Origin of the sequence: Actinopolymorpha alba DSM 45243 (assembly GCF_000373925.1) — a bacterium.
Taxonomy (GTDB): Bacteria; Actinomycetota; Actinomycetes; order Propionibacteriales; family Actinopolymorphaceae; genus Actinopolymorpha; species Actinopolymorpha alba.
In genome coordinates this window covers 1-57,671 of the sequence record NZ_KB892752.1, presented here as the reverse complement: position 1 = coordinate 57,671, position 57,671 = coordinate 1, and the positions used below count along the sequence as shown (strand labels likewise).

Annotated in this window: 49 protein-coding genes and 1 pseudogene (1 of these 50 running past the window's edge); 21 read left to right on the top strand and 29 right to left on the bottom strand. The window is 68.8% G+C overall.

The features are described 5' to 3' along the window. On the bottom strand, positions 1-688 hold the 5' portion of the coding sequence (locus tag B141_RS0115765; RefSeq protein WP_237742708.1) for an SAM-dependent methyltransferase. Its footprint begins 590 nt before the window's first position; only the first 688 of its 1,278 coding nucleotides appear in the window; its start codon is at positions 686-688; its stop codon lies off the left edge, out of view. A gap of 60 nt (positions 689-748) precedes the next feature. Next, positions 749-2,125, bottom strand: a complete 1,377-nt coding sequence (locus tag B141_RS0115760; protein ID WP_020576139.1) for an NAD(P)/FAD-dependent oxidoreductase — start codon at positions 2,123-2,125, stop codon at positions 749-751. Positions 2,126-2,257: 132 nt separating this feature from the next. Here B141_RS0115760 and B141_RS0115755 point away from each other — a divergent pair, with 132 nt between their 5' ends. Next, positions 2,258-2,929: a hypothetical protein gene (locus B141_RS0115755; RefSeq protein ID WP_020576138.1), complete on the top strand. Its 672-nt coding sequence runs from the start codon at positions 2,258-2,260 to the stop codon at positions 2,927-2,929. Positions 2,930-3,014: 85 nt separating this feature from the next. Then, positions 3,015-3,656: a GNAT family N-acetyltransferase gene (locus B141_RS0115750; RefSeq protein WP_020576137.1), complete on the top strand. Its 642-nt coding sequence runs from the start codon at positions 3,015-3,017 to the stop codon at positions 3,654-3,656. Positions 3,657-4,081: 425 nt separating this feature from the next. Here the strand turns inward: B141_RS0115750 and B141_RS0115745 are convergent, their stop codons facing one another. After that, complete coding sequence (locus B141_RS0115745; RefSeq protein WP_020576136.1) at positions 4,082-4,987, bottom strand: NAD(P)-dependent oxidoreductase; 906 nt, start codon at positions 4,985-4,987, stop codon at positions 4,082-4,084. Then, positions 4,984-5,853: an NAD(P)-dependent oxidoreductase gene (locus tag B141_RS0115740; protein WP_020576135.1), complete on the bottom strand. Its 870-nt coding sequence runs from the start codon at positions 5,851-5,853 to the stop codon at positions 4,984-4,986. The genes B141_RS0115745 and B141_RS0115740 overlap by 4 nt, the downstream gene beginning before the upstream one ends. 156 nt (positions 5,854-6,009) lie before the next feature. On the opposite strand from B141_RS0115740, the gene B141_RS0115735 reads away from it, so the two are divergent. Then, a complete protein-coding gene (locus tag B141_RS0115735; protein WP_020576134.1) occupies positions 6,010-6,369 on the top strand; it encodes a winged helix-turn-helix transcriptional regulator in 360 nt (119 codons plus the stop codon). Positions 6,370-6,372: 3 nt separating this feature from the next. Here B141_RS0115735 and B141_RS0115730 read toward each other — a convergent pair whose 3' ends face one another. The 3 genes from B141_RS0115730 to B141_RS0115720 all read right to left on the bottom strand — a co-directional run bounded on the left by B141_RS0115730 (position 6,373) and on the right by B141_RS0115720 (position 8,854). Further along, the gene (locus tag B141_RS0115730; RefSeq protein WP_020576133.1) at positions 6,373-6,957 is read right to left on the bottom strand and encodes a hypothetical protein; all 585 of its coding nucleotides are present in this window, start codon (positions 6,955-6,957) and stop codon (positions 6,373-6,375) included. A 63-nt stretch (positions 6,958-7,020) separates the two neighbouring features. After that, positions 7,021-7,893, bottom strand: a complete 873-nt coding sequence (locus B141_RS0115725; protein ID WP_020576132.1) for a uracil-DNA glycosylase — start codon at positions 7,891-7,893, stop codon at positions 7,021-7,023. 13 nt (positions 7,894-7,906) lie between these two features. After that, positions 7,907-8,854: a Ppx/GppA phosphatase family protein gene (locus B141_RS0115720; RefSeq protein ID WP_020576131.1), complete on the bottom strand. Its 948-nt coding sequence runs from the start codon at positions 8,852-8,854 to the stop codon at positions 7,907-7,909. Between the two features lie 203 nt (positions 8,855-9,057). Here B141_RS0115720 and B141_RS40890 point away from each other — a divergent pair, with 203 nt between their 5' ends. Together B141_RS40890 and B141_RS0115705 are read left to right on the top strand one after the other, a co-directional pair. Then, positions 9,058-9,747, top strand: coding sequence for a response regulator transcription factor (locus B141_RS40890; RefSeq protein WP_020576130.1), 690 nt, complete (start codon positions 9,058-9,060; stop codon positions 9,745-9,747). An 11-nt stretch (positions 9,748-9,758) separates the two neighbouring features. After that, positions 9,759-12,410 carry a DUF4153 domain-containing protein gene (locus B141_RS0115705; protein WP_020576129.1) on the top strand — a complete coding sequence of 884 codons (2,652 nt, stop codon included), beginning with the start codon at positions 9,759-9,761 and terminating at the stop codon, positions 12,408-12,410. A 45-nt stretch (positions 12,411-12,455) separates the two neighbouring features. Here B141_RS0115705 and B141_RS0115700 read toward each other — a convergent pair whose 3' ends face one another. The 5 genes from B141_RS0115700 to B141_RS0115680 form a co-directional block, all read right to left on the bottom strand. After that, positions 12,456-13,007, bottom strand: coding sequence for a DUF501 domain-containing protein (locus tag B141_RS0115700; RefSeq protein WP_020576128.1), 552 nt, complete (start codon positions 13,005-13,007; stop codon positions 12,456-12,458). 27 nt (positions 13,008-13,034) lie between these two features. Next, on the bottom strand, positions 13,035-13,829 hold the full coding sequence (locus B141_RS51440) for an FtsB family cell division protein (RefSeq protein WP_084678317.1): 795 nt from the start codon (positions 13,827-13,829) through the stop codon (positions 13,035-13,037). A gap of 116 nt (positions 13,830-13,945) precedes the next feature. Beyond that, positions 13,946-15,241 carry a phosphopyruvate hydratase gene (eno, locus tag B141_RS0115690; protein ID WP_020576126.1) on the bottom strand — a complete coding sequence of 432 codons (1,296 nt, stop codon included), beginning with the start codon at positions 15,239-15,241 and terminating at the stop codon, positions 13,946-13,948. 292 nt (positions 15,242-15,533) lie between these two features. Then, positions 15,534-16,556, bottom strand: a complete 1,023-nt coding sequence (locus B141_RS51435; RefSeq protein WP_020576125.1) for a MazG nucleotide pyrophosphohydrolase domain-containing protein — start codon at positions 16,554-16,556, stop codon at positions 15,534-15,536. A gap of 36 nt (positions 16,557-16,592) precedes the next feature. After that, positions 16,593-17,225 carry a SurA N-terminal domain-containing protein gene (locus B141_RS0115680; RefSeq protein ID WP_020576124.1) on the bottom strand — a complete coding sequence of 211 codons (633 nt, stop codon included), beginning with the start codon at positions 17,223-17,225 and terminating at the stop codon, positions 16,593-16,595. Between the two features lie 287 nt (positions 17,226-17,512). On the opposite strand from B141_RS0115680, the gene B141_RS40880 reads away from it, so the two are divergent. Beyond that, complete coding sequence (locus B141_RS40880; protein WP_020576123.1) at positions 17,513-18,835, top strand: sensor histidine kinase; 1,323 nt, start codon at positions 17,513-17,515, stop codon at positions 18,833-18,835. Between the two features lie 4 nt (positions 18,836-18,839). Next, positions 18,840-19,502: a response regulator gene (locus B141_RS0115670; RefSeq protein WP_020576122.1), complete on the top strand. Its 663-nt coding sequence runs from the start codon at positions 18,840-18,842 to the stop codon at positions 19,500-19,502. Between the two features lie 76 nt (positions 19,503-19,578). Here the strand turns inward: B141_RS0115670 and B141_RS0115665 are convergent, their stop codons facing one another. After that, positions 19,579-19,995 carry an ArsR/SmtB family transcription factor gene (locus tag B141_RS0115665; RefSeq protein WP_040421438.1) on the bottom strand — a complete coding sequence of 139 codons (417 nt, stop codon included), beginning with the start codon at positions 19,993-19,995 and terminating at the stop codon, positions 19,579-19,581. Between the two features lie 308 nt (positions 19,996-20,303). Here B141_RS0115665 and B141_RS0115660 point away from each other — a divergent pair, with 308 nt between their 5' ends. Next, positions 20,304-20,891 carry a TMEM165/GDT1 family protein gene (locus B141_RS0115660; protein ID WP_020576120.1) on the top strand — a complete coding sequence of 196 codons (588 nt, stop codon included), beginning with the start codon at positions 20,304-20,306 and terminating at the stop codon, positions 20,889-20,891. Between the two features lie 39 nt (positions 20,892-20,930). Here the strand turns inward: B141_RS0115660 and B141_RS0115655 are convergent, their stop codons facing one another. After that, entirely contained in the window at positions 20,931-21,668 is a 738-nt protein-coding gene (locus B141_RS0115655) for a nucleotidyl transferase AbiEii/AbiGii toxin family protein (RefSeq protein WP_084678315.1), read from the bottom strand. Between the two features lie 35 nt (positions 21,669-21,703). Here B141_RS0115655 and B141_RS0115650 point away from each other — a divergent pair, with 35 nt between their 5' ends. After that, positions 21,704-22,012 carry a hypothetical protein gene (locus tag B141_RS0115650; RefSeq protein WP_020576118.1) on the top strand — a complete coding sequence of 103 codons (309 nt, stop codon included), beginning with the start codon at positions 21,704-21,706 and terminating at the stop codon, positions 22,010-22,012. A 138-nt stretch (positions 22,013-22,150) separates the two neighbouring features. Here B141_RS0115650 and B141_RS0115645 read toward each other — a convergent pair whose 3' ends face one another. Continuing rightward, positions 22,151-22,981, bottom strand: a complete 831-nt coding sequence (locus tag B141_RS0115645) for an aldo/keto reductase (RefSeq protein WP_020576117.1) — start codon at positions 22,979-22,981, stop codon at positions 22,151-22,153. Between the two features lie 131 nt (positions 22,982-23,112). On the opposite strand from B141_RS0115645, the gene B141_RS0115640 reads away from it, so the two are divergent. Then, positions 23,113-23,604, top strand: a complete 492-nt coding sequence (locus B141_RS0115640) for a GNAT family N-acetyltransferase (protein WP_040421436.1) — start codon at positions 23,113-23,115, stop codon at positions 23,602-23,604. Between the two features lie 71 nt (positions 23,605-23,675). After that, positions 23,676-24,656 carry a TrbL/VirB6 family protein gene (locus B141_RS50310; RefSeq protein WP_169512937.1) on the top strand — a complete coding sequence of 327 codons (981 nt, stop codon included), beginning with the start codon at positions 23,676-23,678 and terminating at the stop codon, positions 24,654-24,656. A gap of 144 nt (positions 24,657-24,800) precedes the next feature. Here B141_RS50310 and mfd read toward each other — a convergent pair whose 3' ends face one another. From mfd to B141_RS50715, 5 genes are all read right to left on the bottom strand, one after another. Continuing rightward, positions 24,801-28,433, bottom strand: coding sequence for a transcription-repair coupling factor (gene mfd / locus B141_RS0115630; protein WP_020576114.1), 3,633 nt, complete (start codon positions 28,431-28,433; stop codon positions 24,801-24,803). Between the two features lie 192 nt (positions 28,434-28,625). Further along, positions 28,626-28,901: a Clp protease N-terminal domain-containing protein gene (locus B141_RS47470; protein WP_084678314.1), complete on the bottom strand. Its 276-nt coding sequence runs from the start codon at positions 28,899-28,901 to the stop codon at positions 28,626-28,628. 416 nt (positions 28,902-29,317) lie between these two features. Beyond that, complete coding sequence (locus tag B141_RS0115620) at positions 29,318-30,145, bottom strand: sulfotransferase (RefSeq protein ID WP_202805792.1); 828 nt, start codon at positions 30,143-30,145, stop codon at positions 29,318-29,320. Positions 30,146-30,225: 80 nt separating this feature from the next. Further along, complete coding sequence (locus tag B141_RS0115615) at positions 30,226-30,885, bottom strand: AMIN-like domain-containing (lipo)protein (RefSeq protein WP_020576112.1); 660 nt, start codon at positions 30,883-30,885, stop codon at positions 30,226-30,228. After that, positions 30,882-33,947, bottom strand: a complete 3,066-nt coding sequence (locus B141_RS50715; RefSeq protein ID WP_020576111.1) for a PKD domain-containing protein — start codon at positions 33,945-33,947, stop codon at positions 30,882-30,884. Before B141_RS50715 ends, B141_RS0115615 begins: the two co-directional genes overlap by 4 nt. Positions 33,948-34,304: 357 nt before the next feature. Here B141_RS50715 and B141_RS0115605 point away from each other — a divergent pair, with 357 nt between their 5' ends. From B141_RS0115605 to B141_RS0115585, 5 genes are read left to right on the top strand one after another with little or no spacing between them, the layout of a single operon-like run. Next, positions 34,305-35,756: a hypothetical protein gene (locus B141_RS0115605; RefSeq protein ID WP_202805791.1), complete on the top strand. Its 1,452-nt coding sequence runs from the start codon at positions 34,305-34,307 to the stop codon at positions 35,754-35,756. After that, the gene (locus tag B141_RS49320; protein WP_020576109.1) at positions 35,753-37,090 is read left to right on the top strand and encodes an aminoglycoside phosphotransferase/kinase family protein; all 1,338 of its coding nucleotides are present in this window, start codon (positions 35,753-35,755) and stop codon (positions 37,088-37,090) included. Before B141_RS0115605 ends, B141_RS49320 begins: the two co-directional genes overlap by 4 nt. After that, positions 37,087-38,439, top strand: coding sequence for a Wzz/FepE/Etk N-terminal domain-containing protein (locus B141_RS0115595; protein WP_020576108.1), 1,353 nt, complete (start codon positions 37,087-37,089; stop codon positions 38,437-38,439). Before B141_RS49320 ends, B141_RS0115595 begins: the two co-directional genes overlap by 4 nt. Then, positions 38,436-39,242, top strand: coding sequence for a CDP-alcohol phosphatidyltransferase family protein (locus B141_RS45675; protein ID WP_020576107.1), 807 nt, complete (start codon positions 38,436-38,438; stop codon positions 39,240-39,242). Before B141_RS0115595 ends, B141_RS45675 begins: the two co-directional genes overlap by 4 nt. A gap of 5 nt (positions 39,243-39,247) precedes the next feature. Continuing rightward, positions 39,248-40,201 carry a glycosyltransferase family 2 protein gene (locus B141_RS0115585; RefSeq protein ID WP_020576106.1) on the top strand — a complete coding sequence of 318 codons (954 nt, stop codon included), beginning with the start codon at positions 39,248-39,250 and terminating at the stop codon, positions 40,199-40,201. 122 nt (positions 40,202-40,323) lie between these two features. On the opposite strand, the gene B141_RS40860 is transcribed toward B141_RS0115585, so the two are convergent. Beyond that, the gene (locus B141_RS40860; RefSeq protein ID WP_020576105.1) at positions 40,324-40,848 is read right to left on the bottom strand and encodes a glycosyltransferase; all 525 of its coding nucleotides are present in this window, start codon (positions 40,846-40,848) and stop codon (positions 40,324-40,326) included. Then, entirely contained in the window at positions 40,845-41,336 is a 492-nt protein-coding gene (gene pssD, locus B141_RS52565; RefSeq protein WP_051114090.1) for a PssD/Cps14F family polysaccharide biosynthesis glycosyltransferase, read from the bottom strand. Before pssD ends, B141_RS40860 begins: the two co-directional genes overlap by 4 nt. Before the next feature lie 231 nt (positions 41,337-41,567). On the opposite strand from pssD, the gene B141_RS0115565 reads away from it, so the two are divergent. Next, the gene (locus tag B141_RS0115565) at positions 41,568-43,499 is read left to right on the top strand and encodes a hypothetical protein (RefSeq protein ID WP_020576102.1); all 1,932 of its coding nucleotides are present in this window, start codon (positions 41,568-41,570) and stop codon (positions 43,497-43,499) included. Beyond that, on the top strand, positions 43,496-46,423 hold the full coding sequence (locus B141_RS47465; RefSeq protein ID WP_157181038.1) for a polysaccharide biosynthesis C-terminal domain-containing protein: 2,928 nt from the start codon (positions 43,496-43,498) through the stop codon (positions 46,421-46,423). The genes B141_RS0115565 and B141_RS47465 overlap by 4 nt, the downstream gene beginning before the upstream one ends. 12 nt (positions 46,424-46,435) lie before the next feature. Here B141_RS47465 and B141_RS0115550 read toward each other — a convergent pair whose 3' ends face one another. The 7 genes from B141_RS0115550 to B141_RS0115510 all read right to left on the bottom strand — a co-directional run bounded on the left by B141_RS0115550 (position 46,436) and on the right by B141_RS0115510 (position 54,697). After that, a complete protein-coding gene (locus B141_RS0115550) occupies positions 46,436-47,476 on the bottom strand; it encodes a glycoside hydrolase family 26 protein (protein ID WP_020576100.1) in 1,041 nt (346 codons plus the stop codon). A 274-nt stretch (positions 47,477-47,750) separates the two neighbouring features. Continuing rightward, a complete protein-coding gene (gene pth, locus B141_RS0115545) occupies positions 47,751-48,335 on the bottom strand; it encodes an aminoacyl-tRNA hydrolase (protein WP_020576099.1) in 585 nt (194 codons plus the stop codon). Positions 48,336-48,364: 29 nt separating this feature from the next. Beyond that, a complete protein-coding gene (locus tag B141_RS0115540) occupies positions 48,365-49,003 on the bottom strand; it encodes a 50S ribosomal protein L25/general stress protein Ctc (RefSeq protein WP_020576098.1) in 639 nt (212 codons plus the stop codon). A gap of 202 nt (positions 49,004-49,205) precedes the next feature. After that, positions 49,206-50,186, bottom strand: coding sequence for a ribose-phosphate diphosphokinase (locus tag B141_RS0115535; RefSeq protein WP_020576097.1), 981 nt, complete (start codon positions 50,184-50,186; stop codon positions 49,206-49,208). After that, positions 50,183-51,703 carry a bifunctional UDP-N-acetylglucosamine diphosphorylase/glucosamine-1-phosphate N-acetyltransferase GlmU gene (gene glmU / locus B141_RS0115530; RefSeq protein WP_337587607.1) on the bottom strand — a complete coding sequence of 507 codons (1,521 nt, stop codon included), beginning with the start codon at positions 51,701-51,703 and terminating at the stop codon, positions 50,183-50,185. The genes B141_RS0115535 and glmU overlap by 4 nt, the downstream gene beginning before the upstream one ends. Before the next feature lie 1,354 nt (positions 51,704-53,057). Next, the gene (locus B141_RS0115520) at positions 53,058-53,618 is read right to left on the bottom strand and encodes a dihydrofolate reductase family protein (RefSeq protein WP_020576094.1); all 561 of its coding nucleotides are present in this window, start codon (positions 53,616-53,618) and stop codon (positions 53,058-53,060) included. A gap of 404 nt (positions 53,619-54,022) precedes the next feature. Further along, positions 54,023-54,697: a class I SAM-dependent methyltransferase gene (locus B141_RS0115510; RefSeq protein ID WP_020576092.1), complete on the bottom strand. Its 675-nt coding sequence runs from the start codon at positions 54,695-54,697 to the stop codon at positions 54,023-54,025. 60 nt (positions 54,698-54,757) lie between these two features. On the opposite strand from B141_RS0115510, the gene B141_RS0115505 reads away from it, so the two are divergent. The 3 genes and pseudogenes from B141_RS0115505 to B141_RS0115490 form a co-directional block, all read left to right on the top strand. Next, on the top strand, positions 54,758-55,543 hold the full coding sequence (locus tag B141_RS0115505) for a glycosyltransferase family protein (protein WP_020576091.1): 786 nt from the start codon (positions 54,758-54,760) through the stop codon (positions 55,541-55,543). A gap of 118 nt (positions 55,544-55,661) precedes the next feature. Continuing rightward, the gene (locus B141_RS40845; RefSeq protein WP_020576090.1) at positions 55,662-56,678 is read left to right on the top strand and encodes an alpha/beta fold hydrolase; all 1,017 of its coding nucleotides are present in this window, start codon (positions 55,662-55,664) and stop codon (positions 56,676-56,678) included. 644 nt (positions 56,679-57,322) lie between these two features. Further along, positions 57,323-57,671: pseudogene (locus B141_RS0115490) on the top strand (transposase); the annotation flags it as partial.

Sequence of the window (57,671 nt, the reverse complement as noted above, 5' to 3'; positions counted from 1 at the left end):
GGTCGGGGGACAGCGTGATACCGACGCCGGTCACGCCGTACCTCTCCGCCGCGTGCAGCAGGAACGCACCCCAACCGCAGCCGACGTCCAGCACCCGCATCCCGCTCGTCAACCCGAGCTTGCGGCAGGCGAGCTCCAGACCGGCCCGCTGGGCGTCGTCGAGGGTGTACGACGGATCGGACCAGTACCCGCTGGAGGGCACGAGCGTCTCCCCGAAGACCCGCGCGAGGAGCGCCGGAGTCACCGGCCCGTCATGCGCGCCGCTCAGCGTCTTGTCGCGGACCAGCGCGTGCCGGCGGTCGGCTCCGGTGATCTCCTCGGGCGGAGGCTTCGGCTGCGGGCCGACGGCGCCGAGAAGGACGGCGGTGCGCAACAACTCGCTCCGGTCGGCCGCTGTCAGCTCGGGACGCCGCCCGATGGAACGCCCGAACGGCGCCAGCCGCTCCAGCGCGGTGAGCAGGTCACCTTCGACGTCCACCTCCCCCGCGACGTAGGCGCGCGCCAACCCCAACTCGTCAGGTCGCCACATCAGGCGGCGAAGCGCCCGCCGGGAGTGGACCCGCACGACCGGCGCATCGGCCGGACCGGCCACCGATCCGTCCCACGCGTGGATGCGGACCGGCGCCTCCCGGCCGAACAACCGGCGTAACACGTCATGAAGGCGTTCCGCGACAACTGGTCCGGCCACGCTCACCCCCATTGTTCGTACGACCATCCGTGGACCGGCCACGGATCGCCGCGTCCGACGCTATCTCCTGAGACCGACCCCCGCCCGGGCCGCCCCGCCGACGTGTTCGAGCGGCGTCGCCTGGCGCGGAAGAGCGCTTCGTTCGAACTCCTCCCGTGGCCGCTGCAGGGTGCCGAGCGAGACCAGCTCGCGGTGGAAGAAGAGGGCGAGCGTCCAGTCGAGGATGATGCGGATCTTGCGGTTCAGGGTCGGCATCCGGCTGACGTGGTAGGTGCGGTGCATGAACCACGCGAGCCAGCCCTTGAGCTTGATGCCGTAGACCTGCGCGACGCCCTTGCCCAGGCCGAGGCTCGCGACCGAGCCGACATACTTGTGGCGGTAGTCCCGGATCGGACGACCGTGTAGGGCGCGTGCGACGTTGTCGCCGAGCACCTTGGCCTGGCGCACCGCGTGCTGGGCCGACGGGCCGCACATCGCACCTGGCGGGCCGGTCAGGTCGGGTACGGCGGCACTGTCGCCGGCCGCCCAGGCGTCCTCAGTGTCGACGATCCGCAGGTTGGCCTCAGCCCTGACCCGCGCCTTGTCGTCGAGCGGCAGGTCGGAGGCGGCAAGTACGGGGTTCGCCTTCACACCGGCGGTCCACACGATCGTGTCGGAGTCGAACTCCGTCCCGTCGGAGAGGACGACATGCCCGTCCACGCAGGATTCGAGCCGGGTGTGGAGCTTCACGTCGATGCCGCGTTTGCGGAGTTCGTCGACCGTGTAGCGACCCATCTCCTCCCCCACCTCGGGGAGGATCCGGTCGGCGACCTCCACGAGAACCCAGCGCATCTCGTCAGGGTTCACGTGTTCGTAGTAGCGGCAGGCATACCGGGCCATGTCCTCGAGTTCGCCGAGCGCCTCCACGCCGGCGTACCCACCGCCGACGAAGACGAACGACAGCGCCCGGCGGCGGGCCGCCTCGTCCCGGGTCGACTCGGCGACATCGAGCCGGTCAATGACGTGGTTGCGGAGCCAGATCGCTTCTTCGACCTGCTTGAAGCCGATGCCGACCTGGGCGAGCCCTGGAATGGGGAGCGTCCGGGCAACTGACCCGAGCGCGACAACCAACTCGTCGTAGTGGAGGTCGTATTCGTCGCCCCCGCGGGGTTCGATGCGGGCGGTGCGGTTCGCGTGGTCGATGGCCACGACCCGGCCGGTGATGACCTTCACGTGTGGGAGCACCCGTCGAAGAGCCACCACGACGTGCCGGGGTTCGAGATTTCCGGCGGCCGCTTCGGGCAGGAACGGCTGGTATGTCATGTATGAGCGCGGGTCGACGACCGTGATCTCGACGGCGCCCTTCTTGATGTCCCGGCGGAGAGCTTTCTGGAGCCGGAGCGCGGCGTACATCCCGACGTACCCGCCCCCGACGATGAGGACGTGGCGTTTGTTCACGTCCGTTCACCTCCTCGGTCATCCATCACGTTAGTCCCTCGTGAATACATTCACAAAGTCCCTGAGCCTGTCGGGAACGTCACAACGACCTTCGTCGGACGCTTAAGCTCGAAGGAACGTGGGAGGGAAGCTTTGGGCGCGATCATCGCTGTCATCGTCATTGCCCTCGTCGCCGCGCTCGTCGTGCTGACGGTCCCCCTCGTCATGCTCGCCCAGCGCAGAGAACAACGGCGCCTTGAGTCACTCGCCGCATGGGCGCACTCGATCGGCTGGACGGCATATGCCGGAAGCGTCGAGGTGCCCTGGACGGCCAGGCTCCCCGGTGCCAACCCGCGCGGGGTGCGCTGTCTCTTCACCGGCATCTACCGTGACATGCCCGTGAGCGTCGCGGAGTACACCTACCACACGACGCAGACGACGCATGTGAACGGCCAGACCCAGGTCACCACCGACAGTCACGACTTCGTGGTCTGTGTCGTACATCTGCCCTATACGTACCCCGGCATCGAGGTCAGCAGCCGGGGCTCGGGATCACGGATGTGGCGCTGGCTCAACGGTCCGGACGACACCGAGATCGGCATCGATCAGTTCGACAAGGACTTCCACGTGCGGAGCACCCACCCGGAGATGGTCCGCCAGATCATCGGGCCGGCGTTGGTACGCACCCATCTGGCGGGGCTGACACCGAACTGGAGCCTGCACGGCACTGACCTGCTGGTCTACTGGCAGGGCCGGATGGAGCCCGCGCGGGTCCTGCCGGCACTCGACTCAGTGGTCCGCATCGCGGGGCTACTCGGGCACTGACCGGCGCGACTCGGGGCAGCCGCGCGGAGACAGGCGCACCAAAATTCCCTGGGCTTGCGCAGGTTCCTCGGTCGATACTTCGGCGGTGCTGATCGACCACTGGCCCCTGCTGGGCTTGCGTATCCGGACCGCCCGCCTCGAACTCCGGCTCCCCACCGAGGACGAACTCGGCGAGCTGGCCGACGTGGCGGCGCGCGGGGTCCACGAACCCCACGAACAGCCGTTCCTCACCCCGTGGGCGGACGCTCCTCCCGTGGAGCGGGCGCGCGTGGTCATGCAGCGCCACTGGCATCGGCGCGGCACCTGGACTCCCGGGGCCTGGGCGCTCGACCTCGCGGTCTTCGAGCACGGGCGCCCGGTGGGTATCCAGGACCTGAGGTCGCGCGACTTCCCGACGCTGCGCGAGGTGGTCACGGGATCGTGGCTGGGACTGGAGTACCAAGGCCGCGGTATCGGCACCGAAATGCGCTCCGCGGCCCTACACCTGGCCTTCGCCGGACTCAACGCGGTCGAGGCGACCTCCCTGTCGTTCACAGACAACAGCCCATCAATAGGTGTCTCTCGCAAACTCGGTTACCAGCCCGACGGCATCGACCGCGACGTTTTGAACGGCAAGCCCGTGATCTCCCAACGATTCCGCCTGACCCGCGAGGGATGGGCGGCCACGAACCGGCCTAGCGTCACCATCGAGGGACTCAAGCCCTGCCTGAAGGAGTTCGGCCTGTAGGCGTGTCCTGGAGATCAGGTTTTCCGGTGGAGGCCAGCCCCCTGAATGATCACGTATACGTGGTCATTACGGGCTTCACATGGCATGGACGCCATGCAAAGCAGGTGCTAGCCATGTGAAGTACCCGCCAGGTGTACACAATGTGAGACAACCCCCTGGATTGACCAGAAGGTGAGACAAAAGCTCGAGTAGGTTCCACTCACCCCACCGACCAGCCACCTCACGCGGGATGCGTGCCGCTCGCTGACCGAGCCTGATCTACGGGACACGCCCCAGCCGGCTTGCGGGTAGATCATGCGGATCAACGCACGCCAGATGTCAGTTCCCCGCACAGTGCGGACATCGGCACGTCTGGCGGCCCCTACGCCCCGAATCGAGACGTCGCCCTACGAGAGGCCGCCAAACACACCTGGTAGCGCGTGCGGTCAGTGTGCCTTGATGACCTCGTAGAGAGCGGTCCAGTTGTCGGCACCGTGGCCGGCGGCGATCGCCCTGTCGTAGTGCGCCTTGACCGCCGTGGGCAGCTCGACGTCAATGCCCGCTTGCTGGCTGGTACGCAGGATGTGGTCGGCCGTGGCGCCCATCATCGTTGCCGTACTGAGGTGACCGGGGTGGTCGCCGGATTCCAGTTGGCGGGCGAGTTCGTGCCCGTCGCCGATCATCGCGGGGATGTCGGTCAACGTGGTCAGCGCACCGGGCAGGAACTCCGCGGCCGGGACGCCCGCCGCGGTGACGAGCGCCGTCGCGTGGAGCAGGCTCGACAGCCCGGTGAGGAAGACGTCGAGGTGCGCCTGGTAGAAGAGCTGCGCCAGGCCCGGGTCGGCGCCGAGGTACTTCGGCTCTCCGATCAACCTCAGCACGGGTTCGTACGCGCCGAACACGTCCTTGGGTCCGCTGTAGAACGCGTACGCGCTGGGAGTGCCGACGGCCGGGGCGGGCACCATCAGACCGCCCGTCACGAAGCTCGCTCCCTGTTTGGTCGCCCAGGTCGCAGCGTCGCGGGACACGTCCGGCGTATCCGAGCTGAGATTGACGAGGACCTTGCCAGCAAGGGCATCGGCGTTCCGCGGGTCTTCGACGACCGGGCCGAGGATGTCGTACATCGCCTGGTAGTCCGTGAGGCTGAGGATGGTCAGCTCGCTTGCGGCGACCGCTGCCGCCGGAGTGGGAGCGAGCGTCGCACCCGCGGCGACGAGTTCGTCGGCGCGGCTCGGGGTGCGGTTCCACACCGTGACGGGGTGCCCGCCCGTGAGCAGGGTGTTGGCCATCGCGCGGCCCATCGGACCGAGGCCGATGACGGTGACTGGGATCTGGTTACTTGCGGCGGTCATCGGGTGTTCCTGAGCTCCTCGAAGATGCGGTCAGAACCTTGTTTGCCGAACCCAGCGGCGATCTGGCGGCGTACGAGGTCGCGCACGGGCCGCAACACCTCGACGCTGACCCCCTGGTCGATGCTCGCCTGCAGGATCGAGTCGAGCGCGGCCTGGGTGAACTCCAGACTCTGCTGACCCTCGCCGGCATAGTCCTTGGCGTCGATGATGGCGGCGACGTGCGCGAACGACCCGGTCATGGCGGCGAGGAACGGCGCCTGCCGGCTGGCGAACTCCGTCGCCGGCACCCCCACGGAGTCGACCATCGCCGCTCCGTGCAGGAAGCCGGCGAACATCGCGTACATCCCCGCGAGCATCGCCAGGTCCTGCAGCGAGGCCAGGCCGGCGTCGGTCCCGAAGTAGCTGCTCTCGCCCCACAGATCGAGCAGCGCGCGATGCTCGTCAAAGACCGAGGTCGAGCCGCTGTAGAAGAGCGCCGAACCCGGACCGCCGATCATCGCGGGGACTGCCATGATCGCGCCGTCGAGGTAGTCGATGCCGTGCTCGGCGGCCCAGGCGGCAAGCTCCCGAGCCTGGTTGGGCGTGGTGGTCGTGAGGTTGATGAGAGTACGCCCGGACAGGCGAGCCACGACTGGATCGAGCACCTGGTGCACCGACTCGTGGTCGTACAGGCAGGCGACGATCACTCCGTCGCCGGCCACCGCGTCCTCGACGGTGTCGGCGACCGTGGCACCGCGCTCGCCGAGGACCTGCGCCCGGTGCGGCGTGCGATTCCACCCGACGGTGGGTCGGCCGGCGTCGAGCGCCGCCACCGCGAGCGCGCTGCCCATCGCTCCCAATCCAAGGAACGTGGTTCTGGTGGTCATCGAAGGTTCCTTCTCTTCGCTTGGTGGTTCGTGCGTGGCGCGCCGACCTCCATCCTTCGTCCGTACATCCGTTCCGACAAGTACCTACTTATTTGTTCAATACTTACTTTCTGGTAAGCATTGGGCGTGAGCAGGTACGACGCGGGAGGAGATCTGATGACGTCGAGCACGCGGCGCGGCCCGTACATCTGCGGCATCGACGCTGGGATGGACGTGGTGTCCGGGAAGTGGAAGTCGCTGATCCTCTGGGAGTTGGACAACTACGGCACGCGCCGCTTCGGCGAACTGAAGCGAGGGCTGGTCGGTGTCAGCGAAAAGATGCTTATCCAGCACCTGCGGGAGATGGAGGAGGACGGCCTGGTTCACCGGGAGGTCTACCGCGAAGTCCCGCCGAGGGTTGAGTACTCCCTCACCGAGCACGGCAGGTCCCTCAACGACGCCCTCCGCCCGCTGGGCGCATGGGGCACCAAGCGGATCAAGCGACTCACCACCGAGAAGGCCTCAGCCTCGACCTGACCTCTATGCGCTTGCCCTTTCGGCGACTTGGACAAGGGGGCGGGTAGCGATCTGGCGATGGAAGGCGTCGTTACTGTCGCGCCACCACTGCGGGGAGCGGATGGTCATGTTGACCTCGCGTCCGAGCCGACGGGCGGCGCGCTGACCCGCATCATCGAGTTCGTCTCGGTCCGGTCGGCCAATGACCAGGACGTCGATGTCATTGGGCGCCCTCCCCTGCTCTCCTGCATAGCGGGCCGCCCATGATCCGAAGAGGTAGATCGCCTCGATGTCGTCGACGTCGGCGAGTTCCCCGGCGATGACGTGGAGCGGACCGAATGATCTAACCAACAGCTCGGTAAGGGGTTCGGTGAGTGGGGAGTCCGCCGCCCGAACAAGCCGGACATTGCCGAGTCGACGCGAGGTGACCACCCCGGCCTGCTCAGCGCGGGCGACCTCGCGCTGAGCGGTCGCGACAGAGGTGCCGACAATTCGGGCGAGCTCGGTCAAGGTCCACTCTTGGGCAGGATTGAGCAAGATCAGGGTAAGCAGCTCGGCCTGCAGCCGGGACCGCAGGAGCGGCAGGAGCGGCGGGCCTTGACTTTGCATAACACGCAATATGCCTCGCGTGATACGTAACGTCTCGCCTCTTGGCGTCCGGGACTCCGTGGACTACTCCAGGCCGGCGTAGGTCTTGGCGCGATCAAGGACCGCTTCGAGCATGCCGTGGGTGAGCTTGCCGGTAAAGGTGTTCTGCTGGCTCGGGTGATAGGAGCCCACGAGGAGCACCTCCTGTCCCGGGTGCTCCGGCGGCCCAGCGGTCCGCGGCGCCAGCACCGTCTCGGCTCCGTGTCCGAACTTCGGCCTCGGTCGCGGCACGGAGTAGCCCGCCTCCGCGAACGCTCGGAGGGCGGCGTTCCAGCCGTACATACCGAGCGCGACCACACTGCGCACCGACGGCCGGCACAGCTCGACCTCGCGAACCAGCCAGGGGAAGCAGGCGTCCCGTTCACTCGGCAGGGGTTTGTTGTCGGGCGGCGCGCACCGGACCGCCGCGACCACTCGGGCCTGCGGCAAACCCTGCCCGTCGCCGGCGGACGTACTCGTCGGGGTCGCCGCCAGGCCCACCTCGTGCAGCGCGGCGAAGAGCCAGTCACCGGAACGGTCACCGGTGAAGATCCGGCCGGTCCGGTTGCCGCCGTGCGCGGCCGGCGCCAGTCCCACGATGAGAACCTTCGGGGCGTCGGAACCCCAGCCCGGCACGGGCCGACCCCAGTACGGCTGATCGGCGAAGGCCCGCCGGCGTTCGCCCGCCACCTGCTCACGCCACGCGACCAGTCGCGGGCACGCCCGGCAGACCGACTGCCGGGCGGTGAGTTGGTGAAGGTCCGAGGCCGACACCGCGAGGGATACGACGTCCTCGGCCTGCTCGGCCACCGGCGTCCGCGCCGTCGCCGGGTCGTCGGGCCAGTGGGTGCCCGGGGGTACGGGACTGGGGTAGGCCGCTCCGGTCACCGGATGCGGCAAGGCGGGCTTGACGGTCATCGTCGCCGATCCTCTACTCAGCGCAGGACCAGGCGATCCCGTCGAGAATGTCGTGTTCGCTGACGACCACCTCGTTGATCGCGAGGTGACCGCCGACCCGCCGCAGGATCCGGTCCAGGATCAGCGAGCCCGCCCCGATCACGTCGACCCGGCCGGGATGCATGAACGGCATGGCGCGGCGTTCGTCGTGGTTCATGGTGAGGAGTCGCTCGGTCACCGCGTGGATGTCGTTCGCGGGGATCCGCGCGTGGTGGATGCGGTCAGGCTCGTACGCCGGCAGGTCGAGCGCCATCGCGGCCAAGGTGGTGACGGTGCCGGCAAGCCCGACGAGGGTGTGGGCCTGGTCGAGCGGCACCGTCAAGGCCGCCTTGTCGAGTTGCCGGTCCACCTCCGCGGAAGCCTCAGCCACCTCGTCCGCGGTTGGTGGGTCATCGTGCAGGAAGCGCTCCGTCAGGCGTACACAGCCCATGTCCACCGACACCGCGCGATCGGGTTTGTCGGCGCCGACGACGAACTCCGTCGAGCCGCCGCCGATGTCGACCACGAGGTACGGCCTCGCGAGCCCGTGTCCGGCCAGCTCGCGGGTCGCGCCGGCGAAGGACAGCCGGGCCTCCTCGTCACCGGTGACGACCTCCGGCTCGACGCCGAGCAGGTCGCGGACACCCGCCACGAACTCCCCGCGGTTGTCCGCATCGCGCGAGGCCGAGGTGGCCACGAACCTGATCCGCTCCGCACCAAGCTCCGCGATCCGGTCGGCGTACCGCTTGCACGCGTCGAACGTGCGGGCCAGCGCCTCCGGTGCCAGCCGGCCGGTACGGTCGACGCCCTGGCCGAGGCGGACGATCTCCAGGCGCCGGTCAAGGTCGACGAGCCGGTCGATGCCGGTCTCGGGATCGGGAGTGATGTCCGCGACCAGCAGCCGGATCGAGTTCGTTCCGCAGTCGATCGCCGCAACCCTCACGTCGCACCGTCTCCCTTCACAGCTGGACCCCTGCTACGAACCTATTGCAGCAAGGGCTCCTTCAGGCGAGTGCCCGGGGTGCGCGAGGCCTTCGTCAAGTGATCCCCGCTCCTCCGCCTGACCCGGGCACAGGCATTCCATGTGCGCGGAATCTTCACAATTTCCCTCAGGATGCCTGCACAGCGCGGTCCTAGGCTTCGGCCATGGAAACCGCTCAGCACCGGCGCGTCCTCGTGGTGGAGGACGACGACACGATCGCGCAGGCCATCCAGCACCGCCTGAGGGCTGAGGGCTTCGAGGTGCGGTGCACCGGCGACGGAGAGTCGGCCCTCGCGGCGTACCAGCAGGACGAGCCGGACCTCGTCATTCTGGACCGGATGCTGCCCGGGGTTGACGGGCTGGAGGTCTGCCGCCGGATTCAGGCGACCCGGCCCGTACCCGTCCTCATGGTGACGGCGCTCGGTGAGGAAACCGACCTGCTGGTCGGACTCGGGGTCGGTGCGGACGACTACATGGCCAAGCCGTTCAGCATGCGCGAACTGGTCGCACGGGTGAACGCCCTGCTGCGCCGGGTCGACCGGGCCGCCAGGCTCGCGGTCGACGACCAGGTGGTGCGGATCGGGGCTGTCGCCATTGACCCGGGCGAGCGGAGGGTGTTCGTACGCGACGCCGAAGTCCAGCTCACCAAGACCGAGTTCGACCTACTCAGGCGCCTCGCAGACCGGCCCGGCCAGGTCTTCGAAAGGGAACGCCTGCTCACCGATATCTGGGGCTTCTCGCAACCAGCGGCCACCCGCACGGTCGACAGTCATATCCGCGCACTGCGCCGGAAGCTCGGACCTGGTGTGGTCCGGACCGTGCACGGTGTCGGCTACGCCCTGGTCCGCCCATGAAGGACCGCAGTGTGGATCCAGCCCCGCACGGGCTTCGCCCGTCCGGGCCCACCCGCAGTGTGGATCCGGCCCCGCACGGGCTTCGCCCGTCCGGGCCCACCCCCACCCCCACCCACACCCGTTCGCGGGCGCTCACGAGTCCCCTCGCCGGCCTCGGCCGGATCAAGGTCAAGCTCGGGCTGGTCATCGTGCTCGGAGTGGCGACAGCGTTCGTCGTGAACGAAGTTGGCATCGTCGCCGGCGTACCCGGTCTGATGCGGGCGGCGCTGGCGACGCTCCTCGCCCTGCTCATGGTGCAGGTGCTGACCCGAGGTATGACCAAGCCACTGCGAGACATGGCGGCCGGGGCACAGACGATCGCCATGGGACGGTACGACCTGCGCGTCGAAGCCACGTCTCGCGACGAAGTCGGCGAACTCGCCAGGGCGTTCAACGCGATGGCCGCCGATCTCGGCGAGGTGGACCGGCAACGGCGAGAGCTCGTGGCCAACGTCAGCCACGAGCTCCGCACCCCGATCACCGCACTGCGGGCCGTCCTGGAGAACCTCGTCGACGGAGTTTCCGAGCCGGACCAGGAGACCCTGGGCACAGCCCTGGCCCAGGCCGAACGCCTTGGCCGCCTGGTCGCCCAACTGCTCGACCTGTCGCGACTCGAGTCCGGGATCCGGATCATCGAGTCCAGGTCCGTAGAGCTCCGCGAGCTCTGCGACCAGGCGGTTCGTGAAGCGGGCTTGGCCGGCGACAACATCACCATCAAGGCCAGGGCCGCACCCGGACTGGCCCTTCGCGCCGACCCTGACCTGCTGGCGCAGGTCCTCGCGAACCTGCTCGACAACGCCGTACGCCACAGCCCGCCCGGCGGTGTGGTCACCCTGGCGGCCGTTCCACGCGGCACCGGCGTACGCCTGACCGTGACGGATCAGGGACCCGGTATCCCGCTCGCGGACCGGGCGCGGGTGTTCGAGCGCTTCTCCCGGCTGGACGCCGGACGCGCCGCCGACGACGGCGGCACCGGGCTCGGACTGGCCATCACCAAGGAGATCGTCGAACTCCACAACGGCTCCATCCGCGTCGACGACGGTCCTGGCTGCACGATGACGATCGACCTTCCCGGAAGGATCACCATGAGCGAGGTCTCCCCTGCCGCACCGGTCGCGCCGCCCGCGGAGACACCGAAGCCGCAGCCCGCTTCGCCGTACGTTCCGCCGCCGCTCTTTCCGCGCCCCGACCTACCCAGAACACCAGGCTGGCTCCTGCCCGCCGCCGGGGCGGTCGGCGTCCTGGCGTCGATCGCCCTGCCGTACGGCCCGCCAGGAATCGGACTTCTGTTGGTTGCGGTCGCTCTGGGGGTCGCGGCCGCCCCCGCCCTGCGGGAGCGGATCACCCCCTGGTCAGTGACGTTTCTGGCGCTCGCCTACGGCCTGGTCGCGGTCGCGGTCGTACGGGACGCCGACTGGCTGGTGTCGCTGCTCCTGCTGGCCGCATTTCTGCTGGCCGCGCTCGCCATTTCCGGGAACGGGCGTGGGTGGCTCGGCGTGATCAAAGGCGGGCTGTCGGTGCCGATGGCAGTGCTGCGGCTTCCGTGGTTCCTGGAAGCGCCGTTCAAGCGGATCGCGGCCCCGAGGCGGATGGGACCTGTGTTGGTCGGAGCGGCGCTGACCGGCTTGCTCCTGCTGGTCTTCGGTGCGTTGTTCTCGTCCGCCGACGCGGTGTTCTCCAGCTATCTGAGCCAGCTGTTCAAGGCCTCCGACTGGCTGTCTCCCGCGCCAACGCGGATCTTCGTGTTCGTCGTCTTCGGGGCGCTCCTCGCGGCGGCCGTGCTGGCCGCCCTCCAACCGGCCGTCGAGCCGACTCCGCCACAGATCAGCCTCCGCGTCAGCCGGGCGATGTGGTTCATACCGCTCAGTGCGCTCAACCTGTTGTTCGCGACGTTCGTGGTGGTGCAGATCTCCGTGCTGTTCGGCGGTCAGCGGCAGGTGCTGCGGACGGCCGGGCTGACGTACGCGGAGTACGCCCGGTCAGGCTTCTTCCAGCTGGTGTGGATCAGCGTCTTCGTACTCGCCATCGTGGCGGTAGTCGCCGGAACGCTCGCCCTCCAGGGCCGCGACCGATGGCTGATCGCCGGGCAGCTCGGACTGTTGTGCGGACTGACCCTCGTGGTCCTAGCCTCCGCGCAGCAACGGCTGGCCCTCTACATCGACGTGTATGGGCTGTCGAGGCTGCGGGCCTCGGTCGGGGCCGCCATCTTCTGGCTCGCCGCGATCTTCGCTCTGGTCCTGATCGCGGGCGCGCTGCGGCTGGCCGGCCGTGGCCGGGCGTACTGGCTTCCTCGAACGCTGGTGGCGGTCACCGGTGTGGGGCTGCTCGCGTTCGGTATCTGGAATCCCGACCTTCGCGTGGCGCAGACCCAGCTGAACGTTCGCGAGGCCGGCCGGCTCGACGTGGCGTACCTCGGCGACCTCGCCTCTGAGGCCGTACCCGCTTTGGACCGGCTGGCCGAGCCGACTCGCAGTTGCGTGTTGCGCCAGGTCATTTGGGCCAACCGGCTGGACAAGCCGGACCCGTGGAACAGCTGGAACCTGGCCCGCGTACAGGCTCGGGACCTTCTGAGCAGGACCAGCATCGACCGCACGGGCTTCTGCGAGCCAGTCCAGCGCGGCTAGGGCTTGTCGCGCTGGGCCGCGGGTGCTACGTAGATGGGGCCCCGGTTAGTGGTCCGGGGTCTCCAGGTCCACCTCGACGCAGGGGCCGCCCGCACTCCAGTCGGGAAGCAGCGCGAGCGCCTCGTCGCCCAGTGGGTTGACGCCTGGCCCGGCGGCGAGCGAGTGCGCGACCAGCGCGTGCAGGCACTTCACCCGGTCAGGCATGCCGCCCGCCGAGACGCCAGCGATCTCGGGCACCTCACCGAGTGCGGCGCGGTAGGCGAGGTAGTGCTCATGGGCCCGGTGATACGCCGCGGCCAGGTCAGGGTCGGTCCGCAGCCGCTGCGTCCATTCGCGCATGAGGCCGCTCGACTCCAGCCGGCCGATCTCCGAAGCCAGGCGCGGGCAGGTGAGATAGAACGTCGTGGGGAACGGCGTTCCGTCCGGCAGGCGCGGCTCGGTGGCCACGACGTCGGGCAGGCCGCAGGCGCAGCGGTGGGCCACCCGCCGGACTCCCCGGGCGGGCCGGCCCAGCTGGCGGGACACCGCCGCCAGGTCATCCGGATCAACAGTCGCGTCTGCCGCGGCAGGGGCGGCGTCGTCAGGGAGTTCGGTCATCGCTTGCGTCATTTTAGAGGCCACGCCCTAGCGCTTCGGCTGGGACGGGCTCGTCGCGTTCGGGTCGATGGTCGCGGCGGGGGCCGGACGGCGAGTCGGCTTCGGCTTTGGTTTCGGCGGGTTGCCGGCCTCCTCGACGCTCCCCCACAGCCCGCCCCACCACGGCGGCCGCTGCGCCCGGTCAGACGGGTCCGCCGGTCCGGAGCTCGGAGCCTTGGGAGCGGTGTCACCATCGCCGCCGACGACGACGTACCCCGTCTCGCCCGGCATCACCCAGCCGAATCTCTCCCGCGCCTGCGCCTCGACGTAAGCCGGGTCGCGCCAGCGTTCGAGTTCCTTCTCGAGGTCGGCGACGCGTTCGGTGCGCTGCGCGGACTCGGCCCGGAGTTCGGCGATCCGGGAGCGCTGCTCAGCCCAGGCCCGCAGGCTGGACGCGTACGACACGACCAATGCGGCGAGCACGAGCGCGAGGATCGCGGCCCGGCCGGTCAGGCTCGATCGGCGGCGCTGTTCACCCGCCGGCTGCGCCGGAGCGGCCGACCGGGAGCCTCCGCCCGATCCGCCAGACCGCGCGGAGGTGGCCCGGGCACTCCCGCCAGAGGACCGCGCGGAGCTGCCGCCCCGGCGTACGTCTGCATTGGACGCCGACGACGAGCTGCTGCCGGACGCACCCGACGCGCCCGGGGGCGAACCCTGACGGCGGGGTGCGCGCGCCGGACCCGCACCGCCACGAGCGCCGCGCCCGGCAGCCGGCTTGGAACGGGGACGGCCGCGGCCACCTCCGGGCGGTCGAGCATTACGACCACCGCGCGCGTCTGCCATCAAAGCCCCCTCACGACAGCGGTCACGGGTGCGGGAGATGGCCCGTGCTGGCGGGTACGACGGCCGCCCATACCCGGGCCGCCGTCGTACGCCAGGACCAGCAGCGGGCCGGGCACTCAGCCCTTGTTGTCGGCGAACCTCGGGAACGCCGACCGGCCGGCGTAGCGGGCCGCGTCGTCGAGCTCTTCCTCGATGCGGAGGAGCTGGTTGTACTTCGCCACCCGCTCGCTGCGGGCGGGCGCGCCGGTCTTGATCTGCCCGGCGTTCGTGGCGACCGCGAGGTCGGCGATGGTGGTGTCCTCGGTCTCGCCGGAACGGTGGCTGATCATCGTGCGGAAGCCCGCCCGGTGCGCCATGTCCACCGCGTCGAGGGTCTCCGACAGCGTGCCGATCTGGTTGAGCTTGATCAGCACCGCGTTGGCCGCGGACTCGGCGATCCCGCGCTCGATCCGCTCGGGGTTGGTGACGAACAGGTCGTCGCCGACCAGCTGCACCTTGGACCCGATCGAGGCGTTCAGCCCCGACCAGCCGGCCCAGTCGTCCTCGGCCAGCGGGTCCTCGAGCGAGACGAGAGGGTAGGCCGCGACCAGCTCGCCGTAGTAGGCGGCCATCTGCTCGGCGCTCTTCTGGCCACCCTCGAAGGAGTAGCTGTGGGTCTCGGCGTCGTAGAACTCCGTGGCCGCGGCGTCGATCGCCACCGCGATGTCGGTGCCGAGACGGTAGCCGGCCTTTTCGATCGCGGTCGCGATCAGGTCGAGCGCGGCGCGGTTGGACGGCAGGTTGGGCGCGAACCCGCCCTCGTCACCCAGGCCGGTCGAGAGCCCCTGGCCCTTGAGCACCGACTTCAGAGCGTGGTAAGTCTCCGCACCCCAGCGCAGCGCCTCCGCGAAGGTCGCCGCTCCGATCGGGGCGATCATGAACTCCTGGAAGTCAACGTCGTTGTCGGCGTGCGCACCGCCGTTGACGATGTTGAGCATCGGCACGGGAAGCAGGTGGGCGTGGGGCCCACCGACGTACCGGAACAACGGCAGGTCCACCGACTCGGCGGCCGCGCGCGCCACCGCCAGCGACACGCCCAGGATGGCGTTGGCACCGAGCTTGGCCTTGTTGGGTGTGCCGTCGAGGTCGATCAGCTTGGCGTCGATCAGGCGCTGCTCGCTGGCTTCGTAGCCGACCAGCTCCGGGCCGACCAGGTCGATCACACCCTGGACGGCGTTGTCGACACCCTTGCCGGCGTACCGCTTGTCGTCGCCGTCACGGAGCTCGACCGCCTCGAACGCACCGGTCGACGCGCCGGACGGAACGGCGGCACGGCCGATGGTGCCGTCGTCGAGCCCGACCTCGACCTCGACAGTGGGGTTGCCGCGCGAGTCAAGGATTTCGCGGGCGGTGACGGCATCGATCGTGGCCACGAGGATTCCTCCGAAAAGATCTGCGGCTGTGGTGGACGACCCCGTGCGAGACGAGGCCAGGACAACACAGGCTTGACACCTGAGGGTATCGGCGCCAGCTGAACGTCCGGCGAACCGACCCGCCACTTAGAGGTCGCGCGGCGCCCCTTACTTGCGCGACCTCAGGCCCACCGAGCCCGCTCCACAATGATCACGTATACGTGGTCATTACCCGCCTCACATGGTGTCGGTGCCATGTGAGGCAGGTACGCGCCACGTATACGTGGTCATTGTGGGTGGCGGCGGCTGCTGCTCAGGAACCCGAGCCCGACCCGGATTCGGCGGCGTGGACGGCGGCGATGTAGCGGCGGCAGGCGTCGCGGAGTGCCTGTTCGGGATCCAGGCCGGCCTCCCGTGCGGCGTTCACCAGCCCGAACAACGCCTCGCCCAGCTGCTCGGCCGTCGGCTGGTCAGGCAGCGGCTCCACCCGCGGGAGGGGAAGGTCGAGGCCGGCTCGGGACGTACGTCCGAGGAGCTTCTCGGCGAGCGTGAGTCCGGGCAGGCCGAGGGGTACGCCCTCGACGGCGGACGTACGCCGCTTTTCGGCGAGCTTGAGCTGGTCCCAGACGTTCTCGATCTCGGCCACGTCGGCGGGCGTCGCCTCGCCGAAGACGTGCGGGTTGCGGCGTACCAACTTCTCGACCAGATCACCCGCCACGTCGTCGATCGCCCACGGCGACTCGGCGTGCTCCTCGGCGAGCCGGGCGTGGAACACCACCTGGAAGAGCAGGTCGCCCAGCTCCTCCCGCAGATGCGTGCGGTCACCGGTCTCGATCGCCTCGACCGTTTCGTACGCCTCCTCGATGAGGTACCGCACCAGCGACCGGTGGTCCTGCTGCTTGACCCACGGGCACCGGTCACGGAGCTGGTCCATCACCGAGAGCAGGTCGAGCAGCCGGGAGCCTGGCAGGTCGTACGAACCAGGGAGTACCTCGAGTTCGGGCAGGTCCGGCACGCCCGCTTCGGCCTGGCCGGCGAGCAGTTGGCCGAGCGCGTCGGCCAGCCCAGGGTCCCCGTCGTCGGCCGTGAGCCAGACGAGGGTACGGCCGGCCCGGGCGGCGTCGAGGAGGGTGCGGGCGACGGCGAGCGGCGCGTCCGGTTGATCGAGAGTCTCGACAGCCACGCCCGCCGCGGCGATCGCGGGTAGCTGGGAGTGGTGCGGGTCGCCGGTCAACACCCGGTCAGCGCTACGCAGCAGCTCCCACGCCGGCCAGGCCAGCAGACCGGGAGCCACCCGCGGGGTGGTCAGGAGCAGGACGACACGACCGCTGGTCACGGTACCGACGATGGCACGAGGCTCAATGACACGAGGCTATGGGCCGGCGGGAGCCGGAGCCTCAGGGAGCCCGGTCGCCGGCGCGGTGGGCTCGGTGGTGACGAGCTGGCCACCGGGCCGCAGCTGTGCGCCGCTCCACTCGCCGTAGCGGGGGTTGACCGTCACGCCGACCGCCTTGGCGGTCTTGGCCAACTCCTGGGCGATGAGTTCGTCGGCTTTGACCTGCTCATCCTGGGTGGTCGGCGCCACGCCCAGGAGCTTCGTGGCGAGGTCGCGGCGAAGCGCCACCCAGCGGGCGAACCCGTCGAGCATGTCGGCCGGGATCATGACCTGCTGGGCCTTGATCTCGTCCTTCACCTTGTCGACCGCCGACTGGTTCGCCGTGACGCCGAGGCGTTCCCCGGTGGCGACGATCAGGGAGTCCTCGATGAGCTGCTGCAACAGGGCGCGCTGGGTGTCGGCGAGCTCGGTCTGACCGAGGTTGGTACGACCGGCCTGCGCGAGCAGCTCGTCCAGCTGCTTCTGGACATAGCTCACCGAGATCGCCTCGCCGCCCACCTGGGCCGCAGCGCCAGGCTTCGCGGCGGCGGCAGCACCGCAGCCGGAGAGCCCCAGCGCGGCGACGAGTGCGACTCCGGCAAGTCGACGAGTGTGCCTCTGACCGACCACGGGACCTCTTTCCTCTGGGCGTGTGAGCCACTGGATGCCAGCCACGTCGCAGCTGATCGTACGCAAGGACCCCACGGTGCCGGCGGGTAGGGGGCGGGCGCGGGGCTGGGACGCTGGCGCCGGGCGGGACTGAGGGGTGCCGCCGCACGGTCGCCGGCGGGGACGACCCCGGTTGTGCGGCCGGCGAACCAGATCGGCCGATCGGCTGACTGGACGGCGTACGGCGTCTGGCGGGCTCGGCTGTTTGGCGGACGCCGGCCGTCGGTCGCCCTGCCTACCCTCTTCCCATGCGGAAGCAGCGGGAGGCGCGCCTGGTGACCCGGAGCCGGGTCGCCGTGGCCGTCGCCACGAGCACGGTCGCGCTCGGCGTCGTCGCGGCGCCGTTCGCCGGCCCGTTCGTCACCGTGCCCACGGGGGTGGCCGTAGCTGGCCTACTCGGCCTGCTGATCGGTGGCGCCAGACCGGCCCGCCGGGTGATGGCGGTGTCAGCGGCTGTGTCGGCCGTCTCCCTCGGCGTCACGCTGCTGTGGGCCGCACCGAACAGCACACCCATCCAGGTAGCCGGCCTCGCCGAACTCGCAGCGCTCATCTGGCTGATCGTCCTGGTCGTCCGCCATGTGCCGGTTCCGCAGGTGTGGTTCTATGCGGGCCTCGCGAGTGTCGCCCAGGCGACCCTCATCCTCCGCCCGATCAAGGCGCTCCCGCCCATGGACCAGGCCGCCGCGGTGGCGTTCTGGACGACCGGAGCGGTCTGCGCGATCCTCGGCGGAAGCTACCTGCGATCTCTGGACGCCAACCGCGTCCGCGCGGTGCTGGCCGCCCGCCGGTCGCAGCGCCTGGAGTTGGCGCGTGATCTGCACGATTTCGTGGCACACGACGTGAGCGGCATCGTCGTCCAGGCGCAGGCGGCCCAGGTGATCGCGCCGCACGACCCCGATGCGGTGCTGGACGCCCTCAAACGGATCGAGGAGGCCGGCCTTCAGGCGCTGGCCGCCATGGACCGCACCGTGCACATGCTCCACGATGTGGAGGAATCGCCCGCTACCGGCGCTGACGACACTGGCGATGAGCCGGCCGGTGGACCTGAGCTAGGCGGTCCTGCCAGCCGTATGCCGTTGGTCGGAACCGCCGACGTACCCGACCTTGTCGCGCGTTTCGCCGCGAGCGGCCAGAGCACCGTTGACCTCCAGGTGGCGCCGGACGGCGTTCAGATCCCGCGCGAGGTCGACACCACCGTCTACCGGATCATCGTCGAGGCGTTGACGAACGTACGCCGGCACGCGCCGACCGCCTCCCACGTCACCGTGGTCATCGAGCGGTCCGGCACCGCGGGCAACCCCGCGTTGACGGTGACCGTGACGAACGACAGCAGCCCGGCATCGTCGGCTTTGGCCCCAGCGGGCTCAGTGGGCTCAGCGGCCTCGGCGGCCTCGGCGGTCCCGGCGTCGGCGGCGTTCGATGCCGGCGAACGCCGCGGTGGCGGGCTTGGGCTCCTCGGCCTGACCGAACGCGTCGAGGCGCTCGGTGGTCGGCTCAGCGCCGGACCCCATGGCAGCGCCGGTTGGCGTACGACGGCGTCGCTCCCCCTGCCCAGCACGGAATCGGCCTGACAGCATGACCGACGTGACCACCCGCATCCTCATCGCGGACGACCAGGAGAACATCCGCAGCGGATTCCGCCTGATCCTGGACGCCCAACCCGACATGCAGGTCGTCGGCGAAGCAGCGGACGGCGCCTCCGCGCTGGAGCTGGCCCGGCTCCTGCGCCCTGACGTCGTACTCGCCGACATCCGCATGCCCCGCCTCGACGGGCTCGAACTCACCCGCCAGCTCGCCGGCCCCGACGTCGAGGACCCGGTGAAGGTCGTGGTGGTGACGACGTTCGACCTCGACGAGTACGTCCACACGGCTCTGCGGCACGGCGCCTGTGGCTTCCTCCTGAAGCGGTCCGGGCCCACGCTGCTGGTCGAGGCCGTACGCGCGGCGATGGCCGGCGACACGCTCATCAGCCCCTCCGTGACGGTACGGCTGCTGCGGCACCTGACCGCGCAGCGGCCGGCGTCAGGGGCGCGACCGCAGGAGACGCTCACCGACCGCGAGATCGAGGTCGCCCGGCTGGTCGCCACGGGCAGGACGAACGCCGAGATCGGCGCTGAGCTCTTCATCTCGGCTGGTACGACGAAGACGCACATTGCGAACATCCAGCGCAAGCTCGGCGTACGCAACCGGGTTGGCATCGCCGCCTGGGCGTGGGAGTCGGGCCACGCGACGCCCTGAGGCCGGCCTGCCGTCGGCGGGGTGGTTTGTCAGCTGGCCCTGGCGGTCAGCACGCCGGGGGTAAGGTCACCGGCGGTCAGCCCGCTGGCGGGCGGCGGCTCGGGTGGGTCGGCGTCGGAGGGTCGGGCGCGAGCGAACCGTCGGGCGCGATGTGCTCGAAGATCTGCTCGATCAGCGTGAGCACGTGCGGGTCCTCCACCGCGTAGATCTGCCGCCTTCCGTCCCGACGCGCGGTGACCAGGCTGGCGAGGCGGAGCTTGGCGAGGTGCTGGCTCACCGCGGCGACGGTGGCGCCGGTGTGCTCGGCGAGGGTGCCGACGTCGTACTCATGGCGGGCGAGCAGCCACACCAGGTGCAGCCGCGTGGGCGCGGACAGCAGGTCGAACGTGTCGGCGGCGGCCTTGAGCTGCGGAGCCGTCGGAGGCGTAGGTGCCGCGGGCTGGTGCCCAGAGGACGGACCCGCTGAACGGGGTGGTTCGCCAGGGTCGCTCATCACCTCCCGATTCTTCCGTACGACAGCGTTCGGAGGCATCTGGCGGTGTGACGTTCGGCACAACCCTCGAATACTTGCGCAACTGTTTGACAATCAAGCGGGTCCCGGGCCACCCTTGTCAGCGCGAAGGGGAGTAGCCCACAACGCCGTGGTCGACACACTGGCGTCCCCGATGGATGCCCGGCCCGGCGGCCTCCTGTCGAGGCGGGCGAGACCTTCGACCCAGGCGATATGCCGGGTCGAGGTTTTGGCTGCCATCCCAGTTGGGCTAGCCCTCGGTCCGGCACGGATCGAGGAGAAACGCCCGTATGGACGCCCTGACCACCAGCTTCCTCATCAGCTTCGGAGTCATCTTCGTCGCGGAGCTCGGGGACAAGTCACAGCTGATGGCCCTGACCTTCGCCACTCGCTACCGGGCCATGCCGGTACTGATCGGGATCACCGTCGCGACGGCCGTGGTGCATGCCGTCTCGGTCGGCCTCGGTTTCGGTCTCGGCGCGGCCCTGCCCACGGAATGGATCACACTGATCGCGGCGATCGCGTTCCTCGGCTTCGCGGGATGGACACTTCGTGGCGACGTCCTGACCGAGAATGAACGCCAGAAAGCCCAGCGGGCAAAGCGATCCGCGATCATCGCCGTCACCATTGCGTTCTTCCTGGCCGAACTCGGCGACAAGACGATGCTCGCCACGATCACCCTGGCCACCCAGCACGGGTGGTTCGGCACCTGGCTGGGATCCACCGTCGGCATGGTCGTCGCGGACGCGATCGCCATTGTGATCGGGCAGCAGCTGGGGAAGCGACTGCCGGAGAAGGCGGTGCGGTACGGCGCGTCCGCGTTGTTCGCGATCTTCGGGGTCTGGCTTCTGGTCGAGGCGATTACCCAGCTGGTGTGAGGTTCGCGATTCTGCGGACGAGATCGACGTGCGGCGTGGCTACGCCCAGGCTCGGGCGTCGGGGCCCCAGGAGCCTGTGGCCGTGCCGTCGAGGAGCGGATCGAGGAACGGCCGTACGACGGTCAATGCTGCCTCGAGATCGACCGCGCCGAGGCCGACCGTACGGCGGGCCTCGGCGCGGTAACCGCGCTCCCAGATGGTCCGGTCGGGAACGTCGAAGGCGGCTGGCAACTCGAGGTCCCGTCGTACAGCCTCATTTCCCAAGGCCCGTTTCTGGAGATCGGCTTCGACGGTTGCGCCGCGACTGATCGCGACCAGGTCGACAAGGTCCTTGAAGCGGGTCGAGGGCTTGCCGTTATGGCGCTCGAGGATCGCACAGACCTTGTCGGCGACGTGGTCGACCAGCGGGTAGGCCTTCCAGATCGCCCGCTCGCGGTCAATGATGCGGACCTCTGTCAGCGGTGGCACCGGCTCGGGAAGCCCGGTCATCACAACGCCGTCGGCGACGATGTCGATCTGGAAGGCGGCCCAGAGCTTCGCGCCCATGAGGGACCGGACCTTGACCCGGGCCGATTGAGCTCCGTTGGCGGTGATCCTCACGGCTCGGTCTTTCAGCTTGTCGGTGACCGCGCGCCGGGCGGCCTCGGGCGTCTTGTAGCGCTGCTCGTCGGTCGTCACGCGGCACCGCTCTTCCCGCCGTCTGCGTCTGGGTCGGTGGCGGCAGCCTCTTCGAGCCAGGTCTGCCGTTCGAGGTCTCCGGTCAGGTCCAGGAGCCAACGAAGCAGGCCAACGCCGTCACCACGGCGAAGGCCATGTGTAGCGGCGTACGGCGCGATCGCGCGCGCGACGGTGCCGGGGTAGTCATTGCCAGAACGGAGCGCGTCGACGATGAGCTCGCCGACGGCTCCCGGATCCTCTCGCTCGGCGAGGAGATCCGCGGTGATCCGGCGTGGCCGGGTGACCGGAAGACCGTGGAGAGTGAGCCAGCTGCCATCCGGAAGATCTCCGCGATGGAGGCGGACGTCCGGGCGGCGGGTCTGCTTGCGAGCGGGGAGGGTGAACTCGTGGACGTCAGCCGGGAGGTGACCGAGACCGTAGAGCGCGGCCGCGGAGCGATGTGACGGCTCTGACGACGATGGCCGTCAAGGCGATGTTGACGACGAGGGCGTCGGCGAGTGTCAAGCCGATGACGACGCGGCGGCCCGAGACCCGCTGTCGCGCGAGTCCCGAGCCGCCTCAAAGAGCTAGAGAGCAGAGCCTCAGGCGCCGAAGACGTCGGGGTCTCCCCCGGTGCGCTGCCCCTTGTCCAGAGCCGTGATCGCGGCCACGTCATCAGCGGACAGCTCGAAGTCGAACACGTCGATGTTCTCCCTGATCCGCGTCGGCGTCACCGACTTCGGGATCACCACGTTGCCGAGCTGGAGGTGCCAGCGGATGATCACCTGGGCGGGCGTCTTGCCGTACTTCCCTCCGAGCGCGACGACCGCCGGGTCCGTCAGCACGTCACCGCCCTGCGCGAGCGGGCTCCACGCCTCGGTCGCGATGCCGTTCTGCGCGTTGAACTCCCGCAACGGGCCCTGCGCGAGGTACGGATGCAGCTCGATCTGGTTGAGGACCGGCACCGTCTCGGTCTCGTCGAAGAGCCGCTTCAGGTGGTGGGCGTGGAAGTTCGAGACGCCGATCGCCCGGATCCGTCCGTCGGCGTACAGCTTCTCGAACGCCCGCCAGGTGTCGACATACTTGTCCTGGCCAGGCGTCGGCCAGTGGATCAGGTAGAGGTCGACGTAGTCGAGCCCCAGCTTGCGCAGGCTCTCGTCGAACGCCGCGAGCGTGGTGTCATAACCCTGCTCAGAGTTCCACAGCTTGGTGGTGATGAAGAGCTCGTGGCGGGGTACGCCCGACGCGGCGATCGCCCGCCCGGTGCCCTCCTCGTTGCGGTAGATGGCGGCAGTGTCGATGCTGCGGTATCCCGACTCGATGGCGGTCTGGACAGCCGAGGTCGCCTCGTCGTCAGGCACCTGCCAGACGCCGAAGCCAAGCTGGGGAATCTCCACGCTGTTGTTGAGGGTGACGCTGGGGACGCTGGACATGTCCGAGTGATCCTCCGCACGGGAACGAGGTCAGGAGCGAAGCCGGAAACATCAGACCACACCACCGCGGGCGTGCCCAAACGGTCCCCGTGCCGGCGCCGGTCGCGCACCGGCCGGCTACATTCATCGACGTGGAGTTCCGCGCCGTTCCCTACGATCACCCCGACGCTGAGGCACTCATCGAGGATCTGCAGCAGGAGTACGTCCACCGCTACGGCGGCCGGGACACGACGCCGGTCGATCCGGCGGAGTTCGCTCCCCCGGGCGGGATCTTCGTGATCGGGTACGACGACGACGGCAAGCCGCTCGGCTGCGGCGGGTGGCGTACGCACGACGGGAGTGATCCCGACCTGCTCCCCGGCGACGTCGAACTGAAGCGCATGTACGTCGCACCGCGCGCCCGCGGCCAGGGGCACTCCCGCGCCCTGCTGGCCGAACTCGAGCGCACCGCCGCCGTGGCTGGGCTGTGCCGCATGGTCCTCCACACGGGAACCCAACAACCCGAGGCACTCGCGTTGTACGCCTCCTCGGGCTACACACCGATCCCGGGGTTCGGCCACTACCGCGACGCGCCCGACGGCCGCTACTTCAGCAAGCCGCTGCGGCAGGACCTACTGAGCTGACGTACTGAGCTGATTCTCCGCACTCGGCCTACTGCGCGCCCGGTTCGGGTGCCGCTGAGGTGGGCTCGGTGGTGAGCGTGGGCAGCGGCAACGGCGGCAGCGAGAGCGTCGGCGTCGGCAACGGCAGGGTGGGCAGCGGCAACGGCAACGGCGGGCCGGTCTTTGTGGGCGTGGGCGTCGGCGTTGGGGTGGGCGTCGCCGTAGGAGTCGGAGTCGGGGCCGAGGTGGTCGGCCTGGGTGTCGGCTTGGGGCTCGTGGTCCGGCTCGGCGTCGGTGTCGGAGTCGTGGGTGCGGACGTCGGCTTGGGGCTCGTGGTCCGGCTCGGCGTCGGTGCCGGAGTCGTGGGTGCGGACGTCGGCTTGGGACTCGTCGTCCGGCTCTGCGTCGGGGTGGGTGCGGGCTCCGTCGGCACGGGTGCGGCCCGGGTCGGCCCGGGATCTGTCGGCTCAGGCTCCGTCGGCACGGGCGCGGGCGAGGAGGTCGGACGCGGTGCCGGCGCGATGTCGCGCCGCTGCGTCGGCGCCGGAGTACGACCCGTCGAGTCCGGCCCGAAGAACGCCGCGAGGGGAGAAGGGCTCGCTGGCGGCTTGGTCACCGCGATGCCAGTCGGGGACGGCCCCGCTGCCGGCGTACCCGGCGTCAGCCTCGTCGCGCCGGAGACGCGGGCCGACGGGGAGGTCGGTGCGGGGTTCGAGGAGTCCTCACCCGGCGACGGGGTCACCACGGAACTCGGACGCACGACACTCGCCGCGATCTGTCCCCGGCCACCATCAACGGGTGTCGTACCGAAGAGGTACCAGCCCGCGGTCGTCGCGGCCGTACCAACCGCCAGCACGCTGGCCGCGACCCCTGCGATCACCAGCCCACGCCGGGGGCGGCGATGGCGTCCGGGTGGAAGCTGTGGCCTGTGCTCCTGGACGGAGCCGTCGTCAACAGGCAGGTTGTCGAACGGCATGCGCACTCCCTGGTGTTGCGCTCTTCGTCAAACGTGGCGGGCAGCCCGCTGGGTGGTTCCGGCCCCAGTGGAGGGGCCAAAGCCGACGCAACCATAACTGATTGTCACAAAGGCACCCGGCGACCACGTTCCGTGACAATGCGCAGGAGAGCCGACAACGCGGAGAGCCGATCCGCGTCGCCCAGAAGAACGGTCCGCGGCGACCGCGGAGACTGCCTTCCGCCGCGGCCGCCGCGCTCGCCTACCGCGCGGCCGCTGCCGCCGCCTCCAGGAGTACGGCGTCGATGAGGTCGCGGGCCCAGTGCAGCAGCTCCACATCCCGCAGCGGTTGCCCGCCGATCGGCGCGGTGGCGGGCCGAGGAACCAGGATCGTCTTGGTCGGCCGCTTGACGATGGTGCGGGGATACAGCCGCAACAACCGCAGCTCCTGGCTCTCCCGCAGCTCCACCGGACCGAACCGCACCTGGTTGCCCTGCAGGGTGACGTCGGTGAGCCCCGCCTTCTTGGCGTGCAGGCGGAACCTCGCCACCTCGAGGAGGTTCTCCACCGGCTGCGGCAGCGCGCCGTACCGGTCGGTGAGTTCCTCGCCCACCTGCGCCACCTCGTCGAGGTCGCGGACGGCGGCCAGCCGTTGGTACATCTCCAGCCGGAGTCGCTGGCTGTCGACGTAGTCGTGCGGCAGGTGCGCGTCGACCGGCAGCTCGACCTTGACCTCGGCCTCCTCGGTGCCTCCGTCGCCGCGGTACTCCGCGACCGCCTCGCCGACCAGGCGTATGTACAGGTCGAAGCCGACGTCGGCGATGTGGCCGGACTGCTCGCCGCCGAGCATGTTGCCAGCGCCGCGGATCTCCAGGTCCTTCATGGCGACGGCCATGCCGGCGCCCAGCTCGGTGTTCTGGGCGAGCGTGGCGAGCCGGTCGTGGGCGGTCTCGGTCAGCGGGCGCTCGGGCGGGTAGAGGAAGTAGGCGTACGCCCGCTCCCGGCCCCGGCCGACCCGCCCGCGCAGCTGGTGAAGCTGGGAGAGCCCGAACAGATCGGAGCGCTCGACGATCAGCGTGTTGGCGTTGGAGATGTCGAGGCCGGCCTCGACGATCGTCGTACAGACCAGGACGTCGGCCCGCTTCTCCCAGAAGTCGACGATCACCTGCTCGAGCTGGTGTTCGTTCATCTGGCCGTGTCCGACGGAGACCCGGGCTTCCGGGATCAGCTGGCGGATCCGGGCCGCGGCCTTCTCGATCGTGTTGACCCGGTTGTGAACGAAGAAGACCTGGCCCTCACGCAGCAGCTCACGGCGGATCGCCGCGGTCAACTGGCGTTCGTCGTACCCGCCGACGAAGGTCAGCACCGGGTGGCGCTCCTCCGGCGGCGTCATGATCGTCGACATCTCGCGGATGCCGGTGATCGCCATCTCCAGCGTGCGCGGGATGGGCGTCGCCGACATGGTGAGGACGTCGACGCTCGCCCGCAGTGCCTTGAGCTTCTCCTTGTGCTCGACGCCGAACCGCTGCTCCTCGTCGACGACGATCAGCCCGAGATCCTTGAACGCCGTCTCGGTGCTGAGCAGCCGGTGCGTGCCGATCACCACGTCGATCTCGCCGGTCAGGAGACCCCGCAGGACTTCCTCGGCCTCCTTGTCGGTCTGGAACCTCGACAGGGCCTTGACCGTGACCGGGAACGGCGCGAACCGCTCCGCGAAGGTCGAGTGGTGTTGCTGGACGAGCAACGTGGTGGGGACGAGCACCGCCACCTGCTTGCCGTCCTGGACCGCCTTGAACGCCGCCCGGATCGCGATCTCGGTCTTGCCGTATCCGACGTCGCCGCAGACGAGGCGGTCCATCGGGATCGGCTTTTCCATGTCGAGCTTGACGTCCTCGATGGTGGCGAGCTGGTCGGGCGTCTCGATGTAGGGGAACGCGTCCTCGAGCTCGCGCTGCCAGGGCGTGTCGGGTCCGAACGCGTGCCCGTGGGTGGCCTGGCGGGCGGCGTACAGCTTGATGAGTTCGGCGGCGATCTGCTTGACCGCCTTACGGGCGCGGCCCTTGCGCTTGGCCCAGTCGGAGCCGCCCATCTTGTCAAGGCTGGGTTGCTCCCCGCCGACGTAGCGGGTGACCAGGTCGAGCTGGTCGGTGGGTACGAAGAGCCGGTCGCCGGGCTGGCCCCGCTTGGACGGGGCGTACTCCAGGACGAGGTACTCCCGCGTCGTGCGCTGCTGCCCGCTGCCCACCGTGCGCTGGGTCATCTCGATGTAGCGGCCCACGCCGTGCTGGTCGTGAACGACGTAGTCGCCGGGGCGCAGCTCCAGCGGGTCGATGGTGCGGCGCCGCCGGGTCGGCATCCGGCGCATGTCCTTGGTGGACGGACCGCCACGCCCGACCAGGTCGGCCTCGGCGAGGATCGCGACCCGGACCTCCGGCGCGACGAAGCCCTGGTCGAGCCGCCCGCACGTCACGTGGACGACGGACGCCTCGGGGACGGTGTCGAGCCGGTCGGCGAGCCGGGCCGGGATGTCCTGACCGCGCAGGACCTCGACGAGGCGCTCGGCGGGACCGTGGCCTTCGGTGACGAAGACGATCCGCCACCCCTCCCCGAGCCACCGTCCGACGTCGACGAGCGCGCGGGCGGTGTCGCCGCGGTAGGCGTCGGCGCCGTGGGCCACGATGCTGTGCGACTCGACGGCTCCCCGCTCGACGTCCACGTCGAGCTGGACGATCTCACCCATCTCGGTGCGCTGCGGACCGGCCGGCTCGGCCTCCGGCTCCAGGGCGAACGGCGAGACGCTCCACCAGGCGAGGTCCCTGGCCAGGGCATGCGTACGAATCTCGCCGAGCGAGCGGTACGCCGCCGCGCCCAGGTCGATCGGCGCCTCGCCCCCGCCGGCCGCGGCCGCCCAGCTCGCCTCGAGGAACTCCTGGCTGGTTGCCACCAGGTCGTGTGCGCGGCTGCGAACGCGTTCGGGGTCGCACACCACCACGTGGGTGCGGGCCGGCATCAGGTCGACCAGCAGCTCCATCTCGTCGACCAGCACCGGCGCGAGCGATTCCATCCCCTCGACCGCGTGCCCGTTCGCGAGCTTCTCGAACAACTCCGCCAACTCGGGATGGGCGTCGGCGAGCTTGGCGGCGCGGTCCCGCACCTCGTCGGTGAGCAGCAGCTCACGGCACGGTGGGGCGTACAGTCCGTGCTCCAGAGCGCCCAGGGACCGCTGGTCGGCCACCTTGAACGCACGGATCTCCTCCACCTCGTCACCGAAGAACTCCACCCGGATCGGGTGCTCCTCGGTGGGCGAGAAGACGTCGATGATCCCGCCGCGGACGGCGAACTCACCGCGCCGCTCCACCAGGTCGACCCGGTGGTACGCCGCGCCAGCCAGCCGGCGTACGACGTCTTCGAGATCAACCTCGTCACCCACATGCAGCCACACGGGCTCGAGGTCGGCCAGGCCCTTGACCTGCGGCTGCAGCACGCTGCGAACCGGCGCGACCACCACCCGTGGCGCGGGGGTCTCATCGGTGGGGTGGACCAGCCGGCGCAGCACGGCGAGCCGGCGTCCGACCGTGTCAGAACGCGGTGAGAGCCGCTCGTGCGGCAGCGTCTCCCAGGCGGGGTAGTAGACGGCGGCGTTCTCGTCGCCGAGCAGGCTCTGCAACGTGGCGGTGAGGTCCTCGGCCTCCCGGCCGGTCGCCGTGACAGCGAGGACGGTCCGACCGGCGCCGCCGTGCTCGGGGGACGCGGCGAGAGCGGCCACCGCGAACGGCTGCAGGGCCTTGGGTGCGGTGAGATCGAGCGGAGCGGCGGTCGGCGCCTGCGCGGCAGCCACCGCGGCGGTGAGCGCGGGGTCTGCGACGACGAGTTCGACGAGTCCGGTGAGGCTCATGGGATCCTTCGCCTGGAGGGGTTGTGCGTGGGCGCGGGTCCTGCGTACTGGAGCACCACATACAGGCACGACGCACCACAAACGCCCCGATTCGCGGAGCGGACCGGGGTTGTTCGCACCAGGCTAGCGCGCCTCGCCGACAGGGTGGGCGGCGATATTCGTGGCTTCGACGCCCGATCGGGTGCGGCTCGATCACTGCCGGGCGCGGAGGAACTCGTTGAGGAGTGCCTGGACCGACTCCCGGACCGCGGCGAGCGTCAGCCCCCGGTCGGCCAGGATCCGGGCGACCGCCCCCTGCCGGTCGCGGAGGATGCCGAGCAGGAGGTGTTCGGTGCCGACGTAGTTGTGGAGAACTGCTCCAGCGGCAACTCGGCGTACCCAAACTCGGCAGCCAACTCCCCCCGCTCGACTAGGAGGTCGGGCGGATAGGGGCGGGGAACTGTTTGAGCCGGCTGAGCAGCACCTCATGACGTTGCATGCGTTGCTGGTAGATGTCGGCACCCAAGGCGGGCGGGAGATATCCCAATTCTGGGTGCCGCGAGCGTAGTCTGGGGGGGCGCTGCGAGGTATCCGTCTCCCAGCCCGGTCCTATCGATATCGGTTCCGGCACCCTTTCCCTCTCCAAGGTGGGACCAGCCGGTATCGAGTTCACCGTGCGCCTCGACGACGGCGGTGGAGGTTCCGGAACTCTCAGCGGAGCCGGCGCGGTCGTCTGGTTCACAGACACGGGCTCCGGCATAGCGCCACCCTTTCTGAAGGCCGTCCGGCGTGGAGTTGATCAACGGTCCTGAATTCGGACACGTGCCGCTGCCGATGTCCGATTCGGCCGCCGTTGATCAACTCGACAGCCGCTGGCAGTCGGCAAACAGGCAAACGCCCAACAGTCAGCGACGCCAGGTGGGGGTGCGGCCCAGCAGGTTCGTCAGCTCCTCGTCGTACGGCTGGAAATGCTCCTCGAGCCGCCTCCGGACCGAACCCGGCATAGGCTCGCTAGGCCGGGCGTTGTGTTGGTCGAACGACGACGGCAGCCAGCTCGGGAGTCCGAGGAATTCGAGCGCCTCGGCGTAGGAGTCCTCCGGCTTCGTAAAGAACTCCTCGCTTTCGAGAACGTGCACCCGATCGCGGCCGAGGAGGTCGAAGACCCGCCGCAGCTGCTCGGAGTACCGTCCCCGCTCGACATAGGCAAAGTGGCGGTGCGCGTGGCTCTGGTAGCTCGGGTCGGAGGCCAGCCGCTCCTCCTCACCCGCGAGGCGTTCGGGCTCCAACTCCTGAGCCCGCTCGAAAGACTCGGTCTCGAAGCCCCGAGCGACCGCGTGCTTGTACGCCGAGTAGGCCCGTTCGACCGGGTCGCGCAGCATGACGATGAGGCGTACGCCCGGCAGGTCGCGGGCGATCCGCGGCAACGCCAGCGGGTGGTAGAGGTAATAGCCCGTGGATTCCATGGCCTGGGGTTCGCCGGAGCCGACTGACCAGTTACCGGCTCGCCGGCGGGCGGTCGACAGGAGCGGAAAGTGGCCGCGATACCAGGCCGGGCCACGGTCGTAGTTGAGATCGAAGTAGTTGACGCCTTTGTGAAGGACGGGCCCGGCGACGACAGGGTGTGCGATGAGCGCGCGGTGCAACGAGGTGGTGCCACACCGCTGCCCTCCGGCCAGGAGGAAGCTCGGCACCAGCCGACCACCTGAGGTGTAGCGCCCCAGGGTCCGGCTCACCACCCGTCCGGATCGCTTCATCCACGGCGGTGCGGCCGAGCGTAGCCTCGTCACACCTGTGCCGGCCGGACCCGTCCCACTCACTTGGCGCGTACCTCCACTATCAAACGCGTCGGGTTGTGCAGCTCACGCACCCGAAAGGCCGAGCGCTTCTCCAGCCCGACCCCGAAGCCCAGACTGCCCGCGAGGTTACGGGCCAGCAGGATCGACTTGACCAGGGGCTGGTCCGGCGCCAGATCAGGTGGCACCGCCAACCGGCCCCTGGTGTTGGGGTTGGTCAGGGAGAAGCTGACCTCCAGGAAGGCCTTGCCCTCCATCGGAATTGGGTCATCCTCCGGGTGCGCGCGGATGGCGTCAACGTACGCCACGCGGTAGCTCGGCAGGACCTTGGTGTCGGCGAAGGTGAAGGTCACCGTCTCCACACCCTTGCCACGCCCGGCGTCGAGTCCGACCAGGCGGGCCTTCGCCGAACTCTGCTGCTCCAGCGGTTGCTCGGCGAACTCCTTTGGCGAACGTCGCGTCGGCTCACCACCCGCGCCCGGCTGCTCCGTGGCGGCGGGCTTGCCAGCGGTGGCGGTCTGGTCAGCAGACCCAGCTGACCGCCCAGCCGCGTCCTTACCAGCTGGCGTGCTGACCGCCGCACCGTCATCCCCGGCGCCGGCCTTCGCGCATGCCCCGAGGCTCAGCGCCACCAGCACGGCGAGCAGGAGCGCCCGGCTGGCGCGCCCGCGGGCCCTCATGGCGTGGGTCCGATCAGGAACGACCACATCGTGGCCTGCGCGCTGGCGGTGTCGGCGGTGGCGGTCAGGCCGCCGGCCGTGCCGCCGGTGCCGAGCGTACGCCCGCTGTCGGTCAGGAGCGCTGCGATCCGGCCGCTGCCGGTGCCGGTGCCGGTGCGGCGTACGGTCTGGCCGGTCGGAGCGGTCAGCCCGGCCGCGGACGACGACTTCTCGCCCCAGTAGCTCACCAACCATGACGAGGCGTCGCCGGTCAGAGTCGGGGTCTTGTGCGTGGTCTGCGACGTGGTTTCGGCCGCCGACGTGGACGTGCGAAGGATGACGTTGGGACCGCGATACGCGACCAGTGTGAGGTCTCCCTTCGCGTACGCCGACAAGGTGACGTTGACAGTGGCGCCGGCGTCGGTGGCCGAGGCCTTCTTCTGCCAGGCCCGGCTCACCATGCTGGATGTCGACTTCGCCCCCGCACCTGACCATCCGGTCACACCGCTCGGCGCCGAGATCGTCGGTGTCGTCGAGTTGATCGTCAGCAGGAGCAGCAACCGGTCACCGGCCGCGACGCTGGTCGGGATGGTCACCTTGTGCGTCAGCAGGTTGCCGTTGGCGCCGGCTTGGGCGACGAACCGCACGGACGTGCCGCTGGCGGCAACGGAGATCCGGCGTTCGATCTGTCCGATCGCGCCTTCGTTGTCGGTGACCGTCAGACGGACCGTGTAGGCACCGTCGGCGGCGTAGGTGTGGGACGCGGTGGCTCCGCTCCCGGTCGCTCCGTCACCGAAGTTCCAGGCGTACGACGCGATCGTGCCATCGGGGTCCTTCGACCCGCTGCCGTTCACCGAGCAGGCGCGATCGTCACACTCGACGGTGAACGACGCGGTGGGCGCCTGGTTGGGACGGCGGACCGTCACCGGGACCTCGGTGCTGGTCTTAGCGCCGTCGTCGTCGGTCACGGTGAGCCGGACCGGATAGGTGCCGCTCGCCGGATAGGTGTGCGAGGCCGTGGGTCCGCTCGCGGTCGCTCCGTCACCGAAGTCCCAGGCGTACGACGCGATCGTGCCGTCGGGGTCGTACGAACCCGCCGAACCGAACTCGCAGGCGAGGTTGGTGCAGGTGTTGGTGATGGTGGCGACCGGAGGCTGGTTGGGCGGCGGGGTCGCGCGGGTGAAGACGTACATCGCTCGCGAACGCCAGTCGTTGCCGTCGACGGTGGGGCCGCTCAGGACCCGCACGGTGCCGGCGACCGGCTTGCCGTCCACGAAGTCGACCCGGCGGAGGTTGCCGTCGGCGGACGACGCCCAGTAGAGCTTGTCCCCGACGACGAACATGCCCGACACCCGCGAGAAGTCCACGTCGGTGATGCTGGCGCTCGCGGTGAAGCGCTGGGCTCCGACGACATCGCTCTCCACCGTGAAGTAGCGGTAATAAAGCGCACTCGCGCCGCTGCGGGTGTAGTAGAGCCGACCGCCCGACCAGAACATCCCCGTGAGGTTGGCGACGTCCTGGTGCCAGACCGAGTCCGCGACCAGCTGGTCGGCGGTGTTGATGGTCATCGGCGCGTCGTACGTCGTACCGTCGAACCCGCGCCGCGTGAACGTGCCATCAGACCAGCCGGAGTAGAGCTGGTCGCCGAGCATGAAGCCCTGCTTGACGTTCTGCCAGCTGATGCCACCGCTCGGCACCGCACCAGTCGACCCGACGGTGGTGCCGTCGAATGACCGCTTCACCGGGCTGGTGCCCGAAGACGGAACGAGGTGGACGTCGCCCGGCAGCGCGGCGACCGAGGGGTTCGGGACCTCAGTGCCGCCGGCGACCGGGAGGTACGCGATCCGCGCGTGGTACTCCCAGTTGCCGATCCGGTCAGTGTCGCTGCCGACCCAGAGCCCGTCGGGTGTCGCGAGCATGTCGAAGACACCCACGCCGCGGGTGCGGCCGGGGTTCCAACGCAGGGGCAGGCCGGTCGCCGGATCGAGCGCCGCGATGCCCTCCCGGCTCACCGCGCCAGCCGCGGCGCGGTTGTTTCCCGAGGGGTTGTTCTGCCAGCGCATGTGCCCGCCGACGTAGACCGCGGTGCCGGTGATCGCAACGGCGTACGTCGTGTCGCCGCCGGTGTAGTCGACCCAGGTGGCCGACAGACCCGACCCGCGCGCGCCGAGCTCCCAGCGACTGGTCGTGTCACACGGCGACGGTGGTGCCCTGTAGGCACCCGTGGTGGAGACGACGAAGTAGGACCCGTCCGGTGAGATGTCGAGGTCTCGCATGTAAGTGTCGAACGACGCCGAGCAGGCAGCCGCGAAGAAGTCGGTCTGCCAGTCGGCGACCTGCGCCTCGCTACCGGTGAGGTCGAGGACGGCGAGCCGCACGCGGGGCTGCCCCTGCACGGTGGAGAAGTTGCCGATCGCCACCAACCGCGAGCCGTCAGGCGTGATGTCCATCTTCAGCACCTGCAGGACGGAGTCGTTGAGCGGTCCGTCGAAGACAACGCGGTTGAACGTGTCGAACGCACCGGTCGTGGGGTTGAGCGTGACGAGGGCCGGCTGCTTCTTGCCCCCGACGTAGCCGAAGTGTCCGGCCACCCAGAGCCGGCCGGCGGCGAGCTTGAGGTCCTTGACCCGGCCGTCCATGGCCGGCGTGATGAACTCCGGCGTCAGCTGGCCGTTCGAGAGGTCGATCTTGGCCAGGCTCTTGGCCGGCTGGGAGTTGACGGTGTTGAAGAAGCCGCCGGCGAAGACGGACCGGCCGTCGTCGGAGACGACGAGCGCGGTCACCTCGCCGTCGACCTGCGGCGCGAAGGTGGTGCTGATGGCTCCGGTCTTCGCGTTGAAGGCGACGATGTTGGAGCGGTTGAGGATGGTGGCGCCGTCAGCGGAGCTGACCTGTGTGAAGGCACCACCGAGGATGACTGTGTCGCCAGCCTGCACGATTGCCTTCACCCGGCCATCGAGCACGTGCGGCGTCCAGTTGACGGGATCGTCGCTCACGACCTTCGGCTGCGGCGTCTGGACAGCCGATGCCGGGGTCGCGGCCAAGGCCGCCGGCACCAACGCACACACCAAGGCGAGAGCCACGCCGATCCGGCGCAGTAACAAGGGTTCCCCCCAGGAACAGGACACAACCGACCCCCTCAGGATCCGAAGCAAGCAAGTTTTGGGGGGTAGGTGGTAGTAGAGGTTGGAACGCGAAAGCGTAGGCCATAGTTTGCCCTCGGCGTACCCTCGGTGCAAGATGACCCGACCTAAATCGCGAATTGTCGTTCCGGGTCCCACGATCTCTCGTATCCTCGACGAAACCGGGGGCCCACGTCGCGCGGTTCTGGTGCGCGAGCACAGCCTGAGCACGCCCCGTGCAGCGGAGTCAGCGGCCTTGTGAGGGCCGAAGGGGAGGGCGACCCGGTGCGGGCCGTAGATACGCCGAGCCTGCCTGCCATGTCGACGACGGGTAGGCGGCCAGCCGTTCATCCCACGACACCGGCTTCTCCCCCGGCCGCCGCTCCCCGGCCTCGACTGCTCGGCCCTGGCTGGCCCCTCAGTGTGCTCTTCCTCGGCTTCCCGCTCTGGTGGGCGCTTGGTCTTGGCGTGTTCGCCTTCGTCCTCCTGGCCATTCCGATGGCGTTCGAGCTTCTGCGGCACCGACCGCTCCGGGTGCCGCGTGGCTTCGGCCTCTGGGTGCTCTTCCTGCTCTGCGTGGCGGCGAGCGCAACTCTGCTCGAGAGCGACGCGCCGGGAGGCGTGCCCGGTGGCGGCGGCGCGAACCGGCTGATGGTCTTCGGCTACCGGGCCGGGATGTACGTCGCCGCGACGATCGTCCTGCTGTACGTTCTGAACGCCAGTCACCGCGCCCTGCCCACGACCCGGGTGCTGAGGTTGCTCGGCTTCATGTTCGTGGTCACCGTCTGCGGCGGGCTGCTCGGTGTGGCCGCGCCCGGCTTTGAGTTCCGCTCTCTGATGGAGTTGCTGCTGCCGCACGGGATCGCCACGAACGAGTTCGTCAACCGCATGATCCATCCGGCCGCCGCGGATATCCAGGTCGTGCTGGGGTACGCCGAGGCGCGGCCGATCGCACCGTTCTCCTTCGCCAACTCCTGGGGCGCGAACTTCTCGCTCTACCTGCCGTTCTTCCTGCTGGGCTGGTGTGGCCGGACCGCCGGGTGGCGACGCCGGGTGGCGCCGCTCGTCCTCTTCGCCGGCCTCGTGCCGACGGTCTACTCCCTCAACCGCGGTCTGTGGCTCGCCCTCGGTGTCGGCATCTGCTACGTGGCGGTACGCCTGGCGCTGCTCGGCCGTTACTGGCTTGTCCAGGCACTCGCCGTGGCGGCCGTCCTGGGTGCGGTCGCGTTCGTCGCCAGCCCGCTCAGCACGATCGTGCAGCAGCGGCTCGACGCTCCCCACTCGAACGACCGCCGCGCCCAACTCGCCACCGAGACCGTGCGGAACGTCGTCGAGGGCTCGCCGATCCTCGGATACGGCTCGACCCGCGACGTGAAGGGCAGCTTCGCCTCGATCGCCGGCGGATCCACCCCCGACTGCCCGGCCTGTGGCGTGCCGCCCCTGGGTACGCAGGGCCAGATCTGGCTCGTGGTCTTCTCCCAGGGCCTGCTCGGGCTGGGGTTGTTCGTGGCGTTCTTCGCCCGGAGGTTCTTCGCCCACTGGCGCGACCCGTCACCTCTGGCGATCGCGGGCTGTTGTGTCCTTGTGTTCTTCTCCATCGAGCTCTTCGTCTACGACACCCTCGGCGCCCCGATGGTCACGGTCATGATCGCGCTGGGGCTGCTGGCGCGCGGCGGCTCCGACCCGCGCGAGGAGCCAGCCACGGTGGCTGGACAGGTGGGTGGACAGGTGGGTGGACAGGTGGGTGGACAGGTGGGTGGAGCCCGATGACCGGCGGGTCCGGCGCCCAGAACACCCTGGACGCCCTCAACGACACGGCCCGCCTGCTCTGGCCGGCCCCCGCCCACAGCACGATCGGCCGGGACGCCGCCAGGGAACCCGCGACCAGCGAACCCCGGGTCGGGGAATCCGCGACCAGCGAACCCACGGTCGGGGAATCCGCGACCGAGGAACCCGACGAGGAGCGCGCCGTCCTCCGGGAGTTCCTCATCCTTCCCCATCCCCGTCAACCTCGCCTTGCGCTGCCGACGCACACTCCCGCGGTCGCCGCCGAAGCCCTACGGAGATACAGCCAGGGCCTGTCGTTCGTCGAACGCGCCGTCCGGTCCGTGCTGTCCGCGTGCGTACGACAGCCCGCCGGCACGCAGCTCCTCGCCCGGATGATGCCGTACCGCCTGCGGGTGACCGTCCCGCACGGCGCGGCGGTCGACTCGCTGGAAACCCACCTCGGGCGGATCCTCGGTGAAGACGTGGTGGTCAGCATCGGGGTCGGGCCGCCGCGCGCCAACCGCAAGCCCGTCTTGCAGGTGCTCACCCCGGACGGCACGACGCTCGCCTTCGTGAAGGTGGGCACCTCACCGTCGACGACCGCGCTGGTACGTGGAGAGTCCGAGGCCCTCCGCGACTATTGGTCTGCCACCTCCGCCACCTCTGAGACCCCCGCCGCGAGCCGGCTGAAGGTGCCAAGGGTGCTGCACCACGGGCGGTGGCGCGACCTCGAAATCCTCGTACTGTCGCCGGTTCGTCCATCGTCGGGCGGCCGGCAGCGACGGACCATCCCGACCGGCGCGATGCACGAACTCGCGGTGCGGCTCGGCACGTCCCGGCACCCGCTCGCCGTCAGTCCCGCCTGGCGAGCGGCCCGCGCCGCGGTCGGCTCGCTGCAGGACAGTGCCCGGGCGGCGGCGTTCGCGCGCATCGTCGCGGAGGCCGAGGCGAGGTACGGCGACCGCTGCGTCACCGTCGGCACCTGGCACGGGGACTGGACGCCATGGAACATGGCCTGGGACGGCGACCGGGTCCTGCTGTGGGACTTCGAGCGCTTCGCGACCGGCGTACCCCTCGGCTTCGATCTGGCCCACTACCGCCTTCACACCGTGCTGCGGGCGAGGGGCGAACGCGTGGCCGAGCGGCTCGTCCGCCAGCGGTGGGACGGCGGTTCGGACCTGCTCGGCGGCAACCATCCGACCGCCGTGATGGTCAGCTATCTTGTGGAGCTCGCCCGCCGCTACGTTCTCGCCTGCGATCTCGTCGAAGGCGCGCCACTGCACGCCCGGACCGCCTGGTTGTTGCGCCTTCTCGACGACCTCCTGGTCCCGCGATGACCACCCGGACGCCCTCAGCGACGCCGGCCCGGCAGACCCACACCGTCGAACTCGCAAGTCACCTTCGTGTCCTCCGCCGGCACCTGCCGGTGATCGGTGTCCTCACCCTCGCTGGGCTCATGGTCGGCCTGCTTCTCACGGTGTTGTCCCCGCCGATCTATCAGTCGGCCGTCACGGTGTTCGCTCCCGGCACGCCCGCGTACCTTCAGGTGGATCTTCGGTCGGGGACGTCCCAGCGCGCGCCCCGCGAATGGACCCAGGACACCGAGGCCGCGCTGATCACATCAGACACTGTCCTGGGCGCGGTGGCCCGTCAGCTCGGTGCTGCTACGACCGCCGCGGACCTCAGGAAGCGCCTGTCGATCGACGTTCCGACCAGCACCCGCGTCTTCACCATCAGCTTCGACGCCGCCGATCCCGCGGCCGCCCGGCGCGGGGCTGACCTGATCGCCTCGGAGTTCATCCGCCAGCGGTCCGCGATTCTCGCCCAGCGTGCCCAGCACGCCGGTGCCGCCCTGGTCGAACAGCGGGTCCGCCTGCAGGAGATGCTCACCGACGCGTTCGCTCCGGCGAATCAGGATGACCCGCGAAGCCCCACCGTCCCTGTCAACCGTGCCTTGCGCGCACATATCCGGTCGCAGATGGCGCGCATCGACCAGACGCTCGCCACCGCCGCGACCACGACGGCGGCGCCGGCCGAGATCGTGCGACCGGCGACGCTGCCCACCCATCCGCGCGACGACAACGACGAGGTGCCGCCGGTATCCGGGCTCCTTGCCGGGTTGGTCTGCGGGATCGGCGTGGGATGCCTGCGGGATCGTCTCCGGCCTTACGTACCCGACGCGGCGGGCGTGGTCGCGGCCACCGGGTTGGACGTCATCGCGCAGCTGGACGCCCGTCGCCTCGGGTCGACTCCGAACGCCGACCCCGAACTCCGGCGGCTGGTCGAAGGCCTGCACACGAACCGAGACCCGGCCACGTCCGTGTCTGACCCGATGCGGATCCTGGTCACCGGCTGCTGCGCGCAGGCCTTGGTCGAGATGGTCACGCGTCAGCTCCGGCAGGCCCTGGCGGCGGAGCCTCTTCGGGCGCACGGATCCACGATCGAGGACGTCGTCCTCCAGAACGGACGCGCCGAATCGACCAGCACACTGGAGCGCGCACGGACCGCGCACGTCGCACTCCTCCTCGCCCACCTCGAGCACAGCCGGCGGAACGACCTCGTTTGTACGGCCCGGCAGCTGGCCCGAGCCGGCGCGCCCGCCGCGGCCGTCACGATCTCCGCCCACCCCATCGATCTCTCCAACGCCCACCCTGTCGACCTGGCCGCCAAGGAGTCCGCTCCATGACCACGACCAGCATCACCGGCCGCAAGCCACTCGAGGCGATCTGGACCCGGCTGGTCATCGACCCCGTGGCGGACCGGGTCGTCCGGCTCCTCGTCCGCCGGCTCTGGGTCACCCCGAACCGCGTGACGCTCGCCGCGGGGTTCCTCGCGGTCTGCGCCGCCGTGGCGTTCGGCACCGGGCAGCTCGTCGTGGGAGCGGTGGCGTTCCAACTGCGCTTCCTCGTCGACTGCCTCGACGGCCGGCTGGCCCGGCTGCGCGGAACGGCCACGACCTGGGGCGGTGCCCTCGACCTGATCGTCGACGTCGTGGGAATCACCCTGAGCTACGCGGCGCTGGCGACGTATGTGGTGAACGCCGGCGCGGCACCGCCGGTCCTCGCCAGCGCGGTCATCGCCACCAGCGGGGTGTACATGTGGACGCTGACACACCGAAAGTCCCTGCCCGGCGGTAGCCAGCACGACTGGCTCGGCGAGGCCGCGGTGGAGGGTGGAACGCCGGCCAGCCGGTCCTTTCGCGGCCGGATCGTCCAGGCGATGGCACGGCATGGGATGGTTCCCACACCGTACGCCGTCGAGGTGGAGGCCTGCGTTCTGACGCTGGCGCCGCTCTCCGTACTGGTGGTGCCCGGGCACGCGCTCGCCGTCGTGGTGGCCTGCCTGTGGGGGGCCACCGGGTTCTACGTCCTGGCGTCGGCGCTCAATGTCTACCGCACCTGGCGCTGCGCGGATGCGCTCGATGCCCGCCACGTACGTGACCTGCGCAACCTGCACGGCGATGGCACTGACAAGGAGAGCTTGACGTGAACGCAATGGCCCAGGACCCGCTGCCCCTGGTGTCAGTGGTGATCGCCACCAGGAACCGCCCCGAACTCCTCCGCCAAGCGATCGAAGCGGTCCGCCGCCAGACCTACGCGGGTCCGATCGAATGCGTCGTGGTCTTCGACCAGGCACCGGTGGACGATTCGCTCGTCGCGTCCGCGAACGCCGGTGCTGGTGACGGCGCTGACGAGAAGGGCGAGCGTACGCTCGTCGCGATTCCCAACCCACGAACGCCAGGACTCGCCGGCGCCCGGAACGCCGGGATCGACGCGGCACAAGGAGAGCTCATCGCCTTCTGCGATGACGACGACGAGTGGCTCCCGGAGAAGCTGGACCGCCAGGTCGAGCACCTGAGCCGCACTGGCGCCGATGTCGTCGTGTCAGGTATCGAGGTGCGGTACGACGACAAGGTCGTACGCCGGGTGCCGAAGGCCGCGGATCTCGACCTCGCCCAGCTCGCCCGCCGCCGGGTCATGGAGGCGCACCCGTCCACCGTCGTCGTACGCACCAGCGCGCTCCGAGACCGCATCGGCCTGGTCGACGAGGACATCCCCGGCAGCTACGGCGAGGATTTCGACTGGATCCTGCGCGCCGCCCAGGCGGGGCCCATCGCTGTCGTCGAACTCCCGCTGGTCCGGGTGCTCTGGGGGCGCCAGTCGTACTTCTCCACCCGCTGGCGCACCATCATCGAGGCGATCGACTACGGCCTCGCCAAGCACGCGATACTCAGCGCCGACTCCCGTGGGCTGGCGCGGCTGCAGGGCCGGAAGGCGTTCGCGTACGCCGCGCTGGGCGAGAGCCGGACCGCCGTGCGCTGGGCGTTCCAGACCCTGCGGCTGAACTGGCGGGAACAACGCGCGTACGTCGCGATCGTGGTCGCGATGCGGTTGGTTTCCGCGGACCGCGCGCTGCGGCTCGCCCATTCGGTCGGGCGCGGCATCTGAGGGATCGTGTGACCGGCGGCGAAGCTGCCTGAATGATCACGTATACGTGATCATTCAGCGCAGGCGGGGCACCCGGTTGAGTCCAGGTGCCCCGCCTCCGATGGTTCCGTTCGTACGCCCTCTCAACGGAAGAGGTCGGACACCAGGTGCCCGAACCTCTCGACCGCCTCCTCCGTACCGGATTCTCGCTCGACCGGTGGGATGCGGACGAGTTCGGGATCGTCGACCGCTTGGTCGAGGAGCGCTTCGAACTCCTGTTGCGACGTGGCTGTCAGCACGTGCCCCAATTCCGCGAGCCTGCTGGCGAAGCGGTGCTGGTGATCGTCGACATGCTCACCCCAATGCGCCCGCCGCGGTATGACGATCGGGCGGTGCCCACGACGGCGCGCCTCCAGGATGGTCGACGGACCGGCATGGCAGACCAGAATGCCGGCGCTGTCCATCCAGTCACCGACCTCGTCGTGTTCGGCGTAGGCCGTCCCGCCCGCGTGGCGGGGCGGTGCGGCGGTGCCGTACTGGATCAGGCATCCGACCGCTGGTCTCTGCAGGCTCCAGCCGTCCACCCATCGCACGAGTCGTTGGAATGGGTGATAGTCGGTCCCGACCAGAGCCAGAAGGTCGACACGTCCACCTACCAGCCCGCTCACAGGATGGTCCCGATCACGCGGGCGCCTTTGTAGAGGCTGGCTTGTTCCTCCCACTGCACGCAGAACAACGAAGACAGCGGTCGGCACAGCCGGCCAGTGAGCGTACGGGTGTCGAGCCGGTCGTAGACCTCGAGATAGACGGTCCGGATGCCCATCGCGCGGGCGACGAGGAAGAACGGGAAAGCCACGGCCGCGCCGGTGGAGACGACGACGTCGGGCTGGGTCCGGCGGAGTACACCGATCGCAAGGATCAGGTTACGCAGCAGGTTCGGGATGTTTCTCGTGGTGGGGAAATGCGCCCAGATCACGCTCTCTTCACGGAGTCGGGATTTGGCGTCCTGGGTCGCAAAGGTGACCCAGGTCCGGTCCCGGGTCTCCCACCATGGCTTCAACGCGAGTAGCTGCGCGAGATGCCCTCCACTCGATCCGACGAGTAAAAGGCGTCGTGGCGGAGCAAGGTCGAGTCCACCACCACCATTTCCTTTCATAGTCCCCCCAACGATCATGACTCACGGTGATCCGATGCGTGCAAAGTAGTGACGAATCGCCTGTGCTTTCAGGCCTGATGCACAATCGTTGCTCGGCACGACCGGGATCGACCCAGTCTCCCACTCACGCAGGAAAAACAGCGCACATAATGATGGAAAAAGGTCGGCGTCAGGTCACATTCTGGTCTAACGTCTGGTGATCAGCGCTGGAACCGGTTGGGGGGATAATCCATGCGCGACGTCGAGGGTACGTCTGCGCTTGCGACGTTCACGACGAACGCTCTTCGCCGGCACCTCATCCTGCTTCTCGCCCTAGGCGTTCTGGGCGCCGCGGCAGGTGTCGCGTTCGCGCTCTATCAGGGCGTGAGTTATACCGCGACGGCCTCGATCCTGGTCAACCCGCTTCAGGGCAACCCGTACGCACCTGATGGCCGCGGCGAGCAGTTGATGAACCTCGAGACCGAATCCCAACTGGTCCGCACCGAAGGCGTGGCGGCACTCGCGATCCACAAGCTCAAGACCGACCTCACCCCGGACGAGCTCCGGCAGGCCGTCGGGGTGGAGAACCCCACCAACACGCAGGTGCTCAAGATTTCGTTCACCTCCGGCAGCAGGGACGCAGCGATCGCGGGCGCGCAGACCTTCGCCGAGTCCTACCTCAGCTATCGCGCCAGCCGGGCGAAGTCCGTCGTCAGCACCAGGCTCGCGAGGATCCGCAAGCAGCAGTCCGACATCCAGAAGGCACTCGGTGAGGCCACCGCCGAACTCGACGATGCCAGCGCGACCCGCCGTGCGTATCTGGAAGAACGCGTGAGCGCCCTCGCGTCCCAGCTCGCCAGTCTCGAGACCGAGGTCAGCACCCTCACCGCCGCCGACTCCTCACCCGGCCAGGTGATCAGCCCCGCCGCGTTGCCCATGACCGCGGGCGGCACCACGGCCGGTGCCTTCGGCGCGGGTGGGGCCTTGGGTGGGCTCCTGCTCGCCGCCGTCTTCGCCCTGCTCCGAGCCCGCACTGACAACCGGATCCACGACCGGTCCGAGATCGAACGCGCCGGCGTACGAGTCCTCGGCGTCGTACCCAAGGGCGCGCGGTTCAGTGGCCGGGCGGCACCGGCGCGCGGCCGGGTCCGCGAACTCACTGAGGCATATCGTGAGATCCGCACCGCGATCGTGACGTCCGTCGACGCGCCACCCATCGCGCTGGCGGTCGCGAGCGTCTCGCCGCAGATCTCGCCGGCTCCCGAGACGTCGGGCCTGGCCACCGGTCTCGCCCGTGCGGGGTTCAGTGTCGTGGTCGTTGACACCGTAGGCGAGGCCTCCCGGCTGCTCGCGGGCACGGGATCCCTTCCAGGGCTGGCGGAACTCCTCGCGGGCAGCGCCGACCTGCGCCACGTACTCGTCCAGCCCGAAGACAACCTCGTGCTCCTCCCGCTCGGAAAGGCCGACCGGCAGACGATGGACCAACTGCTGTCCCCGCAGATGCGGTCGACCATCAAGCGGCTCCGCGAGTGGTACGACTACGTGATCATCGCCGGCCCGGGCGCGGCCTCTGCCGACGGTCAGGCGCTGGCCTCCCTCACCGATGCGGTGGTGCTGGTCGCGGCCGAGCAGCTGACCACCCGCGGGGAGTTCGAGACCGCGATGGCCGCACTCGAACGCGTCCAGGCGATGCCGGTCGGCGCCGTCATGATCGAAGGCATCCGTGCCGGCCGGGGAGGTGGGCAGGGACCCTCTCAGGACGCCGACGAGCGCACCAGTCGTTCCTCTGTGAGCGGCGCCGCGACGTCCACGCGTTCGGCGGCCGCCGGCACGGCGACCACGACGCGTTCGTCCGCCAGCAGCGAGGCTGCACCGCTCTCGTCCGCGCTGCCAGAATCCCGGTCGCCGCGCGCGAGGACGACAGACACCAGCCAGGCGACCTCAACCACCAACGCCTCCGGCAGCCAGACCGGCCCCAACCCCACCAGTGAGCTGCCTCCGGTAGGGGACGACTCGCCAGAACTACCCCCCGACCTGACACCTCGTCGATCCAGGCGCCTTGATCCGTCCAACGGCACGCAGCGGGCAGCCGGATACGTCCTGGAGATCCCGACCGGAGCCGACCCCACTGACCGCGGCGGCGACGCTCCGCACGGCCGGCGGCGCTCCGCGGAGGGCCGGTGACTGTTAGAGGTCGCGCGGATAGGGGCGCGGCGCCCCGATCCGCGCGACCCCTAAGTCCTTCACTCCAGCGCCTGGCCCGTAGCGGCACCCTCAACCTCGCGGGCACCCTCGCGGGTGGCGCGGCCACCATCGCCCTCGTCGTCGTTGTCACGAACGGGTTTCCGCAGGACGTCGCCGGTACGTTGTTCGCCGCGACGTCGTTCTTCCTCATCGTCTCGGCGATCTCCGGACTCGGCACTGACGTCGGACTCGCCCACACGATCCAGCGGCAGCTGGCCAAGGGAAGCCGGGCCGGCGCGCTCGCCACCGTCCGGATCGCTCTTCGCGCGGTGATCGCGATGAGTTTCGCCGCCGCCATCGCGGTCTGGATCCTCGCGCCGTGGTTGGGCGCGCTGGCCAGCTCTGACGCCGATCCCGCCACGATGACGGCGATGCTGCGGGTGCTCGCCGTCGCCCTGCCCGTGGCATCGGCGTACGACACCGTCCTGGCGGCGACCCGCGCGCACGGCACGATGCGGCCGAACGTCGTTGTGGAGAAGCTCGGCCGGCTACCCGGCCAGATCCTCTGCGTCCTTGTTGTGTGGGCACTCGGCCTTGGCCCGGTCGCCCTCGCGGTGGCCTGGGTGGCGCCGTACTTCCTCGGTCTGATCGGCGTCAGCTGGTGGTACCGCTCGATTGTCGCCTCGCTGAAGCGCGCTGACCTGAACGGCGCTGGTCCGGACGGCGCTGGTCCGGACGGCGCTGGTCCGCATGCCGCGCTGGCCCGGGAGTTCTGGGCGTTCACCATCCCGCGGGCCTTCGGCCGGATCTGCCAGGTCGCGCTGCAGCGAGCCGACATCGTGCTCGTCGCCGCACTGCTCACACCCAGACACGCTGCGGTCTATACGGCGGCGACCCGCTTCCTCGTCTTCGGGCAGCTTGGTATCCAGGCCATCCAGCAGGTCCTGGCGCCGCAGCTGTCTGGGATGTTCGCGCGTGGCGACCTGGCCGGGGTTCGCCGGGTCTTCGCGACGTCGACGGCCTGGCTGATGGCGATCTCCTGGCCGATCTACCTCACCAGCGCCGTGGCCGCGCCGGCGCTGTTGCAGGTGTTCGGTGGTGGCTACGCGGCGGGCCATGCGACGGTGGTCATCCTGGCCATCACCATGCTCGCAACGACCGCGACCGGTTCCGTGGACGTGGTTCTGCTGATGGCCGGACGCAGCCGGCAGAGCCTCGTCAACAACGCGCTGGCGCTGGTCGTCGACGTCGGGCTGGTCGTCCTGCTCGTTCCGTGGCTGGGAATCACCGGCGCGGCAGTCGCCTGGGCGGCGGCGCTGGGCGTACGCAACGTGTTGCCGATGATCCAGGTACGCCGCGCGTTCGGCGTCATGTCGTTGGGTCCGGGCACCGCGTGGGTGGCGGGAAGTGCCGGCCTCTGCTTCGGCGTCATACCCCTCCTCCTCGAACTCGTCCTCCCTGACAGGCTCCCCGTCATCGCGGTGTGGCTGGCGCTCATGTGTGTCACGTACGCCGCACTGCTCTGGCGCGGCCGCCACCTTCTGGAACTCTCAGCGCTGCGGTCGGTCCTGCCCACAGTGTCGCTTGGCCGGAAGGTGCGGCGCCTGGCCCGCGTGGTCGTCGTCAAGTCTGTGGCTCGGCTGCGCCGCCTGCCCCTACCCCACCGGCTGCGGGTCGCGCTCTCCACCCTGCTGCTCCGCAAGCCCGGCTTGACAGAGGTTCCGTTGGACCGGCTGCTGCTGGGTGCCCAGGACGGCGTACCTGTCGCCGACTACGCGCGGGAGTTCGACGACCTGCTGTGGGCGTCGACGCCGGTCCCGCACGGGCCGCACGCCGCGCTGCTCCGGCTGGCCGCCGGGAGTGCTGACACCGGCCCGACGAGCGAGGCCATCCTCGAGTCCGCGTACGGCGCACACGCCCGCCGTTGTGTGCGCCTCACCGGACGGTACTTCTGGGCGTCCGACGACGCCGGCATCGTCGAGGTGGCGCGCACCTTCCTTGCCCGCGGCAATGAGGTCCGCGCCAATGAGGTCCGGACGAATGAGGTCCGGGCGAATGGTGGGGCGCCACGGCGGCCCGATCAGCGCAACGGCCAGAGCACGGCCTCAGACCCCGTTCTCGTCGCCCCCATCCGCGACTCCGACTGCTTTCAGGTACTCGACGGGCACCATCGGCTCGCCATCCTCGCCCATCGTGGGGCGCCCTCGGCGAAGGTCAAGGTCAAACGGGTGCCAGTCACGACACCGCTGCAGGACCTGCTCGGACAGATGAGCTGGATCGGCGGCAAGAAGGAGCTCTACCAGCCCCTCGACGCTCCCGAACTCCAGCGTGGCTGGACCACCGTACGCCGGTGCACCGACCGGATGGAGCTCATGAATCGGCAGCTCGCGACGCTCGGTATCGAGAGGGCCGGCCACAGCTATCTCGATGTGGCGAGTTGCTACGGCTGGTTCGTTCGACAGTTCGCCCGGCGTGGCTTCGCCGCGGAAGGGGTCGAACGTGACCCGCTCGCCCCACGACTCGGCGCGGCCGTCTACGGACTCGACCCGCAGCGGATCAGCGTTGGCGACGCGGTGGAGTTCCTCCGCAACGCCCAGGACACGGGTCACCGCTGGGATGTCGTGTCGTGCTTCAGCCTGCTGCACCATTTCGTCCTCGGTCGGGGCAGCACGACCGCCGAGGAGCTCGCCCGGCTACTCGACGGGGTGAGCGCGCGGGTGCTGTTCCTGGACACCGGCCAGGACCACGAGGCGTGGTTCGCCCGCTCCCTTGCCGGCTGGAACGCCCAGCACATCGGTAATTTCCTGCGTTGCCACACGACGTTCGACGAGATCATCGACCTGGGCCCCGACCAGGACGCGATCCCGCCGTACGCCGACAACTACGGACGCCACCTCTTCGCCTGTGTCCGCACGCCACGCTGATCGGCAAGAGGCTCACGGATTGAAGTACGGCGACTTTCCCGTCTGGCGGTACGCCGTCAGCGACGCCGCCGACGAGTCGACCCGGGTGACGCCGACCGTCCTGCCCGAAGGGCTGTTCCAGTAGACGAACGCCTTGACCTGTGGCCAGTCGGACGCGTCCTGGGCGAGCTGTTTGAAGAAGGTCGCCTTCGCGGCTGGGTTCCCGCTCTCTTCCGAAACACCCCACTCGGCGAGCATCAGCGGTTTGCCGGGCGCGAACCCCGTCGCCCAGCGATAAAAGCCGGGCCAGTTGGGATAGGAGCTGAAGCGCCGGTTGATGAGGTCGGTGACACCACCGCGGTACAACCCGCTCCCGAAGATGTAGGGGTCGTACGCGATCCAGTCAACGACATCATTTCCCGGGTAAAGATCTTGGAACCACGGCTGGGATCCCCAACTCGGCAGGCCCATATAGTTCATGACGGAGACGATGTTCCTGACGCCGCGTTGGCGCAGACGTACGACGACGTGGCGGTACATCGCCTTGTAGTCGCTTGCGGTGAAACCGGATCCCGGCGTCTGGATCACCTCGTCCTCGGGTTCGTGGTGCACCGTGAGGAAGAAGGGTTTGGTGAAGTTGGCGTTGATGTGCGCCGCGAGCCGGTCGATTTCGTCGTTGCTCGACCCACGGGAAACGTCGTACCAGCTGCGACCAGCCTCGGGTTTGTAGTTGATCAGCAGCATGCGGTTCTTGCCGGGTTCGTTAGCTCGGGCGATTTCGCTCGGGGTCGGGAAAAGCTCGCCCGCCCGGTGGTAGAAGTGCGCGATGTTGACCGTGCGCCCGATCTGGCTCTCGAAATTGACGAGCGCTCTGTCCCAGGTCTCACCGCTCAGCGGATTCGCCGCCACTCCCCACCAGGCTCCGCAGGTCGGCACGAGTTTCGGCCCGACTCCGCAGCCGCCCACCACCTGCGGTTTACCCGGGTCCGATTCTGATTCCGCGGACGGACCCTGGCACGAAGCAAACAGCAGAGCGAACGCGACCGCGAAGGCCGCGCCGAGTTTCAGCCGCATGACGGGCCTCCCCCCCTCAAGGCCGGTGACCACACGATATGCGGGCACCGTCGACACAGGAGGCAAACGCGGCCGGCTTCCAGAAAATAAGGAAGGCGTCGACTCCGCGCACCCCCCAGGCGCGAAGTCGACGCTTCAGGAGGTGGAACCCACCAGCCGCGGGGGCGGTTGCGGGCGAGACCAAACCGTGATCAAACGTTGAACGGCGACCATGAGGAGCCTCGAACTGATGCCGTTCGGGGCGAGAATCCGGCGCCGGGCCCAGGGACGCGCCCTAGCCGTGGTAAGCGTTCTGTGCGTACTCGAGACCGTCGACAAGCAGCGCCTCACACGCGTCTGCCGCCCGATCGACGAAGAGCGGCAGCTCCTTGCGTTCAGAACTCGAGAAAGGCGACAGAACGAAATCGGCCGGATCCTGGCGGCCGGGTGGTCGGCCAACACCGCATCGAACGCGGTAATAGTCACCGGTCGAGAGGGACCTGCGGATCGAACGAAGCCCGTTGTGCCCGTTGTCGCCGCCACCGAGCTTCAGTCGCAACGTCGCGTACGGGATGTCGAGTTCGTCGTGCACGACGACCAGGCGGTCGGGACTCAGTTTGTAGAACGACGCAAGGCTCGCCACCGGCCCGCCGGACTCGTTCATGTAGGAGCGCGGCTTGGCCGCCACCACACGGACGCCCGGCACGCCGCCGAGACGTCCCTCGACCACCTCGGCACGCCCGCGCGGGTGTTGGCGGAACTTCCCGCCCATGCGTTCGGCGAGCAGGTCGAGGACCATCTGTCCGACGTTGTGTCGGTGTCCCGCGTAGGTGGGCCCGGGATTGCCCAGGCCCACAATCAGCCAGGCGTTCTCGGTCATGAGAGTGCCGGACGCCGTGACGTCCGCCTCTACTCCTTCTCGGCGCCCTCGGCACCCTCAGCGGCAGCGCCCTCGGCCGCTCCAGCGGCTTCGGTGGCCGCCTCGGCGACCTCGCCCTCAACCTCAGCGGCCGTCGGAGCGGCGGCGACGTTGACGACCAGGGCCTCGGGGTCGACCTGGAGGGTCACACCCCGCGGCAGGGCGATGTCGCGCGCAAGGATCTGGGTGCCCACCGCGACGTCCTCGATCGAAACCTCGATCTGGGCCGGAATGTGGGTCGCCTCAGCCTCGACCGACAACGTGGTGTGCTCCACCGCGACGAGCGAGCCCGGCGCCGGGTCGCCGACGGTTACCACCGGGACGTCGACGACGACCTTCTCGCCGCGCTTGACGATGAGCAGGTCGACGTGCTCGAGGAAACCCTTGATCGGGTCGCGCTGAATCTGCTTGGGGATCGCCAACTCGCTCCGGTCGCCCAGGTCGATGTCGAACAGCGCGTTGGGCGTCTTGAGCGCGAGCATGAGCTCGTGACCAGGCAGCGTCACATGGACGGGAGCGCTGCCGTGGCCGTACAACACCGCGGGCACCAGGCCCGCGCGTCGGATCCGTCGTGCCGCACCCTTGCCAAACTCGGTGCGGGACTCGGCCTTGATCTTGACCTCGGACACGGAAACTACTCCTCGAAAGAATCTGAGCGGTGTCGGCTGCGGCGATGGCTGCTCGGCGGCGCACCAGGCCGACACCGCGTCGATCACGGAGCCGTAGTCCGAGCGTCCCTCGCCGAGGCAACCGGGTAAGAATACCGGCCCCCTCTTGGACGTGAGTACCAGGGGCCGTAACCACCGCGCAACGGGCGGCGGGACCGTCCGCTCAGCTGGCTCCGCCGAAGAGGCTGGTGACCGAACCGTCCTCGAAGACCTCCTGGATCGCCCGGGCGATCAACGGCGCGATCGAGAGCACGGTCAGCGTGTCGAACCGGCGTTCCGGCGGGATCGGCAGCGTGTTGGTGACCACGACCTCGCGGATCCGGGCGTTCTTGAGCCGGTCGACGGCGGGGTCGGAGAGGATGCCGTGGGTCGCCGCGACCATGACGTCCGCGGCGCCCGCCTGCAACAGCGCATCGGCGGCCTTCACGACGGTGCCGCCGGTGTCGATCATGTCGTCGACGACGATGCAGGTGCGCCCCTCGACCTCTCCCACCACCCGGTTGGCGACCACCTGGTTGGGGACGTTGATGTCGCGGGTCTTGTGGATGAAGGCCAGCGGGCATCCGCCGAGCCGGTCAGCCCACTGCTCGGCGACCCGCACCCGGCCGGAGTCGGGCGCGACCACGGTGATCTGGGAGGCGTCGACCCGGGACTGGATGTAGCTCGACAGGACCGGCAGCGCGAGCAGGTGGTCGACGGGACCGTCGAAGAACCCCTGTGTCTGCGCGGTGTGCAGGTCGACCGTCATCAACCGGTCGGCGCCGGCGGTCTGGAGCAGGTCAGCCATCAGGCGGGCGGAGATCGGCTCCCGGCCGCGATGCTTCTTGTCCTGCCGGGCGTACCCGTAGAACGGCGTCACCACCGTGATCCGCTTGGCGGACGCGCGTTTGAGCGCGTCCACCATGATCAGCTGCTCCATGATCCACTCGTTGATGGGCGCCGGGTGGCTCTGGATCACGAAGGCGTCGGAGCCGCGTACCGACTCCTCGAAGCGGACGTAGATCTCGCCGTTGGCGAAGTTGTACGCCGTCGTCGGGACGATCTCGACCCCGAGGAGTTCGGCCACCTCGCGGGCAAGCTCCGGGTGGGCCCGCCCGGAGAAAAGCATGAGGTTCTTCTGGGTGGTGCGCTTGAGCCCGCTCACTGACCGCTCCTCCCGGGGACATCCTCGACGCTGCCAGTGTCTCTCGGCGGACCGTCAGGTGGGCCACCAGGCTCCGCGGGCGTACCGCCGCTAGCGTCCACGGCACGCGCCGCAGCCTCCGCGGTGCGAGTGCCGGCCCGCTTGCGCGCCACCCAGCCGGCGATGTTGCGCTGCTGGCCGCGGGCGACCGCGAGTTCGCCGGGCTCGACGTCCTTGACCACGGTGGAGCCGGCCGCGACGTAGGCGCCGTCGGCGATCTGTCTCGGCGCGACCAGCACCGAGTCACTGCCGACGAAACTGTGGCTGCCGACGTGAGTGTGGTGTTTCGCGACGCCGTCGTAGTTGGCGAAGATCGTGCCGGCGCCGATGTTGGTGCCCTCGCCGATGGTGGCGTCACCGACGTACGTCAGGTGCGGGACCTTGGCGCCGGGGCCGATCTCGGCGTTCTTCGTCTCGACGAACGTACCGATCTTGCCGCCCGCGTCGAGCCGGGTGCCGGGCCGGAGGTAGGCGAAGGGACCCACGGTCGCACCCGCGCCGACCTGGGCGCCCTCGCCGTGGGTACGGATCACCTGGGCGTCGGCGCCGATGCGGGTGTCGATGAGGGTCGTGTCGGGGCCGATCTGGGTGCCGGCGGCGACGGTCGTCGTACCCCGCAACTGGGTGTTCGGGTGGATCGTGGCGTCCGGCTCCAGCGTCACCGTGGTGTCGACCCAGGTGGTCGCCGGGTCGACGACGGTGACGCCGGACCGCATCCAGTGCGCGAGGATGCGATCGTTGAGGATCCGTCGGAGCTCGGCCAGCTGCAACTGGTCGTTGACGCCCAGAATGTCCTGGTAATCCCCGGCGACCACCGCGCTGACGGTGTGGCCGTCCTCGCGCAGGATCCCGAGCACGTCCGTGAGGTACTCCTCGCCCTGGCTATTGTCTGCCTTGACCCGCCCGAGGGCGTCGGTCAGCAGGCGGGCGTCGAACGCGTAGATGCCGGAGTTGATCTCGGCGATCGCGGCCTGCTCGGGGGTCGCGTCCTTGTGTTCGACAATGCCGCTGACCCCCTTCTCGTCGCGCAGGATCCGGCCGTAACCGCTCGGATCGGGAACGACGGCGGACAGCACCGTCGCGGCCGCGCCGGCCTGGCGGTGGCCCTCGAGCAGTTGGCGGAGCGTCTCGACCGGCAGCAGCGGCACATCGGCGTACGTCACCACCACGGTGCCGTCGAGCGCCGGGAGGGCCTCCAGCGCCGTACGGACGGCGTGCCCGGTGCCGCGCTGCTCCTCCTGGACCACCGGCTGCGCGCCCTCGTCGAGCTGAGCCAGATGTGGGACGACCTGGTCACGGCCATGCCCCACCACCACCGCGAGGTAGGTGGGTTCGAGGGCACGGGCCGAACGCACGACGTGGCCGAGGAGGCTCAGGCCACCGATCTCGTGCATGAACTTGGGGGTACGGGACTTCATCCGGGTGCTCTTGCCGGCGGCAAGGACGAGGACGGCGGCTGGATTCATGGACGCGATCACGCGGGCAGACTCCTCGGCGTCGCGGGGCATGTTCGGGGCGAGCATAACCGTGCCGGGCCGTCGCCGTGGCCAGGCCCGGCCAGCTCACCCGGCCCGGGATGCCCTGTAACGTCCTCTTCTCTGCCCTGCTCCCCGCTGGGTCCTGTCCCCCGCCTGGTGCTGTCCCTGTTCGTTGTGGTCCGACCGACGGCGTACGCGCACCGGATCGTCGCGCTTGGCGGGAGCGCCGCCGCTCAGCCGTGATCTTCTTTCGGTGCGGGTTGTGGAATTCGCCGACAATGTCCGGGCTGGAATTTGTCCGCGATATCGCCATTCCGGGCCGCGGCACCGGGCGGCCAGAGGCGCCAATATGGCCTTGACGTGCTGGCGAAGGGGTTGGGAGCATGACGCGAGTCATCAAAGACGAGCGCGAGAGGAGACCAGAACCCATGCCAGTCGCATCCTCTATGGTCACCTCCGCGGCTTCCCGCAGCTGACGTAATCTCCCAGCACGTGGGGTCCTGCCGCTGAGGTTTCTCACGTCCGCGGCCAACTGCCGCCGACGCCCTATCTGCGGCCCTTGCACCGACACGTCTCCACTCACTTCACCGACTGACGCGTCGTCGCGATTCCTGCTGTTCCCTCACCTCACCATTGCCTGGCCTGCGCCGAGGCCGTCTCCTAGGACGCCGCCGCGCCGCGATGGCGAGGCATGAGGTCCAGCCCGCATGTACACGCGCTTCGTACAGGAGGAAGGAACCCGTCATGCGAGCCCTTACGGTCCATCCCACCCTCCGGTGCGGTGTCGGACCGACGGGATTCTGCCTTATTTCATAGGCGATCCCGGCTAGCCCACTCATCTGTCGAAGCTGCCGCACGGGCCTTAACCAGGCGCCGGAGGGACTCCGCCCCTTCCCTCCTGACGCTTCAGGGAGACGCCTACCGTGCGTACGTACGCGCGGCGCTGCGCCCTACCCGCATTCCGTGGGCAGGCGTGAGATGCGCCCGGCGAAGACAAAGATCATGAAGTTTCGCATGAACACCAAGTACGTCCACCACCGGTCCGAGGGCCTCACCCGTCGACAGAACGGTGGTACCAGGCAGCTCATCCTCGACGAACCGGAACCGCGCCGGTCTCCGTCCGACCTCGGGGATGAGCTGGATCGCGATCAAGGCCGTACGTCCACGGCCGAGGACGCGACCTCTGCGTGACGAGGACTACGCAACCTCTCTATGGATCCGTGCGGGACCGCCTGCACCCTTGGGCGTTTCCCGCACGGACACCCTGATCGCCAACCCTGGACGCTGGTCCATTCAACGGTCCATGGTTCGCGGAATAGGCCACCCGCAGATGCGTTGGTGTAAACGCACTCCGTCAGCGTTTGGCGAGGTAACGGAGATAAGCCACGCCATTGCCGAAACGGGGTTCGTCAAGGAGTTCGAGCTGCGTCCAGACACCGGCCGGCAGAGCCGGTTTACCGCCACCGACCATGATCGGTATGAGGAACAGGTGGTACTCATCGACCAAGCCTGCCTTGATCGCATGGGCGGCGAGGCTGGGCCCACCGACGGCGATGTCATGACTGGTCTTCGCCTCCAACTCCCGGACCGCTTCGGGGTCGAAGGCGCGTTCGATGCATGTCCTGGTCGTGGACACTTCCTGCAGCGTCGTGGAATACACGATCTTGTCTGCCGCCTGCCAGATCTGCGCGAAATCCGCCGCGAGCGCTGACTGGGCAGCGATGCCGGGGTCGGTTTCCCACCCGTTCATCGTTTCGTACATCCGTCGCCCATAGAGGTACGTGCCGGCCCCCCGCTCGAGGTCGTTGACGAACGCGTGTACCTCCTCGTCTGGCACAGCCCAGTCGAACTTCCCATCCTCGTCTTCGATGTAGCCGTCCAGCGACATGATCGCGGCATAGATCAAGTTGCCCACCGCGAACCCTCCTCACATGGTCAATGGCAGTAAGGCGAACGTCATACTGAGACGGCGCCGAGCCGCAAAACTCATCGGTCCGGCGAGGCAGGGCCAACGTCACACGGTCGGCCCGGAAGCGCAGCAGGGCGATCAGAGCGGTCGATCCAGGAGAGTGGCTGTACCGTACATCGTCGCCTGCGCTCCGCCGGAAGCGAGCGACTGGCGAACGTGCGGCTCAGCTAGCCGGGAGGGGTCTTGCAGTGAGTGTGTTGTTGATCATCTTCTTTATGAGCACCCAGGTCATAACGATCATGTACCTGCGGGACATCCTGGGCGAGCTGAGGAAACGCCCCCGCCCGGCGGAGGAAGAGGAGCGTCGGTGACCTCCATGGAGGCGGATCGGTGCGCCTCCATGGAGGACCTCAGGCAGTCGCGGCAATGCAACGAAGGTAAAGCAGGTTCGGAACCCCTCGCCCAGCAGGCGGCTCATCCGACGGCTCGACCATCTTCGCGATCGACATGCCCGCGCTCGAAAGGGCGTTGACGTATGTGCTGAGCGATCGATGGTAGGCGTGCGGTGGCAACCAGTCCGGACCGTCAACCTTCTCGTATGGGCCATCGGCCAGATAATCGTCAACCGCATCGACGTGCGGTCTGTAACAGGGGTGAACGACCGACAGCACAAAGTACCCACCCGGTCGGAGAACCCTTGCGACAGCTCCTACCGTGGGTGCGAGCCCCGGAATGTCCATCAACGCCATATGGCAGACCACGCCGTCGAAGCTCGCACTTTCGAACGCCGCAAGGTCCTGAGCGTCCCCTTGGACGTACCGGATAGCGCGCGGACTCACCTGCTCGAGTTGACGGGCGTACGCCAACAAACGTTCGGAAATATCCACGCCAACGACATCGGCACCAAGATCAGCCAACCACCTGGCATCTCTCCCCTGCCCACAGGCCAAGGTGAGCACCTGCTGGCCTTGCACGTTGCCGACCAGGTCCTCCAGGATCGGGTCGCGTGGACGCGCCCCCTCCGGATCAAACGTCTGGTGGTAGACCACAGCCACGTCGTCGTACGCCGCCCTCATAGAAGCCATGCAACAGTCCTACCAGAGACTATGCGTAATGCAACGTCCACCAGGACGGGAGACGTCACGATGATCCGTGCGGCCGTGGTCAACCACAACACGTCCACCTGGACCGAACTCGCGGTGCGGTCGCTGTTCGCGCAACACCCCGGGCTCGACATCACGCTGACGATCTACGACAACGCTTCCGGTGACGACATGACGGGCCTGCGGCAGGCGGCCGATCAACTCGATGTCCCCATCGTCCAGTCAGGCTTCAGCACGGATTCCACCCACAACTCCCATGGCGAAGTTCTGCGCCAATTCGTGCTCGACCCCGCGAACGCCGACTGTTCCTATTTTCTGTTCCTCGACACCGACGTCTGCTTCACCCGCCAGGACACAGTTAACCAGCTCATCGACGCTTTGAACGCTGACGAGCGAGCATTTGGAGCCGGACCACGTATGTCCTGGGATGGCGAGACAGTCACACCGGCCGAGCGGGAGCAGTGGGTGAAGAACCGGTGCTTGTACGAGGCTCGGCTACACCCGTGCTGCGCTCTGATCCGCAACACACCAGCGTTTCGGCGAGTTGTCGAAGAAGTCGGCCTGTCGTGCGCAACCCTCATGGAGGGCGACGAAAGTCAGTACCTCGACACTTGCGAACTGATGACCCGGATCATGCGTACCCACGGTCTACACCACGTGATCGTCGAGACGCTTGTGCTGCACGCGTTCGGAGTGTCATACCCCAACGCATGGCAAAACCTCCTTGCAGCAAAACAGGAACGCCGAGATGCCTGGCTGAATCGATTCCGTTCCCAGGATGCCGGTGAAGTAAGATCCGCCGAAACCTCCCGTCATTTTCCTGAATAGCGGTGGTCGAGGAGTTCGGCGAAAGCTGCTGCCGCGGCGTCGACGCGGGCGGGATCGGTCGTGACGAGTCGATCGAGTGCCAGTCCGTCGAGCGTGTCCAGGATGCCTGGGTCGCGTCGTGGTCGGCGTGCTCGCCGCGGCCGTCGTACTGGTGGCGGTCGGGGTGGTCCTGCCGGCGAGCACCGACCCGATTCCGGGCAACCGCGGCGTCGCGGAACTCACCACCATCGCCAGTGGCGCTCATCGGCTCGGCCTGATGATTCGTGGTGTCGACACGACCAAACCCATTCTGCTGTTCGTGCGCGGCGCTCCGGGCGCCGCCGAACGAGGCGCGGTCCGTGCACACCTGTCCGAGTTGGAGAGACACTTTGTCGTCGCCACCGTGGACCGGCGCGGCGGAGGGAGTTCGTACCCTTCGATCGAACCAACCGCCACCCTGAGTCTGAACGACGAGATCGACAACACCCTCGCCGCTGCGAACTACCTGCGGCAGCGGTTTCGCGCCAACCGGATCTATCTTCTGGCCCACTCCGGGGGAACGATCCCGGCCGTGTTCGCCGCGCAACGGCAACCAGAGCTGTTTCGGGCGTACGTCGGAGTCGGGCAGGCCGTCGATCTCGCAGAAGCCGACCGGGCGCAGTACGCCGAGACCCTCGCCTGGGCGCGTCGTCACCACCGCACCGACCTCGTAGTGGCTTTGACGGCAGCGGGCCCGCCGCCGTACTCAACCATTTATGGGTACGAGCCAATGGTGCTCGCCGAAAACGAGGTCTTCTCGCAAGGCGGCGGGCAGGGCGGGATTGACGAGAGCATCGCCGCCCGACAATACACGCTGCTTGAAAAAGTTCATCCTTTCTCGGAGTTTCTCGACACCTACAGCATCTATTATCCGCGGGTGCAGGACGTCGACCTGCGCACCCAGGTCGCTCGACTCAAGATACCCGCCTATTTCGTCGACGGTGAGAACGAAGTGCCCGCGAGGCTGCGGCTTATGCGAGAGTGGCTCGCCGAACTTCGGGCGCCGCGCAAGGAACACATCGTCCTCGCCGACAGCGCGCATCGATCGATGTACGAACGACCCGCGGAGTTCACCGACATCCTGGTGCGTCGGGTACTCGCCGACACTTTGAACTAACGCCTCTGAATGCCGAACCCGCCGGGTACTACAGCCGTAGATCGTGATCTTGGCTGGCCCCTTTGTGGGTAACGGCTCTGCGGTCCGCGCCGCCGCGATCCTGGGCATCCGACCCGACCCGGCTCGCGGGAGCCGCAGGATATCCGGCGAAGCAGTGGAAACTTTTCCGCGTCCCGACCGGAAAAGTCTCCACTGTCTACCCCAAGCCCAGTGACGGTTTACTCAATGGGATTGTGGATCGCTTAGTGAACCTTCACGGGTTACGGAAAGCGATTCATAGCTACACAAAATTACATTCCGGGGAGCCTTCGAATGGGGATTTTGGGCGGGGTTTTGTCGGTGGTCGCCGATAGTGTTCCGGTTATGGAGATCACGACTGGCGCCCCACCCACGCACCCGGTGCTGGGCTTGATGGGTGCGGTCGATTCCATGCTCGCTGACATTCTGGAATCCCCCATCTGGTCGTATACGGATGCTGAGCGGGCCGAGGCTGTGGAGCTGGCGCATAAGATCGTTGGTCGGTCTGAAGCGCTGCGGCTTCGGACCATCCACGACGTTGACACCCACGAGCTTGCCTCCCAGGCGGGGGCGACTGAATCGCCCCGGAGTGTCCGGAGAGCTCATTCCTTGGAAGGATGACTCTCATGGCACGTTCGTCTTCGTATCCCGCTGAGCTGCGTGAACGCGCGGTGCGGATGGTGGCTGAGCACCGGGATGACTATGGATCTGAGTTCGAGGCGATCAAGTCGATCGCTTCGAAGTTGGGGATCGGGTCGGCGGAAACCCTGCGGAAGTGGGTCCGGCAGTCCGAGATCGATGCCGGGCAGCGGCCGGGTGTCAGCAGTGAGGAGAACACGGAGATCAAGCGGCTGAAGCGGGAGAACGCCGAGCTGCGGCGGGCGAACGAGATCTTGAAGGCGGCGTCGGCTTTCTTCGCGGCGGAGCTCGACCGCCCACACCGGTTCTAGTGGACTTCATCACCTGCCATCGGGG

Excerpts from the sequence above, each read along its gene's own strand:
- B141_RS0115745 (WP_020576136.1), bottom strand. The coding sequence starts at position 4,987 with ATGACCGCCGCAAGTAACCAGATCCCAGTCACCGTCATCGGCCTCGGT.
- B141_RS0115740 (WP_020576135.1), bottom strand. The coding sequence starts at position 5,853 with ATGACCACCAGAACCACGTTCCTTGGATTGGGAGCGATGGGCAGCGCG.
- B141_RS0115735 (WP_020576134.1), top strand. The coding sequence starts at position 6,010 with ATGACGTCGAGCACGCGGCGCGGCCCGTACATCTGCGGCATCGACGCT.
- B141_RS0115730 (WP_020576133.1), bottom strand. The coding sequence starts at position 6,957 with ATGCAAAGTCAAGGCCCGCCGCTCCTGCCGCTCCTGCGGTCCCGGCTG.
- B141_RS0115725 (WP_020576132.1), bottom strand. The coding sequence starts at position 7,893 with ATGACCGTCAAGCCCGCCTTGCCGCATCCGGTGACCGGAGCGGCCTAC.
- B141_RS40890 (WP_020576130.1), top strand. The coding sequence starts at position 9,058 with ATGGAAACCGCTCAGCACCGGCGCGTCCTCGTGGTGGAGGACGACGAC.
- B141_RS0115700 (WP_020576128.1), bottom strand. The coding sequence starts at position 13,007 with ATGACCGAACTCCCTGACGACGCCGCCCCTGCCGCGGCAGACGCGACT.
- B141_RS51440 (WP_084678317.1), bottom strand. The coding sequence starts at position 13,829 with ATGGCAGACGCGCGCGGTGGTCGTAATGCTCGACCGCCCGGAGGTGGC.
- B141_RS40880 (WP_020576123.1), top strand. The coding sequence starts at position 17,513 with ATGCGGAAGCAGCGGGAGGCGCGCCTGGTGACCCGGAGCCGGGTCGCC.
- B141_RS0115670 (WP_020576122.1), top strand. The coding sequence starts at position 18,840 with ATGACCGACGTGACCACCCGCATCCTCATCGCGGACGACCAGGAGAAC.
- B141_RS0115665 (WP_040421438.1), bottom strand. The coding sequence starts at position 19,995 with ATGAGCGACCCTGGCGAACCACCCCGTTCAGCGGGTCCGTCCTCTGGG.
- B141_RS0115660 (WP_020576120.1), top strand. The coding sequence starts at position 20,304 with ATGGACGCCCTGACCACCAGCTTCCTCATCAGCTTCGGAGTCATCTTC.
- B141_RS0115650 (WP_020576118.1), top strand. The coding sequence starts at position 21,704 with ATGTGTAGCGGCGTACGGCGCGATCGCGCGCGCGACGGTGCCGGGGTA.
- B141_RS0115645 (WP_020576117.1), bottom strand. The coding sequence starts at position 22,981 with ATGTCCAGCGTCCCCAGCGTCACCCTCAACAACAGCGTGGAGATTCCC.
- mfd (WP_020576114.1), bottom strand. The coding sequence starts at position 28,433 with ATGAGCCTCACCGGACTCGTCGAACTCGTCGTCGCAGACCCCGCGCTC.
- B141_RS47470 (WP_084678314.1), bottom strand. The coding sequence starts at position 28,901 with ATGAGGTGCTGCTCAGCCGGCTCAAACAGTTCCCCGCCCCTATCCGCC.
- B141_RS0115615 (WP_020576112.1), bottom strand. The coding sequence starts at position 30,885 with ATGAGGGCCCGCGGGCGCGCCAGCCGGGCGCTCCTGCTCGCCGTGCTG.
- B141_RS0115605 (WP_202805791.1), top strand. The coding sequence starts at position 34,305 with ATGTCGACGACGGGTAGGCGGCCAGCCGTTCATCCCACGACACCGGCT.
- B141_RS49320 (WP_020576109.1), top strand. The coding sequence starts at position 35,753 with ATGACCGGCGGGTCCGGCGCCCAGAACACCCTGGACGCCCTCAACGAC.
- B141_RS0115595 (WP_020576108.1), top strand. The coding sequence starts at position 37,087 with ATGACCACCCGGACGCCCTCAGCGACGCCGGCCCGGCAGACCCACACC.
- B141_RS45675 (WP_020576107.1), top strand. The coding sequence starts at position 38,436 with ATGACCACGACCAGCATCACCGGCCGCAAGCCACTCGAGGCGATCTGG.
- B141_RS0115585 (WP_020576106.1), top strand. The coding sequence starts at position 39,248 with ATGGCCCAGGACCCGCTGCCCCTGGTGTCAGTGGTGATCGCCACCAGG.
- pssD (WP_051114090.1), bottom strand. The coding sequence starts at position 41,336 with ATGAAAGGAAATGGTGGTGGTGGACTCGACCTTGCTCCGCCACGACGC.
- B141_RS0115565 (WP_020576102.1), top strand. The coding sequence starts at position 41,568 with ATGCGCGACGTCGAGGGTACGTCTGCGCTTGCGACGTTCACGACGAAC.
- B141_RS0115550 (WP_020576100.1), bottom strand. The coding sequence starts at position 47,476 with ATGCGGCTGAAACTCGGCGCGGCCTTCGCGGTCGCGTTCGCTCTGCTG.
- pth (WP_020576099.1), bottom strand. The coding sequence starts at position 48,335 with ATGACCGAGAACGCCTGGCTGATTGTGGGCCTGGGCAATCCCGGGCCC.
- B141_RS0115510 (WP_020576092.1), bottom strand. The coding sequence starts at position 54,697 with ATGGCTTCTATGAGGGCGGCGTACGACGACGTGGCTGTGGTCTACCAC.
- B141_RS0115505 (WP_020576091.1), top strand. The coding sequence starts at position 54,758 with ATGATCCGTGCGGCCGTGGTCAACCACAACACGTCCACCTGGACCGAA.